Annotated in this window: 50 protein-coding genes, 4 tRNA genes and 1 pseudogene (1 of these 55 running past the window's edge); 26 read left to right on the top strand and 29 right to left on the bottom strand. The window is 39.9% G+C overall.

The features are described from left to right. Positions 1 to 430: the 3' portion of an MAE_28990/MAE_18760 family HEPN-like nuclease gene (locus tag H6G68_RS06470; protein ID WP_190905897.1), read on the top strand. 236 nt of this gene lie to the left of the window's left edge; only the last 430 of its 666 coding nucleotides appear in the window; the start codon falls outside the window, past its left edge; it ends in the stop codon at positions 428 to 430. A 40-nt stretch (positions 431 to 470) separates the two neighbouring features. Here the strand turns inward: H6G68_RS06470 and H6G68_RS06465 are convergent, their stop codons facing one another. Both H6G68_RS06465 and H6G68_RS06460 read right to left on the bottom strand, forming a co-directional pair. Continuing rightward, positions 471 to 1,913: a RecQ family ATP-dependent DNA helicase gene (locus H6G68_RS06465; RefSeq protein WP_190905896.1), complete on the bottom strand. Its 1,443-nt coding sequence runs from the start codon at positions 1,911 to 1,913 to the stop codon at positions 471 to 473. 120 nt (positions 1,914 to 2,033) lie between these two features. Beyond that, the gene (locus H6G68_RS06460; RefSeq protein ID WP_190905895.1) at positions 2,034 to 2,696 is read right to left on the bottom strand and encodes an ester cyclase; all 663 of its coding nucleotides are present in this window, start codon (positions 2,694 to 2,696) and stop codon (positions 2,034 to 2,036) included. A 241-nt stretch (positions 2,697 to 2,937) separates the two neighbouring features. Here H6G68_RS06460 and H6G68_RS06455 point away from each other — a divergent pair, with 241 nt between their 5' ends. Next, entirely contained in the window at positions 2,938 to 3,375 is a 438-nt protein-coding gene (locus tag H6G68_RS06455; protein ID WP_190905894.1) for a DUF29 family protein, read from the top strand. A 46-nt stretch (positions 3,376 to 3,421) separates the two neighbouring features. On the opposite strand, the gene H6G68_RS06450 is transcribed toward H6G68_RS06455, so the two are convergent. After that, positions 3,422 to 5,014, bottom strand: a complete 1,593-nt coding sequence (locus H6G68_RS06450) for a 2-isopropylmalate synthase (protein WP_190905893.1) — start codon at positions 5,012 to 5,014, stop codon at positions 3,422 to 3,424. A 91-nt stretch (positions 5,015 to 5,105) separates the two neighbouring features. Next, positions 5,106 to 5,627: a LabA-like NYN domain-containing protein gene (locus H6G68_RS06445; RefSeq protein ID WP_016951503.1), complete on the bottom strand. Its 522-nt coding sequence runs from the start codon at positions 5,625 to 5,627 to the stop codon at positions 5,106 to 5,108. A 761-nt stretch (positions 5,628 to 6,388) separates the two neighbouring features. On the opposite strand from H6G68_RS06445, the gene H6G68_RS06440 reads away from it, so the two are divergent. The 4 genes and pseudogenes from H6G68_RS06440 to H6G68_RS06425 all read left to right on the top strand — a co-directional run bounded on the left by H6G68_RS06440 (position 6,389) and on the right by H6G68_RS06425 (position 9,599). Continuing rightward, the gene (locus H6G68_RS06440) at positions 6,389 to 6,532 is read left to right on the top strand and encodes a hypothetical protein (protein ID WP_190905892.1); all 144 of its coding nucleotides are present in this window, start codon (positions 6,389 to 6,391) and stop codon (positions 6,530 to 6,532) included. A gap of 9 nt (positions 6,533 to 6,541) precedes the next feature. Continuing rightward, complete coding sequence (locus H6G68_RS06435; protein ID WP_190905891.1) at positions 6,542 to 6,679, top strand: hypothetical protein; 138 nt, start codon at positions 6,542 to 6,544, stop codon at positions 6,677 to 6,679. 277 nt (positions 6,680 to 6,956) lie between these two features. Beyond that, positions 6,957 to 7,993: pseudogene (locus H6G68_RS06430) on the top strand (protein kinase domain-containing protein); the annotation flags it as partial. 52 nt (positions 7,994 to 8,045) lie between these two features. Beyond that, entirely contained in the window at positions 8,046 to 9,599 is a 1,554-nt protein-coding gene (locus H6G68_RS06425; protein WP_190905890.1) for a cation:proton antiporter domain-containing protein, read from the top strand. A gap of 111 nt (positions 9,600 to 9,710) precedes the next feature. Here the strand turns inward: H6G68_RS06425 and H6G68_RS06420 are convergent, their stop codons facing one another. From H6G68_RS06420 to H6G68_RS06390, 7 genes are all read right to left on the bottom strand, one after another. Next, entirely contained in the window at positions 9,711 to 10,076 is a 366-nt protein-coding gene (locus H6G68_RS06420; protein WP_190905889.1) for a four helix bundle protein, read from the bottom strand. Then, the gene (locus H6G68_RS06415; RefSeq protein ID WP_190905888.1) at positions 10,077 to 10,643 is read right to left on the bottom strand and encodes a DUF3124 domain-containing protein; all 567 of its coding nucleotides are present in this window, start codon (positions 10,641 to 10,643) and stop codon (positions 10,077 to 10,079) included. Between the two features lie 5 nt (positions 10,644 to 10,648). Next, on the bottom strand, positions 10,649 to 11,326 hold the full coding sequence (locus H6G68_RS06410; protein ID WP_190905887.1) for a potassium channel family protein: 678 nt from the start codon (positions 11,324 to 11,326) through the stop codon (positions 10,649 to 10,651). 376 nt (positions 11,327 to 11,702) lie between these two features. Then, positions 11,703 to 13,304, bottom strand: coding sequence for a TROVE domain-containing protein (locus H6G68_RS06405; RefSeq protein ID WP_190905886.1), 1,602 nt, complete (start codon positions 13,302 to 13,304; stop codon positions 11,703 to 11,705). A gap of 39 nt (positions 13,305 to 13,343) precedes the next feature. Beyond that, positions 13,344 to 13,491: transfer RNA gene (locus tag H6G68_RS06400), tRNA-OTHER, on the bottom strand. 224 nt (positions 13,492 to 13,715) lie between these two features. Continuing rightward, positions 13,716 to 13,837, bottom strand: a tRNA-OTHER gene (locus H6G68_RS06395). Positions 13,838 to 13,863: 26 nt separating this feature from the next. Next, positions 13,864 to 14,003 (bottom strand) — tRNA-OTHER (locus H6G68_RS06390). A 400-nt stretch (positions 14,004 to 14,403) separates the two neighbouring features. Between H6G68_RS06390 and H6G68_RS06385 the strand changes: the two genes are divergently transcribed. Beyond that, positions 14,404 to 15,132 carry a hypothetical protein gene (locus tag H6G68_RS06385; RefSeq protein WP_190905885.1) on the top strand — a complete coding sequence of 243 codons (729 nt, stop codon included), beginning with the start codon at positions 14,404 to 14,406 and terminating at the stop codon, positions 15,130 to 15,132. 89 nt (positions 15,133 to 15,221) lie between these two features. Here H6G68_RS06385 and H6G68_RS06380 read toward each other — a convergent pair whose 3' ends face one another. Then, entirely contained in the window at positions 15,222 to 16,355 is a 1,134-nt protein-coding gene (locus H6G68_RS06380) for a quinone-dependent dihydroorotate dehydrogenase (protein WP_190905884.1), read from the bottom strand. Positions 16,356 to 16,440: 85 nt separating this feature from the next. On the opposite strand from H6G68_RS06380, the gene H6G68_RS06375 reads away from it, so the two are divergent. The 5 genes from H6G68_RS06375 (at position 16,441) to H6G68_RS06355 (ending at position 21,711) form a co-directional block, all read left to right on the top strand. Then, on the top strand, positions 16,441 to 19,350 hold the full coding sequence (locus H6G68_RS06375) for a sensor histidine kinase (RefSeq protein ID WP_242045160.1): 2,910 nt from the start codon (positions 16,441 to 16,443) through the stop codon (positions 19,348 to 19,350). A 263-nt stretch (positions 19,351 to 19,613) separates the two neighbouring features. Continuing rightward, on the top strand, positions 19,614 to 19,784 hold the full coding sequence (locus H6G68_RS06370) for a DUF2256 domain-containing protein (protein WP_127054053.1): 171 nt from the start codon (positions 19,614 to 19,616) through the stop codon (positions 19,782 to 19,784). A gap of 20 nt (positions 19,785 to 19,804) precedes the next feature. Then, a complete protein-coding gene (locus tag H6G68_RS06365; RefSeq protein ID WP_190905883.1) occupies positions 19,805 to 20,758 on the top strand; it encodes an isoaspartyl peptidase/L-asparaginase in 954 nt (317 codons plus the stop codon). A 310-nt stretch (positions 20,759 to 21,068) separates the two neighbouring features. Beyond that, the gene (locus tag H6G68_RS06360) at positions 21,069 to 21,383 is read left to right on the top strand and encodes a DUF433 domain-containing protein (RefSeq protein ID WP_190905882.1); all 315 of its coding nucleotides are present in this window, start codon (positions 21,069 to 21,071) and stop codon (positions 21,381 to 21,383) included. Further along, positions 21,376 to 21,711, top strand: coding sequence for a DUF5615 family PIN-like protein (locus tag H6G68_RS06355; RefSeq protein ID WP_190905881.1), 336 nt, complete (start codon positions 21,376 to 21,378; stop codon positions 21,709 to 21,711). The genes H6G68_RS06360 and H6G68_RS06355 overlap by 8 nt, the downstream gene beginning before the upstream one ends. Positions 21,712 to 21,848: 137 nt before the next feature. Here H6G68_RS06355 and glmU read toward each other — a convergent pair whose 3' ends face one another. Both glmU and H6G68_RS06345 read right to left on the bottom strand, forming a co-directional pair. Then, positions 21,849 to 23,204, bottom strand: coding sequence for a bifunctional UDP-N-acetylglucosamine diphosphorylase/glucosamine-1-phosphate N-acetyltransferase GlmU (gene glmU, locus H6G68_RS06350; RefSeq protein ID WP_190905880.1), 1,356 nt, complete (start codon positions 23,202 to 23,204; stop codon positions 21,849 to 21,851). 70 nt (positions 23,205 to 23,274) lie between these two features. Then, positions 23,275 to 24,180, bottom strand: coding sequence for a tRNA (5-methylaminomethyl-2-thiouridine)(34)-methyltransferase MnmD (locus tag H6G68_RS06345; protein WP_190905879.1), 906 nt, complete (start codon positions 24,178 to 24,180; stop codon positions 23,275 to 23,277). Between the two features lie 33 nt (positions 24,181 to 24,213). Here H6G68_RS06345 and H6G68_RS06340 point away from each other — a divergent pair, with 33 nt between their 5' ends. From H6G68_RS06340 to H6G68_RS06330, 3 genes are all read left to right on the top strand, one after another. After that, on the top strand, positions 24,214 to 25,032 hold the full coding sequence (locus H6G68_RS06340; RefSeq protein WP_190905878.1) for a sulfurtransferase: 819 nt from the start codon (positions 24,214 to 24,216) through the stop codon (positions 25,030 to 25,032). A gap of 251 nt (positions 25,033 to 25,283) precedes the next feature. Then, positions 25,284 to 25,934: a YqiA/YcfP family alpha/beta fold hydrolase gene (locus H6G68_RS06335; protein WP_190905877.1), complete on the top strand. Its 651-nt coding sequence runs from the start codon at positions 25,284 to 25,286 to the stop codon at positions 25,932 to 25,934. Between the two features lie 110 nt (positions 25,935 to 26,044). Further along, complete coding sequence (locus H6G68_RS06330; RefSeq protein ID WP_190905977.1) at positions 26,045 to 27,190, top strand: histidinol-phosphate transaminase; 1,146 nt, start codon at positions 26,045 to 26,047, stop codon at positions 27,188 to 27,190. A gap of 6 nt (positions 27,191 to 27,196) precedes the next feature. On the opposite strand, the gene H6G68_RS06325 is transcribed toward H6G68_RS06330, so the two are convergent. Together H6G68_RS06325 and H6G68_RS06320 are read right to left on the bottom strand one after the other, a co-directional pair. Continuing rightward, on the bottom strand, positions 27,197 to 27,769 hold the full coding sequence (locus H6G68_RS06325; protein WP_127054047.1) for a hypothetical protein: 573 nt from the start codon (positions 27,767 to 27,769) through the stop codon (positions 27,197 to 27,199). 675 nt (positions 27,770 to 28,444) lie between these two features. Next, entirely contained in the window at positions 28,445 to 29,143 is a 699-nt protein-coding gene (locus H6G68_RS06320) for a GNAT family N-acetyltransferase (RefSeq protein WP_190905876.1), read from the bottom strand. 1,135 nt (positions 29,144 to 30,278) lie between these two features. Between H6G68_RS06320 and H6G68_RS06315 the strand changes: the two genes are divergently transcribed. The 3 genes from H6G68_RS06315 (at position 30,279) to H6G68_RS06305 (ending at position 35,281) form a co-directional block, all read left to right on the top strand. After that, positions 30,279 to 33,794 (top strand): response regulator, encoded by a 3,516-nt coding sequence (locus tag H6G68_RS06315; protein ID WP_190905875.1) that lies wholly within the window; start codon positions 30,279 to 30,281, stop codon positions 33,792 to 33,794. Between the two features lie 82 nt (positions 33,795 to 33,876). Next, entirely contained in the window at positions 33,877 to 35,160 is a 1,284-nt protein-coding gene (locus H6G68_RS06310; protein WP_242045158.1) for a hypothetical protein, read from the top strand. Positions 35,161 to 35,210: 50 nt separating this feature from the next. After that, a tRNA-Gly gene (locus H6G68_RS06305) sits at positions 35,211 to 35,281 on the top strand. Between the two features lie 43 nt (positions 35,282 to 35,324). Here H6G68_RS06305 and H6G68_RS06300 read toward each other — a convergent pair. From H6G68_RS06300 to pstS, 10 genes are all read right to left on the bottom strand, one after another. Next, entirely contained in the window at positions 35,325 to 35,978 is a 654-nt protein-coding gene (locus H6G68_RS06300) for a transposase (RefSeq protein WP_190905874.1), read from the bottom strand. A gap of 122 nt (positions 35,979 to 36,100) precedes the next feature. Further along, positions 36,101 to 38,344, bottom strand: a complete 2,244-nt coding sequence (locus tag H6G68_RS06295; RefSeq protein WP_190905873.1) for a VWD domain-containing protein — start codon at positions 38,342 to 38,344, stop codon at positions 36,101 to 36,103. Positions 38,345 to 38,377: 33 nt separating this feature from the next. After that, a complete protein-coding gene (locus H6G68_RS06290; protein ID WP_190905872.1) occupies positions 38,378 to 39,328 on the bottom strand; it encodes a CAP domain-containing protein in 951 nt (316 codons plus the stop codon). A gap of 80 nt (positions 39,329 to 39,408) precedes the next feature. Further along, positions 39,409 to 40,326, bottom strand: a complete 918-nt coding sequence (locus tag H6G68_RS06285) for a S1 family peptidase (protein WP_190905871.1) — start codon at positions 40,324 to 40,326, stop codon at positions 39,409 to 39,411. A 26-nt stretch (positions 40,327 to 40,352) separates the two neighbouring features. Continuing rightward, the gene (locus H6G68_RS06280; protein WP_339327844.1) at positions 40,353 to 41,015 is read right to left on the bottom strand and encodes a S1 family peptidase; all 663 of its coding nucleotides are present in this window, start codon (positions 41,013 to 41,015) and stop codon (positions 40,353 to 40,355) included. A 12-nt stretch (positions 41,016 to 41,027) separates the two neighbouring features. Then, a complete protein-coding gene (locus H6G68_RS06275; RefSeq protein WP_190905869.1) occupies positions 41,028 to 41,660 on the bottom strand; it encodes a COP23 domain-containing protein in 633 nt (210 codons plus the stop codon). A gap of 464 nt (positions 41,661 to 42,124) precedes the next feature. Next, positions 42,125 to 42,931, bottom strand: a complete 807-nt coding sequence (gene pstB / locus H6G68_RS06270) for a phosphate ABC transporter ATP-binding protein PstB (protein WP_127054039.1) — start codon at positions 42,929 to 42,931, stop codon at positions 42,125 to 42,127. A gap of 56 nt (positions 42,932 to 42,987) precedes the next feature. Next, positions 42,988 to 43,869, bottom strand: coding sequence for a phosphate ABC transporter permease PstA (gene pstA / locus H6G68_RS06265; RefSeq protein ID WP_127054038.1), 882 nt, complete (start codon positions 43,867 to 43,869; stop codon positions 42,988 to 42,990). Between the two features lie 14 nt (positions 43,870 to 43,883). Then, on the bottom strand, positions 43,884 to 44,834 hold the full coding sequence (gene pstC / locus H6G68_RS06260) for a phosphate ABC transporter permease subunit PstC (RefSeq protein ID WP_190905868.1): 951 nt from the start codon (positions 44,832 to 44,834) through the stop codon (positions 43,884 to 43,886). A 251-nt stretch (positions 44,835 to 45,085) separates the two neighbouring features. After that, positions 45,086 to 46,264, bottom strand: a complete 1,179-nt coding sequence (gene pstS / locus H6G68_RS06255; protein WP_190905867.1) for a phosphate ABC transporter substrate-binding protein PstS — start codon at positions 46,262 to 46,264, stop codon at positions 45,086 to 45,088. A 336-nt stretch (positions 46,265 to 46,600) separates the two neighbouring features. Between pstS and H6G68_RS06250 the strand changes: the two genes are divergently transcribed. Both H6G68_RS06250 and lspA read left to right on the top strand, forming a co-directional pair. Then, positions 46,601 to 47,188: a biotin transporter BioY gene (locus H6G68_RS06250; RefSeq protein ID WP_190905866.1), complete on the top strand. Its 588-nt coding sequence runs from the start codon at positions 46,601 to 46,603 to the stop codon at positions 47,186 to 47,188. Positions 47,189 to 47,249: 61 nt separating this feature from the next. Continuing rightward, the gene (gene lspA, locus H6G68_RS06245) at positions 47,250 to 47,726 is read left to right on the top strand and encodes a signal peptidase II (protein WP_190905865.1); all 477 of its coding nucleotides are present in this window, start codon (positions 47,250 to 47,252) and stop codon (positions 47,724 to 47,726) included. A 304-nt stretch (positions 47,727 to 48,030) separates the two neighbouring features. On the opposite strand, the gene H6G68_RS06240 is transcribed toward lspA, so the two are convergent. Then, positions 48,031 to 48,543: a hypothetical protein gene (locus H6G68_RS06240; RefSeq protein ID WP_190905864.1), complete on the bottom strand. Its 513-nt coding sequence runs from the start codon at positions 48,541 to 48,543 to the stop codon at positions 48,031 to 48,033. A gap of 440 nt (positions 48,544 to 48,983) precedes the next feature. On the opposite strand from H6G68_RS06240, the gene H6G68_RS06235 reads away from it, so the two are divergent. Next, positions 48,984 to 51,254: a transglycosylase domain-containing protein gene (locus H6G68_RS06235; RefSeq protein ID WP_190905863.1), complete on the top strand. Its 2,271-nt coding sequence runs from the start codon at positions 48,984 to 48,986 to the stop codon at positions 51,252 to 51,254. A 74-nt stretch (positions 51,255 to 51,328) separates the two neighbouring features. Here H6G68_RS06235 and H6G68_RS06230 read toward each other — a convergent pair whose 3' ends face one another. Both H6G68_RS06230 and H6G68_RS06225 read right to left on the bottom strand, forming a co-directional pair. Next, positions 51,329 to 52,759, bottom strand: a complete 1,431-nt coding sequence (locus H6G68_RS06230) for a DUF4335 domain-containing protein (protein WP_190905862.1) — start codon at positions 52,757 to 52,759, stop codon at positions 51,329 to 51,331. Beyond that, complete coding sequence (locus tag H6G68_RS06225) at positions 52,756 to 53,382, bottom strand: DUF3038 domain-containing protein (RefSeq protein WP_190905861.1); 627 nt, start codon at positions 53,380 to 53,382, stop codon at positions 52,756 to 52,758. The genes H6G68_RS06230 and H6G68_RS06225 overlap by 4 nt, the downstream gene beginning before the upstream one ends. Positions 53,383 to 53,798: 416 nt before the next feature. Here H6G68_RS06225 and H6G68_RS06220 point away from each other — a divergent pair, with 416 nt between their 5' ends. The 5 genes from H6G68_RS06220 to H6G68_RS06200 all read left to right on the top strand — a co-directional run bounded on the left by H6G68_RS06220 (position 53,799) and on the right by H6G68_RS06200 (position 57,020). Then, on the top strand, positions 53,799 to 54,317 hold the full coding sequence (locus tag H6G68_RS06220; protein ID WP_190905860.1) for an adenine phosphoribosyltransferase: 519 nt from the start codon (positions 53,799 to 53,801) through the stop codon (positions 54,315 to 54,317). Positions 54,318 to 54,361: 44 nt separating this feature from the next. Then, complete coding sequence (locus H6G68_RS06215; protein WP_190905859.1) at positions 54,362 to 55,408, top strand: ABC transporter permease; 1,047 nt, start codon at positions 54,362 to 54,364, stop codon at positions 55,406 to 55,408. A 38-nt stretch (positions 55,409 to 55,446) separates the two neighbouring features. Further along, on the top strand, positions 55,447 to 55,728 hold the full coding sequence (locus tag H6G68_RS06210) for a hypothetical protein (RefSeq protein ID WP_190905858.1): 282 nt from the start codon (positions 55,447 to 55,449) through the stop codon (positions 55,726 to 55,728). Between the two features lie 459 nt (positions 55,729 to 56,187). Then, positions 56,188 to 56,892 (top strand): phosphoadenosine phosphosulfate reductase, encoded by a 705-nt coding sequence (gene cysH / locus H6G68_RS06205; protein WP_190905857.1) that lies wholly within the window; start codon positions 56,188 to 56,190, stop codon positions 56,890 to 56,892. Then, positions 56,874 to 57,020: a hypothetical protein gene (locus H6G68_RS06200; protein WP_190905856.1), complete on the top strand. Its 147-nt coding sequence runs from the start codon at positions 56,874 to 56,876 to the stop codon at positions 57,018 to 57,020. Before cysH ends, H6G68_RS06200 begins: the two co-directional genes overlap by 19 nt. The last annotated feature ends 651 nt before the right edge of the window (positions 57,021 to 57,671 follow it).

Genomic DNA, 57,671 nt, shown 5'->3' with positions numbered 1-57,671 from the left:
TCAACTAGCAAATCATTTTATAGCTTTGGCAATGAAAGATCAATTAGATCAGGCTAAGGACACAGAAAAAGCAACTATATATAATGAAGTTGCAAAATTTTTTATGACTAGATTAAATGAGCGAAGTGTCATAAAATATGAATTTAGAATTACTACATCTAATTTATCATCATCAGTATTTAAAGAAATAATATGTATGATTGGTTTAGACTATTCCTTCTATAAATCTAAAGAAGTATTAATAGATGAAAAGTTGCTAGAGAAAAGGAATATTATAGCTCATGGTAATTATCTTGATATAGATGAAAAATATTATGATGAATTGCATACACAAGTAATAGGAATGATAGATACGCTCAGAAATCAAATAGATAACGCTGCTTCAACAAAACAATATTGTTGTCAAAGTCCATCTAATACTTCATCATAAAACTTTGCAATATTTATTAATTACCTATTAAATTGACTATCTATTTACGACAATTATCACAATGTCCACAACGCCAGTTTGCAGCTTCTTTAGCAAAACCAAAAGCATTTAACAAAAATTGCCAACGACACTTTTTAGTATGCAAATATTCACTCATTTGTTTCGCAGCTTGTAATTGCATTTGTGGCTGATTTCCTGACTTTGCAGAAATCGCATAATGAAAAGGATCAAGCCATTGTAATTGTCCACTGCTATGAAGTAAAGAAAGCGCTGTTGCACCATCAGGAAATTGTCGCGTTACAGATGTTACTTCTCCCTGTTGCGGTAGCTTTTTCACTAACTGTTGAGCTTTTTGTTGTTGCTTAAACATTTGTTCTTGAAAAAACTGCTGTCTTTGTTTATCTTCAGCATCTAAAAAACCCGTCGGTTCACTGATTAAAGTTAACGCTTCTGCTGGTTTTCCATCTCTTCCAGCACGTCCCATTTCTTGCACATATTCAGATAATAAATGTGGTGCATGAAAATGAATCACCCAGCGCACATCACTTTTATTAATTCCCATTCCAAAAGCACAAGTACACACCACAAAGGGTATTTTTCCACCTAACCAACTTGCTTCTACTGCACGTCTTTCTGTTGCACCTAATCCTGCATGATAACTAGCAGTGTTATATCCTATTTCTGTTAACCACTCGGCTAAATTCTCACTATCTTTCCGAGTGCGGACATAAATTAAACCTGTTTGATTTGGTCGATTTTGAATAAATTTTAATAATTGTTGTTTTCTTCCTTTTGGTGTCCAAGCAATACGAATGCTAAGATGTAAATTTGGACGGTAAGGATTAAGTCTAAAACTATCAGGTTGCTGTAATTGTAAAACTGTAGAAATAATCTTTTGTGCTGAAGGATCAGCCGTTGCTGTAAAAGCTGCTAAACTAATTTTAGTTCCTGGTGGTTTTGATTTTAATAACGCTGGACGAACTGCACCTAAACGCCGATAAGCTGGACGAAAAGTATCACCCCATTGTACTAAACAATGAGCTTCATCAAGGATAATTCCATTAATTTGTAATTGGGGATGAGATAATCTTTCCCAAACTGGGGGACTGAGTAAAGTTTCTGGTGATAAATATAATAATCTTAATTGTTGTTTTTCTAAAGCTTGCAAAGCTGCACGACGTTGATTTGCAGGTAATTCATTGTGTAAAAGTGCTGCTTTTTGGTTGCGTTGACGTAGTTCTTCAACTTGGTTTTCCATTAGTGCTACTAAGGGAGAAACTACTAAAGTTAATCCGGTTTTTAATAGTGCGGGAAGTTGAAAACAAATTGATTTTCCCCCACCTGTGGGCATAATAATTAATGCGTCTTTTTGGGATAATAAAGTATTGACAATTTCTCCCTGTGGGGGACGGAAATCATCATAACCCCAGATTTGTTTTAATGCAGTGCGGACTTGTGTTAATGATGTAGTGGGGTGATTCATAATTTTTAAACCCTGGATATCAAATTGCTCACATCATTTGTATTTCATCTGCGTTTATCTGCGGTTAATTAATTATGTTGATTTTGTCAGGGTTTAGCAATGCTAAACCCCTACCATATATTAAGAATGAAAGGGACAACCACCAGCAGTTAATTTTTGCAAAAAGGCGTTATTATCAAAATAATGTTCTAAAGATTCAATCTTTAAATCTTCAGTTACACGGGCTATACTCATACCCGTTATTTCTATTGTTTCCCCTGTGGGTGCATAATCTTTATATGTACCTGTAAATGTTCCCCAATGTCGCCATTTAAAGGTAACGTTGGGTGGTCCAGATAGCACTTCTGTTAATTCCCATAAAAAGCCGTTGGGAAAGGCTTTGTGAAACAGTTCAAATGAAGATTCAAAGGTTTCAGCCGCTGGACAATAATGCTCGTTGTCAACTATAAATAAGTTGTATGTTCCTTGTTCAACTACTTCTTTAGCGGTGTATTCTTCTCCTCCGTTGCTACTCATTCTAAATTTGTCCGCAACGATAGAAAGCCATTGTTGGGGGTTCAATTTATGAGAAGCTTCCATTTCAAAGGTGCGAACTAGGTTTTGGGCTATGGCTTCTAAAGAACCTTCGGGATGGTTAAATTTACTTTCTTTGTGTAGAAATTCATTAGTATAAGAATAGTCTGGCTTTTGTCCTTCTCGCCATTCTACCCCTTGATCATGAGTCAGGAATACTTCTCTATCTTGTACCCAAAGCGGTAATTCCGTGGTTGAATTGGTACTCATGGATGTTTATTTACCAAAAACAGCTTTTAGCAGTATAAACTTTTTTGGTATTAGAATTAATACTAGAATGAAAATACAGCAGATTTTAGGTAAATCAGATCCAATTTTTAGAAATAAAGCCATATACCAAGAGATTTTCAACCCTGTTCCCTGTTGTAATCGCTAATTCATATAAGAAGTAACAGCGTATTGATAATTTTTGTAATACTTGAAATACTATAATTTATATTCAACAAATAACATGGAAGAACTACTAGAACTCAGACAACTTCTAGAACAAGGTAAAATTCCTGAAGCTTTATTATTGGTGGATGAATTAGAAGAAATGAGCCTAAGTGATAAAATCAATAAAATTGATAGTTATGGCGTAATTCTCCTCATTCATTTAATTAAACAAAAAGCTGAAAAACGTTCTACCCGTTCTTGGGAAATATCTATAGAAAATGCAGTGCGAGAAATCAATAAAATTAACAAGCGCCGCAAATCTGGTGGTGTTTACTTGAATCAAACAGAATTATTGGAAATTTTTCAAGAAGGATATCAAGTATCACTAAAAAGAGCGTCGTTAGAAGCATTTGAAGGACGATATGAAGCCGAAGAATTAGCAGCTATGGTTGTAAAACAAGAAATTTTAACTCAGGCGCTGGAATTGATCAAGGTGGGTTACGGTGCGAATTAAGGCAATCTGTTAACATCAAATATCTCACCGCACCTAACCCACCCTACTAGGCTGTTACTTCTTCTTTCGCTTCCTGACGTAGGCTGGAGTACAACCTATTGAGTGCATTCACGTAAGCCTGAGCCGATGCCACAATGATATCGGTGTTGGCTGCATGACCTGAAAAAACACGCGATTCATATTTTAAGCGGATTGTTACTTCCCCAAGAGCATCAATTCCCCCTGTAACCGATTGTACAGAGAATTCAATCAAATCGTTAGGTACATTCACTACCCGGTTGATGGCTTTATAAACTGCGTCTACTGGGCCTGTACCAATAGCTGCGTCGGTTAATTCTTCACCGTCGGGGGTGCGGAGAGTAACCGTAGCGGTGGGTTTGGCGTTGCTACCGCAAGAAACCTGCACTAACTCTACCTGAAACAAAGCAGGTGATTGTTGGATTTCATCGTTAACAATGGCTTCCAAATCCCAATCTGAGATTTCTTTCTTTTTATCCGCTAATTCTTTGAATCTGACGAAGGCTTTATTTAATTCGGTTTCTGACAGTTCAAAGCCCAATTCTTTCAAGCGGGTACCAAAAGCATTTCTCCCAGAATGTTTGCCCAAGACGATTTGATTGTCTGTTAAACCAATCAATTGGGCATCCATAATCTCATAGGTGAGTTTGTTTTTCAACACTCCATCTTGATGAATACCAGACTCGTGTGCAAAGGCATTTGCACCGACAATAGCTTTATTTGGTTGCACCAACATTCCTGTCAAGTTGGAAACAAGACGTGAAGTTTTGTAAATTTGTTTGGTGTCAATATTCGTCAGGGGTGCTTCAGAATCTTCTGAACGTCCTAAGAAGGGGTTAAAATATTGCCGTCTGACGTGCAGTGCCATTACCAATTCTTCTAAAGCCGCATTTCCTGCCCGTTCACCAATACCGTTGATGGTGCATTCTAACTGCCTTGCACCATTTTTGACGGCTTCTAAGAAGTTAGCAACTGCTAAACCTAAGTCGTTATGGCCGTGAACGGAAATAATAGCTTGGTCGATGTTGGGGACATTTTCGATAATGCCTTTAATCATGTCCCCAAATTCGCTGGGTGTGGTATAACCTACGGTGTCAGGAATGTTAACTGTTGTTGCACCAGCTGCGATCGCTCTCTCTAATACTTGATAAAGGAATTGTGGATCAGAACGAGCCGCATCCATTGGTGAAAATTCGACATCATCCATGAAGGACTTGGCATAGGCTACCATTTCTTCTGCGATCGCTAACACTTCTGCCCGTGACTTTCTCAGCTGATACTCTAAGTGAATATCAGAAGTAGAAATAAAGGTGTGAATTCTGCCGTGAACTGCTGGTTTTAATGCTTCTGCTGCCGCTTCGATATCTGCTTTAATTGCCCTAGCCAAACTACAAATTACAGGGCCATCTTCTGTCCCCACAATTTGGGCAATTTTCTTAACTGCTTCAAAATCTCCAGGACTAGCAAAGGCAAAACCAGCTTCAATAATATCCACACCAAGACGTGCTAATTGCTTGGCAATAATCAGCTTTTCGTCTATGTTTAAAGTCGCTCCTGGACACTGTTCTCCATCTCGCAGTGTCGTATCAAAGATGATAATTCTGTCTGCTTGATTTCTCATCGCTTTTGGGTTGTTTAGTTGTGATTGTGGGCTTAAAATACCTTGAACTTTATTTTTTAACTCTTGGTTTTGTAAATAATTGTTAACTTTACTAACCTTCCGTTTTTTCTATTTGGTCTCTAATATCGTTCAAGTCTATATATCTATCCGTAGCATTTCGTAACTCTCTCGCTATCATTCCTTCTGTTGATACTACCGTTATATGCGTATTTTTTGAGCGTAATAGTTCTATCGCTCTTTCAAAATCACCATCGCCGCTGAATAAGACAACTCTGTCGTACTGATCTACTGTATTAAACATATCTACAACAATTTCAATATCTAAATTCGCTTTTTGCGAGTAACGACCAGAGACATCATCGTAGTATTCTTTGAGAATTTTAGTGCGTACTGTATATCCCAAACTAATTAGCGCATCTCGAAAACCACGTTGATCTTGTGGATCTTTTAAGCCAGTGTACCAGAAAGCATTAATCAATGTCGTTTCTGACTGCTCGTTTTTGAAGTATTCTAACACTCGTCGCGGGTCAAAAAACCAGCCATTTTTTTGTTGAGCATAGAACATATTGTTTCCATCTACAAAAATAGATAGACGATTCATTGGAGAACCCATAGAAATTTACACCTAAATAATAGATAAGAATGTAAGATGGAAGAATAGATTATAGCAATTCTTAATTGACAAAGTCGCTAATATCTATAAAAGGTAGTTTTCATGTATAGCTTTTATCTTACCTCTGTCAAAGCAGAAAATTGGCTAAAACATTAAATTTGAGAGACTTATAACTAAACCTGTTTAACCTCCAACTCTTTCAAAGATACCCTGTGATCAAAATCTACCAATAAAATTGACTCTTTAACACCATTAGGATCTGTATATCAATCAAGTTTACTCCTAAAGAGGTATAGCATAGGGACTGGGGTAGGATCTAGGCTGATCCCCATCAATATATTTTCTCATTAACCGTAGGGATTATTTCCTGGTAAGTATCAATATTTAAGCGGTGAGAGAAGGTTCCCTGGGAGGGTAGCTGAGTTCAACCTTGTTTACCTGCCATCTTTTGCCTACACACTGCCAAACCAAATTATACGGGTTAGTGATAGGAGGATCAAAGTTTCTTTTCCTCCTGCTGCCCAATTGGTTCAGTTGAGTACTGGAGTAGGGTAGAATCTGGCAGTCATCAATTGCAAAGAAAAGTGAAGTTAGTCTGGTTCATATCTGTGCAACAATCACACAGAGGAATCCAGTCAGACAAATAGTTGAGCCGTATTTGTATAGGGAATATTTTAGTGTAACTGTACTCATGTAAATTTAGTAATAATTAAAGCATACTTCACAAATGTATAATATTTTTCTTGAAGTTTTATTTCAAAATGTTGCTATTAGAATCTTTCCCTTATAGATGTCCAGCTTATACCCAGATTATCACCAAGTTGATGAAAGCGAGTGTGCGTTCGGTAGCTTTAGATATAGTTATTGATACATCAAGTAGCTATGGTGAGGTTAATAATCACTAATTTCAGCAGGTGTCACAAAAATATGGGAGTATAGCCGTTGAAGAAGCCCTATTAGTCACAGCGTCAGTGAAGTATCTGCAACCAAAATGCGATCGCATTTACTTTTGGGGAAATGAGCAGATATTTGAGATAATTCCTTTATGGTAAGTATAATGGCTGAATTAAACATATATATTGACCTCACCCCCAACCCCTGCCCTACCTCTCCTACGAGGAGAGGGAAGCAGAAAAAATGAGTGTTAGCTGGAAGGGTAGATTAAAAGCATATCCCCTGCCTCTGCCTACAGTAGGCTTCACCCACTTAGCAGAGAATTTTACCAGAAAAGTCTGATTTTTAATTAATCCCACATACTTATGTATTTGACTCAGAAAACTGGAACAATTATTTACAGCCAGAAAAGTTTTTCCAAACTAAGAGAAAAATCAACAAAAAAAATTATTATTAATTTTTCATAACTGCAAACTTTATCCAGTTATTCAGGAGACTATCAGTCAACACTTCTGCACCTACAAAACTTAATTCAGCAAAGGGATTTAACATTGAATGCTAAAATACTTGCCGGACGCTACAAACTTATTAAAGTTCTTGGTGCAGGTGGATTTAGTCAAACCTATATTGCAGAAGATATACAGCGTTCTGACAACCCCCAATGTGTAGTCAAACATTTAAAACCAGCTACAACTAAAGCCGAGACTTTAGCACTTGCTCGGCGTTTATTTAGTTCAGAAGCAAAAACCCTGGCCAGACTAGGAACACACAATCAAATTCCTCAGCTTTTAGCATATTTTGAAGAAGATCAAGAATTTTATTTAGTGCAAGATTATATACTTGGACATCCATTAAATCAGGAATTAGTATCAAGTAAATGTATCGCAGAAAGTGTAGTGATTGGAATTTTAAAAGACTTGTTGCAGATATTAAAATTTGTCCATGCCAATGGCGTAATTCACAGAGATATCAAACCTAAAAATATTATCCGCCGACATTCAGATTGGAAACTAGTATTAATAGACTTTGGGGCTGTGAAAGAAGTCAGCACGCATATCACAGAAAATCTTGATTCAACAGCCTTGACTATTGGTATTGGTACTAAAGGTTATGCACCTAGTGAACAATGTTTTGGTCATCCTCAATATAATAGCGATATTTACGCCATTGGCATGATTGGAATTAAAGCCTTGACTGGTATTTTTCCCCATGAGTTAGTAAGAGATATTGATGGCAAAGTAAAATGGATTGATCAAGCTAAAGTTAGTCAGCCTTTAGCAGCAATTATTAATAAAATGGTATTAGATGATCATAAAGAACGATATCAATCGGCATTAGAAGTTTTAGAGGAACTGGATAAATTGCCAATTTCTGAAAATAGTAAAATTGGTTTTAATACAGATTATTCCACAGATCATTTATCTTTATTTGATGCCGACTCTCCCACCACACCTTGGACGGGAGTTTTGTGAAGGAATGTGTAACGTTTTTCAATGACATTCACATAAATTTTCAGTATCCATAGTGAATATTACCGAATTAGTCAAGATTTCCATTATTCTCTTGCTCGTTGCCACTGGTGTAGCTTTGGTATCTCGCCGGCTGGGAGTCCCTTATATCACAGGTTTAGTCTTGGCAGGTTTGCCAATCACTGAGCTATTATCTCGTCCCATAGGTTTAGATCCTTCCTTGGTTTTGAATCTTTTCCTGCCAATTCTCATCTTTGACGCTGGGATTAATACCGACATCAGCCGTCTACGCAGTACGTTTAAACCAATTGCCCTTCTGGCAGGCCCAGGGGCTGTACTTTCCAGTGTTATTATTGCCGTCCTGTTGAAATTTGGGCTGGGACTAACTTGGATACCTGCTCTATTTGTAGGGGTAATTCTAGCAAACACTGATACAGTTTCCATGATTGCTGTCTTTAAGGACATACCAGTACCCTCCCGGCTTTCTAGCATTGTTGAAGGAGAAACCCTATTCAACGATGCCGCTGCCTTAGTTTCATTCAACCTGATTTTGCAAGTATATTCAACAGGTTCACTGACCTTATTAGAAGGAATCCAACAACTACTATTTATCTCCGTAGGGGGCTGCCTCGTAGGTTTAGTCTTAGGCTACTTGAGCATACCTATATTTTCTCGTTTAGATGATCCCTTAGGCAGTCTCTTACTGACGGTTGCAGTTGCATTAGGAACTTTTCAGGTTGGTCAATTTCTGGGTGTATCAGGTGCTGTAGCTGTTGTTATAGCTGGATTAATTTTTGGAAATTTTGGACTGTCTGGCAATACTACTGCTTCCAGTCGCATTACCTTGTTTAGTTTCTGGGAATATGCCAGTTTTACTGTCAACACCTTTATTTTTCTGCTGATTGGTGTAGAAATAAACCTAATCACACTCTGGACGACTTTACCTGCAATTCTACTTGCTGTTTTGGCTTATCAAGTCGGAAGAATTCTTACTGTCTATCCACTACTGACAGCAGTTCGTTGGTTTGACCGCCCAATTCCTCTGCGCTGGCAACATTTACTCTTTTTAGGCAACATCAAGGGTTCACTTTCTATGGCTCTGGCATTGAGCTTACCTAGTACGCTGCCGGGACGAGAAGTTCTCATTGCTTTAGTCTTTGGCAGTGTACTGGTGTCATTAGTAGGACAGGGTTTAAGCTTGCCTTGGCTAGTAAAACGCTTAAAATTATCTAAATTTTCCGAGACTCAGCAGCAGGTTGAAGAATTGCAAGCTCAACTAATGACAGGTAAAGCAGCACAGGATGAATTAGATAGCTTGTTGAAGTCAGGGGTATTACCAAAATCCGTCTATGAAGAAATGCGTTCGGCTTATCAGATACGAGTGGCTAAAGCAGAAAAGGCTCTGCGAGACTACTATAATCGCCGTTTTGACAAGTCTGATGACAAGAGTAGTGATCTAAGCAAATTGGATGCTATTCGTCGCCGTTTGCTGTTAGCAGAAAAAGGAGTCCTTAACGAAGCACTGCGTAAGCGAATTCTTTCAGAAGTAACTGTAAGCGGACGGATACAATCTATTGATGAACAACTCCTCCAACTTGATGATGATTGATCACTTTTCAAGATACCTATTTCGACAATGAACCTTTATAGTTATTTTGACTTTTAATGTAAGAATTCAGGAGTCAGGAGTCAGGAGGTAGAAAGAATTAGAATTAAGGAATTATGAGTTAGAATTATTGAGCATAGCTTTTACATAACTATCTAATAATCTACTAACTTCTTGCAGTTTCAACATTAATTCTGATGTATTAGCGTATCCTAAATCTTGTGTGAGAATAAGATAGTATCTACATTCTTCTAGAGAAGCTTGTGCAATATTCATAAATATTAATTTATCTAAATCTCCTTTTTTCTTAAATCCTTCTGCAATATTTGCCGGAATGGAAACTGATGCGCGTCTAAACTGAGAAGTTAGTCCATATATTTCTGATTTAGGAAAATCCGCAGTTAATTGATATACTCCTAACACAAATTGATGTGCTTTTTGCCAAACTATTAAATCTTCAAATGTTCTTGCAGGTTGCATTTATTCTGACTCCTGACTCCTGACTCCTGACTCCTGACTTTTAATGACTTTACCAGGACTGACAAAAGAAATTCCTTGCTGAAAATCAGTACCAATCATGACTGCTTCTACTACAGGCTCAGAAATCTCTGTTTGGGCTACCCACTCTACAATAAAGTTTGCCCCTAAACCTCCACTGATGTCGTTTTTATTTACGAAAAAATCACTTGATGCTAGTGCATCAAGTTGAATAGGACGCTCTAAATACTTCTTAATTAATTTTCCATCTGAGTCATAGTAGCGAACAGAGGTAATGATGATTGGATTTGTCAAATCTGTATTACGAATACTCAGCGTCACCGCTAAATTAAAAATTGCTTGGCGATTGTAATGATAGATATGGGAATAGACTGGAACATAAATGATTTGACTCATTGCTGCCTTGAAATTTTTATCCAGTGTCACTATTTTTTGAGATGTGGTAGACCCACTAGTACTGGATTGTGACTTTGGTGAAATCTCCCTTGATTTACAAGAAGTCAGAACAATAACAGCAATTGCTAAATAAAAATATGGATGCAGTTTCATTAAAACTATTTACAGCCTTCGATAAAATCAATAACTTGATGTAAAGATCCTGGCTTAGTCACAATCAACACAGTCGAACCAGGTTCTAGTACTGTACTACCATTGGGAATCATCAAATCTTCGTGGGGGTGAGGTTGATAGGCAATAATTAGAGAGCCAGTGGGAAACTTAGAATCTTGAGCAATTTCAGCAACGCTACGATTGGCTACATAGCAACTGTTGGGAATAGAAATTTTTAAAACCTCAATCTGCCCCTGCTCAAAATGCATCATTGATTCTACCTGGGGATATTCAATGGCATTTACCATCGTTGCAACTGATAGTTCAACAGTACTAATTACATGGTTAGCTCCTGCCAAACGCAGTGGTTCAGCAAAATCAGAATGGCGCAGCCGAGACAGGATATGGGCAGCACCGTAGTGTTTAGCAAGAGTTACCATTGCTAGATTTAAGGCATCACTTCTGAGGACAGCTGCCAAGGCATCGGCTTTACGAATCCCAGCTTCTAACAAAACTTCTGTACTCACAGCACTGCCTTCAAAAGCCATCGCTCCTACTTGTTCACGGGCATAACGGCACGCAGTAGGATCAATATCAATGATGGCCACAGTATGCCCTAGTTCTACCAATTTTTGAGCCAAAGAAAGCCCTACTAAGCCTGCTCCACCAACTAGCACGTACATGGCTGCTCCTAAAACTCAAAAGCTTTATACCTTATTTTGTAGCACATAAATAAATACAAAAATCTTGTTGATTAGCTTAAGTATAAAAATTTAAAAAATTTAAAAAGATCTGTGGATTTAAGTTGACCAAAGACAGTAATTAACTAATCAATTCTCACTTTAATCTCAGCGACTCTGCGCCTCTGCGTGAGACAAAATCCTTAAAAATGGCGGGTGCGGGATTTGAACCCGCTAATCCCCGAATATGGTGGAGACGTTATCCGATAACCCTAAATTCATCGGCCTAAAAGGCAAGTTGCGAACAAGGGAAAACCCGCCAAGAAAGACAAAGGATAAAATTATATTTACCCCTTATCAGACAATCTACAGCACAACTTTATAAATCATCATTAGCTAACATCTGGATGATGCGCGGAATACTCGGATCAAACCCTGCTAAATCCCAAGACAAAGGATCTTGAGGATCTACCAAAGAAATCTGGTAAGGTGTCAAAGTCACATAAACAGCCTTGACATTAGGATTTACCTTTTTGCGGTATTCCTTCAAAGCCTGACTAGGATGCTTATTACCAGCCCAGCTTTCCGAGTCAGTCCAAAAGCAGACAACATCAGCCTTAAACTTATTTGCAATCATCCAGTCATAAGCGACAGAAGCATCAGTTCCGCCAAAGTTTTGGTTACTAGCTTTGCGAACCGCAGAACTAAAACTATCCTTCGCAGTAATTTCTAAATCTTTAAACTGAGTTGAAAAACCGCGAATCTCATAGTTTTTTTCAGCTTTTGCTGTCACTAACGCCATTGTCGTGGCGATTTCACAACAACTCAAACCCATATCTGCAACCAAGCTAGCCATAGAACCAGAAATGTCTACGGCGTGCATAAACACTTTCCCCGTCGGTTCTACCACTTCAAAAGAAAGTTCCACCGCCTTTTCTAAAATATCCACAATGCGGGAAACAGGTTTCCAAGTTTTTTGGCTACGTCCTAAACTACCTCCAGACTGATAGGTTTTGAGGGCTTTCAAAACATCAATGGGATGAATTCGACCTTTTCGCAGATATTCTTGGTTATTGAGAACTGCTTCCACACGCTGCAAATTAGCGGTTTCATCAGCCCGCAATACATCCAATTGAGTCAAAGAACCTAAATTTCGCAACATTGCGCCAATGGGCATTTCTTGAAATAGTAAATTCCAAGCTTGCTTATCCATTTGTCCCACAGGTGCAGCCATTTCATGGGTTAAGCGTCCTTGAGAAATAGCTGTGTGAGTTTCGCTAGGGTTGCGCTTTAGCCATTCATACCACCAAATCTGCGCTAAAGCATCTGAGGGAATATCTGCTGGTAACTCTTCCCAACCTTTGACAACCCACTCAAATAATTGACGGTGATTTTCTGTAGGTGGGTTGACGTGGAACAACCGCAAAGCATCACGGTGAGTAAAACCTTGACGTTGTTGATATTTCAAAAGTTGGTAAGCCAAACCTTTGACATCTTCCCGTGAAAGCCAAGTTTTACCGGCTTCTCGGATAACTTTACCAAAACCCCGTAGAGATTTGGTGTAGTTCAACCATTCATAAAAGTGACTACCAGTACGAACAACTTGGGGGAAAATTTCACCGAATGCTTTTTTAGCTTCTGGAGTTTCACCCATTGATAGCAATACCAAAGCGAGAATAGGCGCACTGTTGTTAATGGCACGTCCATCACTAGCATAGATAATTTCTTCGGCTACCCGGCCAGGATTTTCCGCAACGGCTTGGGTGACAACATTAGCAAAATCTTCTGTTAATTCCTGTTTACCAGCGTAGTACGTGCTTTTTGCTGTGCCTATCAATAGACATCGACGCAGCATTTTCCAAATACCAGCATCGAACATATAGCCGCCACTACGTCCTTTGATCATCTCAGTTTCCCGTCCGGGAATAGGCTGATTTTGAGGTGTAGCTGTTTTCTTGTTAGTAAAGAAGTTGTAATTCATGGCTTCTTCTCCCGGCCTTTTCAGGCAATTTAAGATAAGGTGGCAGGGCAGGATTTGTTCGCGTAGCGTGCCGGAGGCATACCTGCGATCTCCCGCGTGGAAGGCGATAACCCTCATTCGTCGGCCTTTTCAGGCAAGGTATGAAAAAGGATGTTTTAGGTGTTCTAGGCCGCTGAACTACCTGCCACATGATGAATTTTGGATTTTAGATTGAATAGAGGTTTGGTGTAGTGAGACAGGAGTTGTTCGCGTAGCGTGCCGAAGGCATACCTGCAAGATTTTCATCGCCAGAACCCGATAACCCTCAACTTTTCGGCCTGTTTAGGCAAGGAAAGTAAATTAAGGATTTACTCTGGTGCGTTTACCAATTTCGCCACCCACTACAGAAAAATTCAAAATCTAAAATTGTTTTGGGTGGTGGAGCAGGATTTGAACCTGCGAATGTCTCGATAACCCTCAAGTCATCGGCCTTTGCAGGCAAGGTTGTGAATAAGGATATAAAATGAAATGCCTTACCACTTGGCTACCCACCACATAAAAAAATCAAAAGTAAGAGTTTTGGCGCGAGAAGCAGGATTTGAACCTGCGACCAATGAATTAACGATAACCCTCAGTTAGTCGGCCTTTTCAGGCAAGTTTGTCAACCAAGGAATATGGGTTTTACCCCGTTCACTGCTCTACCAACTGAGCTATTCCCGCACGTAAAAAGTCAAAATCTCAAATCGCTTTGGGTGTAGCGGAGCAGAAATTTGGTCTGCATCTCCGGGATTTTAACCAAGGGTATTTAATGTGATTACGATAACCCTCGATAAGTCGGCCTAAAAAGGCAAGGTGGGCGCTCTGACGTTTGAGCTATCCGCTACGGTGAAAGCTAACTCCTTTGGGAATGTTGCTTGTAGTATTAATGTAGTACGCGAGTTTCTGGTTGTCAAGGGGATAGAAAAAAATCTTTTCTTGGTGTCACGCGTCACTTTTTCCCTATGTCAGTGGCTTTTGCCGAATAATGGCTGATATTTTTGCCAAAAAATACAAACAAATGTCCAAATTTTTGCCAAGATATAAATATTATTTTGTAAAAATTCACTTGGCATAAATCAGCATGAGTGAAAAAGCCATAGAAAATTACGGGAAAAGTTTTCTCGTTCTAATTTTGCCGATATCGTTTTTGATTGTTTTCTTGGTCCATACCTGGAGAATTTTACTGCTAATCTTAGGGCTACTGATAGCCTTAAACCTTTGGCAGCAATATAAATGGGAAAAGTGGTGTGATCAAGTTAACCCGCTTTTTTATCAGTTAATTCGGGAAAACCAGGGAAAAATTACACCGATGGATTTGGCAATCAAGGGTGATTTTTCTGGGACGGTGGCAAAACGCTATTTAGATAGTAAATCTAAAGAATTTGGCGCTAGTATATTGGATTCTGAAAAGGAGAGTCCGTCTTACTACTTCATAACTGCCAGTATTCTGGGCGATATACTTGATAGTAGTGAGCCAGTAGAAAAACTTCCATCTCGACCGGTGACTAATGTTGCTCGTTCTTTTTTAGCACCACCGGAAATAATTTCCCAGGAAGAGGAAATACAAACCGAAACCGAATTATTACCCGAAACTAGCCATGAGGAAGTTAAAAAACCTCTGGCAGAACAGTTAGTTTTTGGTTCACTTATTCAATCTGAACTAGCTAAAAGGCTAAGTGTTTATTCCAGTACGGTTTATAAACGGCGTAATGACCCTGATTTTCCAGAATGGAGTCGCAGCCGTGATCCTGATGGAATTGCTTGGTCTTATTCTCGTAAGTCTAAGGAGTTTTTCCCTGTTGAAGAATAAGAGGCAGGGTGCAGGGTGCAGGGTGCAGGGTGCAGGGGGCAGGGTGCAGGGTGCAGGTAATTTGATTCTTCCCAATTACCTATTACTCATTACCTATTACCAATGCCTATGGCTTGACTGATGGAGGTTAAGCCGTTTTCTTCTAATTTGGTTAACAAGCCTGTGAGGATGCGGCGTACCATCATTGGGCCTTCATAAATCCAGCCTGTATAAACTTGGATGAGGCAAGCTCCGGCTGTGATTTTTTCCCAAGCATCGTCAGCGGTAAATATGCCCCCTACGCCAATAATGGGGATTTCTCCTTGGGTTTGCTGGTAAATAAAGCGAATTACTTCTGTAGAACGTTGCCGCAATGGCGCTCCGCTAATTCCCCCTGCTTCTTCTTGGGGGGATTTACCAGTTTGATCAATTACTGGAGTTTTTAGTCCTTCACGGCTAATTGTAGTGTTAGTGGCAATAATCCCGGCTAATTTGTAGGTTTTAGCGAGGGAAATAATATCAGCGATCGCTTCCCATTCTAAATCTGGTGCTATCTTCACAAAAACTGGCTTTTGTGAATTATTTTCTGTTTGTAATACATCCAATATTTGACTGAGCATGGCAGCATCTTGGAGCGATCGCAATCCCGGTGTGTTGGGAGAAGACACATTAACCACAAAATAATCACCCAAATCTTTAAGTAAGCGAAAGCTCTCCAGATAATCCTGTGCTGCTAGTTCCAAGGGTGTTATCTTAGATTTACCTAAATTTATGCCTATAGGTACTGAGCGAGTTAATTCTTGCTGACTCGATGCCAATCTAGCTGCCATTGCTGCCGCACCAGAGTTATTAAAGCCCATGCGGTTGAGAGCAGCTTTATCTAATGGTAAGCGAAACAAACGGGGAGGAGGATTTCCAGGTTGTGCATGATATGTGACAGTACCCAGTTCAGCAAAGCCAAAACCAAAACTAGACCAGATTCCCGCCGCTAGTCCATCTTTATCAAAACCAGCGGACAAACCTACAGGATTAGGGAAATTTAGCCCAAACAGATTTTGTTCTAAACTTGTATTATTTAGGCACAAAGACCTTCGTATACTGCTATTTAACCAGCTAACAGGAGGATGATAGCTTGCTTGTGACAGCCAGCTAAAAGTACGAATAGTTTGCTGGTGTAACCACTCTGGATCTGTTTTGACCAAAGTGAATAAAAAAGGATTAATTACTGCTTGATAAATATCCAAACTAGGTTAACATCTACCAATTATTAACAAATGCCAGATTAATCGAAATTTTTCTCTGGACATCATAAATATAATACTACAACTCATGTCAACAGATGATCAGATGGGGCAGCCAAATCAACCTCTATCAGCCGAACAACAAATCCTGTTGTTGTTCCAAGTTCTCCAGAAACTCAGAGAAGAGGACAATGTTGACGTTCTCATCAAAACTACCATTACTTATCTTCAAGAACAGTTTGACTACCAATTGATTTGGATTGCTGTTTATAATCAGGCAAATAAAACGTTGTATGGTAAAGGTGGTATTACGCCTGATGGTGACACAAGTTATTTACAAAGATCAGTTTTATTAAATCCAGGGAATTTATTAGAGTCAGCAGTAACAGAACTGCGTCCTGTAGGCATAGCTAATTTACAACAAGAAGTCCGCACCCCAGAATGGCAAGAAGTAGCCATAAAATACAATATCCAGGGAACAATTATTTTACCAATTCGCTATAAAGACAGATGTTTGGGGTTAGTGTTAATTGGTTCATCTAGATGGGGGTATTTACTGAGGGGAGAAGCCAGAGCAAGACTGTTGATAGTTTTAGGTGAACTGGGAGTAATACTTAATTACAAGGAAAAAACTTGGCAACTAGAGCAAACCCCAAGTCCTAGCGAGCAATTATTAAAACTGCTGGAAAATTTACGCTCCCTTAGCCATTTTAATAAAAAGCTAGAAACAGTAGTCGATGCGACCTATAAATTTGTTTCTCCCTCCCGGACAAATATTTACTGGTTTGAACGAGAAAGACATTACTTCTGGTGTCGCATGAGCAGTCAGCTGGTGAGCATGGGTCGTAATTTAAGCACTCAGCCAGCCACCGCAGGGATAACAGTACAGGAGTTGGGTGATGTTTATTTCAATTTGGCAGTTAATGAAGTAGTCTGCATGAGTGAATCAAGCAGTTCTCTCAACAGCAATGTGCAGAGTAAACTGCTGCAACGCTTAGGGGTGCGATCGCTCTTAGCCGCGCCGATTATCTTGCAAAAAGACCTACTAGGCTTTCTGGCGGTAGAAAGTACTGAACCGCGAGTTTGGACTCCAGCAGACAAAAATTTTGTCCAAGGTGCGGCTGGGTTACTCTCCTTAGTTGCTCCCACCGACAGCATGGAAAGCACCATCAGACAGATTCAACAAGACAACCAACTGACTAAACAAATTACCCAAGCTATTTATAAAGAACAAGATCTACCAGAAATTTTATACCCTTGCGCCAAAAGCATTATAGAGCGACTAGGGGCAACACAGTTTTTACTTTTACAGTACCAACCCAACCAAAATATTTATCAAGTTCTTTACCAAAGTGCAGTCAAGAATCGCCGAGCTTGGAGATTTTCACTTAGCGCTCTCCCAGACATAGATTTTCAGATGTTGCAAAATGCAACGCAAGCATTAGAGATTGAAAACTTAGACGCAGATTTGCCCATGTTCGGCTGGCGTTCCCAGTTACTAGAGAATGGTGTGCGATCGCTTTTGATTTCCAGCTGTATTCAAGGTCATACGCCGCAAATACTGTTGCTGATTACTCACGAAACTCATCGCTCGTGGACAACTCAAGAAAAAGAATTGCTGTGGTTATTCAGCCAGCAAATAGGTGTCATAGTTCGTAATTGGCAGTTAAATATAATTACTCAACAACAGGAAAAAATTTCCCAGATATTCAAACAATACCCTAGCATCCTGATAGCAGCTGAAAGTGGGACTTTGGAGACAACAGCCCTAAAACACATAGCAACTGTTTTGGAATGTCCACTGGCTGTCATTCTATCCTGGTCTCCTCGTCAAGAATGGGCAACAATTATCCCAGGGGTAATGACCAATAATCAGTTTGGGATTGTTGAAAATGTTCCTATTTCCATCGAGAGAGATGTTCTCATCGAGTTGGCAGTGGCACATAATAGTTACGTGATTTTCAAAGCCTATGATTTACCACCAGCAACCAGGCAATGGTTGACTGTCCCTGATCGGGGTCAAGTTTGGGTGATGGCATTACGTAGTACTGTTGATTCTCAACCTACAGGTATAGTATTGCTGGCAAATTATGGAGAACAAACTTGGTCAGATATTAATCTCAGTGTTACCGCAACGCTTGTTTCTCAATTAGCTTGGTGGCAAAGTCAACAGCAAATCATCCAAGATTTAGAGTCCAATAGTGAAGGATTACGAGAACTCAACTGGTACAAACATCGACGTTTAGAAGAAATCCATAGAATGACGGCTCAGGTGCTGACTCAGATTCATGATTTAGGTATTCCGGCTAATGAACTGACTCAAATGCGTTACAAGCTCCTACTACGGCAGTTAGACTATATCACCAACTCTATGAGCGGAGTGATTAAACAGGAGCAATGGCAGTTGCAAATGAGTTGGGAAACGATGTCAATTTCCAGTTTATTGAAGCGCGCAATTGAACGAGTAGATCATTTAGTTAAACAACAACAGATGTGGATAGGTGTACATGGTTTGGCACAACCAACTGAGCGAGTTACATCACCCAAAAGCTCTTCATTATCCGGAGAGCTGATCACTGCATCTCATCCATCTCCTTTAGCTACATCTGGCGATATTGTCAAAATAGAATTTGTTGTCTACGAGTTGTTATTGGCTGCCTGTAAACGTTCTCCCATTGGTGAAAGAGTTGATATCTGGTGTAACCAGTTAGATGAGCGATCGCTGGAACTGTCAATTACAGATCATGGCATCATTGATCCACATCTATTAGCAGAGTTAAGTCAAAATGGACACAAGAATATACTTGCTTCTGCCTACCTCAACCAACCACCTGGTTTGCATCTGCTAATTTGCAAAAACCTAATCCAGCAGTTGGGAGGAGAATTGCAAATATATCAATTACCAGATCATCGAGTAGTTAGTCGCTTAGTTTTGCCTTTAGCACCTAGCAATTCTGAAGGAAATACCGTAGGAAATACTTCGCCACTTAGTCAGTAGGAGTGCTAATTAATAAGTAAGTAGCTTGGCGTTAAAAATTGTCGTTGGGATAAGGCAGGGGGCAGGGTGCAGGGTGCAGGGGGAGAAAGGGTTTTAGCCTTGTTTACTTTTCTTTACACAGTTTGGTTTTATTCTGCCTACCGACTTAGTTGGACAAAATTAAATTCATTTCACTTAATTCAAGCTACAAATGAATCTCCGCGTCCCCGTGTCTCCCCATCCCCGTGTCTCCTCTTCTCTTCCTTTCACAACAAACTCTAAATATGGCACGTAATATTGCTAAATCTAATCTGCCTGAAAAAATCTGTGTAGTCTGTCAACGTCCCTTTAGTTGGCGCAAAAAATGGGAAGATTGTTGGGACGAAGTGAAATATTGCTCTGAACGTTGCCGTCGTCGTCGTTCTCAGGCTAAAAATGAAACGAATCAAAGTTAAAACTAGACAAACGCAATTAAATGACTTTACAAGTAAAACCTAAATTAATTATTCATGGTGGGGCTGGTAGTTCTCTCCAAGGGAAGGGAGGAATAGAGGCTGTAAGGCGATCGCTCTATACTGTAATTGAAGAGGTCTATTCTCTGCTCTTAGCAGGTGCTACAGCCTCAGAAGCCGTGGTGCGCGGTTGCCAAATGTTGGAAGATAATCCCCGTTTTAATGCTGGTACTGGTTCGGTACTCCAATCTGATGGGCAAATTCGCATGAGTGCTTCGCTGATGGATGGTACATCAGGGCGTTTTAGTGGTGTAATTAATGTTTCACGGGTAAAAAACCCGATTGAGTTGGCGCAATTTTTACAAACCTCCCCAGATCGGGTTTTATCTGATCACGGTTCATTGGAGTTATCGCGGGAGTTGCAAGTTCCTACCTACAATGGTTTAACTGATTTACGCTTGCAAGAGTGGATACAAGAACGCCAGGATAACTTTAAAAGCACGATGGCTGGGGTAGTCGCTGAACCAGAACTAGCAGAAAGCTGTAATGCGGGACGGGGTACAATTGGTGTCGTGGCTTTAGATGGCTATGGCAAATTAGCAGCTGGTACTTCCACTGGTGGTAAAGGCTTTGAGCGCATTGGGCGAGTCAGTGATTCCGCTATGCCTGCTGGTAATTATGCTACAAGTTATGCTGGTGTCAGCTGTACTGGCATTGGCGAAGATATCATTGATGAGTGTTTAGCAGCTAAGATTGTCATCCGTGTTAGTGATGGAATGTCTTTACAAGAGGCTATGTTGCGTTCATTTACCGAAGCTAGTAAGAATGCACGGGATTTGGGTGCGATCGCTCTTGATGCCACTGGAGCTATATCATGGGGTAAAACCAGCGAAATCTTACTTGCTGCCTATCACAATGGTGACACTATTGGCGATACTTTGGAATGGAATGATGGCGAGTTGATCGGTTATTGTTGAGGAGGATTTTTTTAACGCGGAGGGACGCTGAGGTTAGCGCAGAGGTTCGCGGAGGTTTTTTGAGGTGGGAATTGGTTATTTTTGAATCAATTTATAGTGTCTGCAAGATTTCTAGTTCGTCAACCTTTGCTACGTAACGCTTTGCGAACAAAAGTTTGTGGGGTGGGCATACTTCGACAAGCTCAGTACAAGTCCTGCCCGCCCGTGGCTTATCCCACTCTACGAAACTTCCGACGGTGAAAAATTAACCAATACAGCAACAAGTATAGGAGTTGGTTAAACTAAGGCTAGTTGCTAAATAAAAACATTTATGGAAAACAACTTGGACAACTATATTGAAGTCACTCCTGGAATTCGTAGTGGTAAGCCACGTATTACTGGAACAAGAATTACAGTCGCAGATGTTGCCATTATGTATCTCCGCATGGGGCATTCTTTAGAAGAAATTGCCGGTAAATATCAGCTTTCACTAGCATCAGTTCATGTAGCTATAGCATTTTACTATGAGCATCGGCAAGAAATTGACCAGCAAATTACTGACGCAGAAACTTATGCTGAAGCCGAACGTCTCAACAGTCCTTCGCTGTTACAGGAAAAACTTGATGCCATGAGAAAATATGCCTAAACGCATTCAATTCCACCTTGATGAAAATGTTGATCCTGATATTGCTTTAGCTTTGAGACAGGCTGGTATTGACGTGACGACTACACAGGGGGCTAATCTTTTAGCAAAGAGTGATAGAGTGCAGTTGGATTTTGCTAAGGAACAGTCTCGCGTGCTAGTTACACACGATGATGATTTTCTGATTCTCAATCATCAAGGAATTGATCATAGTGGCATTGTTTATTGTCGTAAAGATACAAAATCAATTGGTTACATCATTCGGATGCTCATCTTGCTTTATGAAGTCGCTACCCTTGAGGAGATGAAGGGTAGAGTGGAATATCTGTAAAAAAGCAACTTATTTCTGTTACGTCCGTCTTGCTATAGTGATTTTGAAAACTTGCTTGTCAATACTTTTCCAATTAGCAGGAGTTGAGGATTCAATAGTGACATTTGCGGTGCGTTGGGAACGCACCTCAAAAAATATTAATTTTCTGTTTTTTTCCGCCAACCTGGTTTAACTACCTGACGACTTCGCGCAATTACTAAAGCATCGTTTTCTACGTCTTCTGTTACTGTGGAACCTGCGGCAATATAAACATCATTTCCCACAGTAATAGGTGCAACTAACACACTATTAGAACCGGTTTTGGTGCGATCGCCTATTTTAGTTCTATGTTTCTTTACTCCGTCGTAGTTTGCGGTAATTGTCCCCGCACCAATATTTACCTGAGTTCCGGTTGTAGTATCGCCTAAATAGGATAAATGCGCTACATTAGTGCGATCGCCTAATTGGGTATTCTTCAACTCGACAAAATTACCAATTCGACAACCAGCACCCACCTCAGCATGACCACGCAAATGAGCATAGGGACCAATGCGAGTTTCTGCTTGTACAACGCTATCTGTGACTACAGAATACTGCACAGTCACATTTTGACCCAATTCGCTATTTTCAATTAAACTACCAGGGCCAATGCGACTACCTGACTGAATCACAGTTTTACCGCGCAGGTGCGTTTGCGGTTCAATAATCACATCTGGTTGTAATTCCACTGTTTCATCAATGGTAATACTTGCAGGATCAATTAGCGTTACACCAGCTAAAAGCCATTTTTCCTTAATGCGTCTTTGCAAAATATCGTTAGCTGTGGCTAATTGTAATCTGTCATTAATTCCTAAAATTTCTTGGTAATCTTCCACATCTACAGCCATTACTTTTCCCACTTCAGTAACGGCATCTGTGAGATAATATTCTTTCTGGGCATTATTTGCTGCTAAATGAGGCAAAAACTTTGCTAAATCTGGCCAACGAAAACAGTAAATACCAGCATTAACGCGGTTATTTTCTCTTTGGTTAGAAGTGCAATCTTTATCTTCAACTATTTTCTGCACAATACCGTTACTATCACGAAAAACTCTTCCGTAACCTTGGGGATTTGATAACTGTGCAGAGAGAATAGTACAGGAATTTTGATTTTCTTGGTGGGTTTGTAACAGGTTTTTCAGAGTTTCTGTACGCAACAAAGGTACATCACCATTCAAAATCAGCAAATCCCCAGTATAACCTTCCAAATGCGGAAGTAATTGTTGGATAGCATGACCTGTACCTAATTGTAAAGTCTGTTCCACAAACTCCAAACCAGGAATTTCCGCCATCGCAGTTTTCACTTCCTGGGACTGATATCCAACAATTACTAGCTTCCGTTCAGGTGAAAGGGGTTCGACGCTTTCAATAACTCTCTCAACTAAAGATTTTCCACCTAAAGAATGTAAAACTTTAGGCAGGTTTGATTTCATTCTTGTGCCTTTTCCTGCCGCGAGAATTGCTACAACAACCATAATTAAGTATCAGTAAATTTCAATGATGAATATTTTTAGTATTTTGATATTCAAGCTCAAATCATATCAGTTAACTCCACCTTTTTTTCCATTGAGAGCTAGTTTCTAAAATAGAGGCTTGTTGTTCTTGTTGTCGTCGCATGATTATAACTTCCGCAGCATCCCTCAATTGGGGATCACGGTAAGGAATAGCCGCACGAGTTTGTAAATGTTCTTTTTCCTCTTCTGAAATAGGGGGAATAGGACGAATTTCTTCCTCCTCATCTTCCCAATTATCCACCGACTCATCTCTTGGATATCCGGCTATAGTACCAGGTGTCTGTCTTCCTATGGGTGTGGTAGAACCTATGACTAAGCCTGCTGCTAAAAGTGCAGTGCGTACAGCCGCAGCACAGGAATAAGTCGCTAGTAAGCCATTTTGATGTAAACACAAGGCGACTTTTTGTATAAATTCCACAGTCCATAATTGTGGACAATGCGGTGGTGAAAAGGGATCGAGAAAAATAGCATCAGCTTGAAAACCTGACTGATGTAATAGCTGAATTGATTCTCTAGCATCACCTATGAGTAACTTTGCTTTCAAGCGTTCTGTATAAGATTGATGACCAAAAGCTAGTTCGGTCAAGATTTGTCTAAACTCGTAGTCCCAATCATAGAATATACGCTGGTTAATGGCTGCTTTTGGGACTTCTGGATTTAGTTCTAAACCAATGACTTCAACATAACAAATGGGATTTGCTTCCCAAATCACTTGTAACGCTGCGGCTGTGTTGTATCCTAGACCATAACAAACATCTAAAATCCTGACTATTCCATTTCCGGCTGCTTTCTGCACTTGAGTAGGAAGTGCAAACTTCAAATAACTCTCTTGTCTAGCTCCATAATGGCTATGAAAAGCCTCGTCAAATTCTTCGGAAAAGAAGGTAAAAGAACCATCTTGTGTTTGTTGGGGTGTAAAATTATCTGAATATGACATTTTGTTCATAATACTAAACTAAATTAATAACTAATGACTCCTACCACAGTTGTTGTTTCTCCCAAATGGTTATTTGAACATCTTAACGATTCCCAAGTTGTAATTGTCGATTGTCGCTTTTCTCTGGCTGATTCGCAACTGGGAAAAAAGCAATATCAAGAAAGTCACATAGCAGGATCTTATTATTTAGATTTAAATCAAGATTTATCTAGTCCTGTGGCAGAACATGGGGGAAGACATCCTTTACCTAATATCAATGATTTAGCTGATAAATTAGCGCAAATCGGAGTTAATTACCAAAAAACTCTGGTAGTCGCCTATGATGATTCTCGGTTTGCGTTTGCGTCTCGTTTATGGTGGTTATTACGGTATTTAGGACATGAGCAAGTAGCTGTTCTAGATGGTGGTTTTGCTGGCTGGCAAAAAGCTGGTTATCCAGTTTCTGAAGTGATTCCAGAATCTGGAATGGGGACATTTGTCCCGCAATTACAAGCGCAAAAAGTTGTAGATTATACTTATGTAAAAAATCGCAAAGATCGTCCAGATGTAGTTTTGGTAGATTCAAGAGAGAGCGATCGCTATCGAGGCGAACGAGAACCAATTGATAAAATTGCCGGTCATATTCCCGGTGCTGTCAACTATCCTTGGCAAGAAGTCACCGACGCGAATGGCTGTTTACTTCCCCAGTTAGAACAGCGTCAAAGGTGGGAACAGCTAGAAACAGCTAAGGAAATTTTAGTTTATTGTGGTTCTGGTGTTACTGCTTGTGTGAATTTACTGTCTTTAGAAATTGCGGGAATTTCTACAGGTAAACTTTATGCTGGGAGTTGGAGTGATTGGATTAGTCATTAGCAGATCAAGTCCTTCGGGGAGGGAATAGGGAACAGGGAACAGTTGTGAAATCCTGCCCGAATACTGGGTTTCAAGCCCCTAAATATATTTATGGGGATGTTAATTTTTAATTTTTAATTCTTAATTTTTATAGCAGATTGCAGATCAATGAGGTACAGAATCAAAATTGAAACCTAGACAGCAAGCCAGTTTTACTCCTGACTCCTGACTCCTGAATTCTGCTGTAATTCCCCCAAGGGTTTGATTATCATATGTTAAATTCTTTTATTTATATTCACGGCTTTGCTTCCAGCCCTAAATCTACTAAAGCTCAGGATATCCGCGATCACTTTACCCAAATTCACATCAAGCTGAAAATTCCCGATTTAAATGCCGGCGATTTTTCCCATTTAACAATTACCCGTCAGGTAAATCAAGTTGCTGCTGAATTCAGTGATGATTCTGCACCTGTAACCCTGATTGGTTCTAGTTTAGGTGGTTTGACATCTGCTCATTTAGGGGAAAAATACCCACAAGTGCAACGCTTAGTTTTATTAGCACCAGCTTTTGGGTTTTTATCTCATTGGTTGCCTAAGTTAGGAGAAGAAGCTTTAAAACGTTGGCAACAAGAACAATATTTCTTAGTACATCACTATGGGGAAGGACGAGAATTACCTCTAAGTTACAATTTTGTCACAGATGCTGCCCAATATTTAGAAAAAAATCTCCAACGTTCAATTCCCACATTGATTCTGCATGGTACAGAAGATGAAGTTATTCCCATTACCGCTAGTCGTGAATTTGCGAGTTCCCGTCCTTGGGTAAAATTAGTAGAACTAGATAGCGATCACGCTTTGGGAAACGTCAGCACCGAAATTTGGCAGGCGATTCACTCATTTTGTCACCTAGGGATTGGAGATTAGGAAATAGAGACTGGGTAATACTTTTTACCAATTACCAATCACCAATTACCAATTACCAATTACCAATTACCAATCACCAATTACCAATTACCAATCACCAATTACCAATTATGCTTCCCTTCATTCGTTCAGATTTAGCCCAATTTACTGCCTATAAACCCCACCCCAGCAGCGATACAGCCGAACCAGTCGCCATCCAATTTGATCGGCTGGATACCAATGAAAGTCCTTACGATTTACCAGTGGAGATTAAAGAAAAGCTGGCATGGACTTTTCAACAAGTGATTGAAAGCAATCGTTACCCTGATGGTGGACATGAGACACTCAAAGATGCGATCGCCGAATATGTCAATGAGTCAGCTAATCTTTCATCCTCTGTTATCACTGCTGCGAATATTTCCGTCGGTAATGGTTCAGATGAACTCATCCGTTCTTTATTGATTGCCACCTGTTTAGGCTCAGAAGGCTCTATTTTAGTTGCCAACCCCACTTTTTCCATGTATGCGATTTTGGCGCAAACCCTGGGCATTCCTGTGGTAACGGTGGATAGAGATGCCAGCAATTTTGAAATAGACTTAAAAGCAGCACAATCAGCCCTTGAAGCCACTCAAAATCCCCCCATTCGGGCAGTTTTCGTCGTTCATCCCAATTCTCCTACCGCCAATTGCTTAACTGCGGCTGAATTAGCATGGTTAAGAAGTCTACCAGAAGAAATTTTGGTAGTCATCGATGAAGCTTACTTTGAATTTAGCCAAACTACCTTAGTTGGGGAATTAGTACAACGTCCGAATTGGATAGTGCTGCGGACTTTTTCCAAAGCTTTTCGGTTAGCAGCTATGCGTGTTGGCTATTGTGTAGGGAATCCAGATGCGATCGCTATATTAGAAAAAGTCCGTCTTCCCTACAATCTCCCCAGTTTTTCCCTTGCTGCTGCCTTAGTTGCTTTACAAAATCGCCAAATTTTGCTGGAGTCAATTCCCCAAACCCTAAGTGAACGAAGTAAACTCATCACTGCTTTATCGCAACATCCAGCATTAGAAATTACAGCCAGCGAGACTAACTTTATTTACCTGCGTCTCAAACCAAATGCTTCTCACCCAGCAGATACTGCTTTAACTCGTCTCCACCAAACACTCAGAAATCAAGGAACTCTTGTGAGATTACTTCCTGGGGGATTGCGAATTACTGTAGGAACACCCACAGAAAACACTCATACCCTAAACCGATTACAAACTGCTTTAGCAACTCTGGGTTAACTATTCTTAATTAAAATAGCCGTCTCCATCACTGCCCAAACGACGCACTATCGCTACCGTTTGCGGCAGCACACCTACTAACATAGCAAAGGCTACATCTGGTAGATCAGCAACTATTTCTGGCGGAAAATACTGTTCAAATTGATCAATAATTTTTTGGACTCGCTCTCCAGAAACTGAGTTTTCCGTAATTTGTTTAATCAAGCGAATCCATTGTCGCCTAATCAAGTAAGCTTTTTGACGATCTTCATGAGATTCAGGAGTTAACAACGACAGATTGCCGATAGGTAGTACACATTGGCAATCTTTATCATAATCCCCACCTACTACTGCTCCCGGCCCAGCGAACTCTGCATGGTAGCCTTTAAAGACTATTAACCCATTCCGTCTTCGACTATTAACTATGAAAACTTTTCCGCTATGGAGCGACGCAAGAATGTCAGATCTGTGCGATGCCTGCGGGGGGCATTGCCATAGCTCAATTCCATCTCCCATGGTAAGCTTATCCACGAAACCAGTTTCAGAGCAAGAAGTTGATACCATAGCGGTCTGATAGCGTCGGCGTTGTTCGCTATCCATTTTTTCTCAAATTTTCGACGACGGTTTTAAGGCTATGCACTTCTAGATATCCAATAATTATCTGTTTAGTTAAATCAATTTTTCTGACTGGCTTTATATTCTCAAGATTTTTTTTGGGAAGATTTAGCTTAATTGCCGACTAAATCAACGGTGCTTGGCAATTGTTAATCACATTTTATGGGATTAAGGTGCATTTGTCTTCAACTGTACGAGTCTTTTCTTAAAGTTTTTATAAAGATGAAATCTTCAATACTAAGTTAGTATGAGGATTCCAAAAACTGTTCAGCTATGGGTTCGTTGTGTTATATAATCTTTCTCTATTTAAAATAGCCAAGCTAAAAAACCGAAAATATCATCACGTGAATTGGTCAAAACTACACCAATTCTATGTAACCTCCTGTTTTCCCTATGGAAAACATAAGCAAACATGATGTTTTCAGGCAAGGCGGCATATTCCCGCGTGTTGAACCGTCAAAATACGTTCTTGGGTTTTGAATTGTAGCTGAGTCTTGATAAATAGTAACATTTCTAAAATATTTGAGCATCATGCTTCTTCACCGTTGAAAATTAAAGTATTGCCAAGTTTTTTAACAACTTTTTGAGGCTGATACAGAGAACAGCCGTAAACCGGCTCATAAATTTATTTGTTAACTGTTTGTCAAACTACAACTCCTCTCATCCTCCCACCCAAGTTTTTTTAATTAGGTGTTTATGCAAGAAAATCTGGCGTGAGGGGTTGAGGAAAAAGGTATTCCAAAGAGATTCTACTTTATGCACCCGACGATATCCCAGCTTGAAATAAAGTTGCCTAGCTTGATGGTTATTTTCCAAAACATGGAGATATAAATCTTGAAATCCCCATTCTTGGCAGACTTGTTCACAGCTAGTCAATAACCTGGAAGCTACACCATGCCTACGGTATTGTGGGTTGACAGCTAAATTGGATAAGTAAGGAAAAGACTTGTGAGCATTTGCCCAAGAATCACTAAAACGCAAACCCAATTCTACAGTTCCCAATATTTGATTAGTACTCCCCATACTTGTGTCAACAGCGACTAAACAAACGTGATGAGGCGATATTGAGGCTAAACGATTTCTTAAGTCTTCGTAAATACCCAAACGTAATAAGGGAAAAGCCCAGCCCCAGAAACCTTGTTGAGAGTGAAAGCTTTCAGCAATGATTTGGGCAATACTAGTCAAATCAGCAGATGTAGCTGCACGGATTTGAAGTTGTCGCAAAGCTGGGATAGGAACTTCTGTAACTGACGGTTGATGATGTGGGGTAAAAAACCAGGTTGGAAAAGCTAGTTGAGGATTGATTGACTTTGCATTTTCAGATACGTGATTGATTTGCTGGGAAAAGCAACTCGTCATGAGATGGTAAATTCCGTATTGATCGGCAATCATACAAAATGTAAAACTTTGTTTATGGTTCTGTAAGCTGCGCTCCTCAAAGAAGCTAGACGTTTCAATTACATAAATCTAATGGGTTGAGTAAAGGAGAGTTTATGTATATCCATGTATATCTTTGATTTGAGAATATAAAAATGAGTGGTATCTTTATTAAACAACTAGTTTACGGTGGTCTAGTTAGGGTGAGTACCAATAAGCGTAGCAAAACCTATCTAATTTGTTAGTCAAGTACTAACGTCAGTTCCTAGTTAAGAGTTCAGAAGTTAGAAGTCAGGAGTTTTTGAATTGATTTCTCCCCATCTGCCTAACTGAAGGTTATAACTAGCAACTTCGGTTATTATATGCTTAATATCAGGTTTGTATTTACCCCCATTTTTAGTCAATAAGGCTGGTTGTATAGGTACTATGTAATGGATACTGGAAAGAGAATCTGTAGAGCTACTCAATCGTTAATTCCCAATTAGCCTAACATCACCACCTGTCTTAGTATTCACCCAAGTTGCTAGTCATCTAGTTTAGGCTGGTCATGGGTGATGGGGAAAAAGGGAAAATTCTTGATTCAACTCTGTTGTCTTCCTGTCAAGAGTAACCGTTTGGCTAACTAGCAACTTACGTGATTAGTTCTGATTGCTAAATTGGAAATTATTACTTGTTTAATTGTATACTTGGCTTGGAAATACAATTATTGTAATATTCATGACTCTACCATGACTACCATAAATAAAATTGACCCGCCAGTGTTAGTACAACTGCTGCAATGGCCAAACTTAATATACATCATGGTTATGTTGGCTCCATCTAGGAGCGCTTTATGGAATCCAATAAGGTTATTACAAGACATGAGAGAAGATTTGGTGAGTCAAAATCTACTAGATCAAGGGAAAATAACTATGAAATTAACTGCACTGTGCCATTAGTTTACAACAACATTACTAGCTAGTAAGTACAATTACCGTGAGGGAATAGTCCTATATCTGGCAGTCATGTAGCCCAATAGTATCTTGGTCGAAATGCTCAAACCTTACCTGATTCAGAAATATCTCTACCTGATCAGATTATTCTTTATCCGACTGCCGATGCAGCAGGAAAGCGGTGCATGACATCACAAGCAAACAGTAAGCCGAAAATTTTGGTTGTCGATGATGAGCCAGACAACCTTGACTTGCTTTACCGCAGCTTCTATCGCGAGTATCAGGTGCTGAGGGCTAACTCAGGTCCTGCGGCACTGGAACTGCTGGCAAGAGAGGGAGACATATCAGTAATCATCTCAGATCAGCGGATGCCGATGATGAGCGGTACAGAATTTTTGAGTCTGACTGCAACTCAATATCCAGATATTATCCGAATTATTTTAACTGGCTACACTGATGTGGAAGACTTGGTGGAAGCTATTAACTCTGGCAAAGTATTTAAATATGTTACTAAACCTTGGGAAGCAGAGGAACTCAAAGCTGTGGTACGCCAAGCTTTGGACACACATAATGTTCTCAAGACTAGAACCCGCGAACTGACTCGCACACTCCGGCGAGAATCGCTGCTGAATACAGTTACTAATACGATTCGCAGCGCCCTGGACTATAGGCAAATTTTGCAAACTATAGTCGATACAGTGGGGCATATGTTAGAGGTGGATGTTTGTCTTTTACGCCCCTTCCAAGATGAGCAGTTAGCGGCTGAAGGATTTATTTATCAAAAAACTGCCAGTGATGACGAAGAAGAGGACGGATTGGAAGATGGGGAAATAGAAGAATTTTTGCCCTCCACTCCTGAGTTACTTTTGGCTCAAACAGTCTGGGAAACCCGTGAAGTACAGGTGATTTATGATGTAGCTGGAGATGATCGCATCCAAAATGATCGCGATCGCGCAGCGGCGTTTACAGATGCTAAAATCTGCTCTAGCTTAGTTGTACCGCTGATTTGTCAACAAGAACTCAGAGCAGTTTTGACTCTACACAAGTGTTATCAATCCCGTATGTGGGGAGATGAAGAGGTGCAACTGGTTTCAGTTGTAGCAGATCAGGCAGCCTTGGCCTTGTCTCAAGCTTATGCTTATGAGCAAGTTGGCGCTTTAGCAAAACGAGAAGCTTTAATTAATACAATTACTAGGGCGATTCGTTCTAGCTTAGATCCACAAGATATATTTGCAGCTATTACTCAACAATTGGGACAAGCTTTAAATGTAGATGGTTGTGTGCTGTCTCTGTGGACAGAAGAAGATGAATTTGTGCAATGTGTAGGCTTGTATGATAGTTCTGAAGAATTCAACAATTTAAGAAAAAATAACTTCAACAGCAATCATCGCTCGGTTACTCAGCACTTACCTAGTTCCCAAGCCCCAATTCGGAAGAATCCGATTTTGCAAGAAATATTGCGGACACAAGAACCAGTGGTAATCACTGACATCACTCATTCTTCCTCAGATGTCCAGGCGTTTGATTTACCATTGAAAATGAGACCGCGATCGCTGATGGTTGTTCCCCTAATAATTGATGGTCAATGTATCGGTAGTATCACTTTGCGCGAAGGTCACAAAGTTCGCAAGTGGCTGCTATCAGAAATTGAATTATCTAAATCAGTAGCAGCCCAAGCTGCGATCGCAGTACAACAGTCACGCTTGTACCAAAAAACTCGTGAACAAGCTGAACGCCTCATACAACTAGATAGACAAAAAACGGAATTTTTTCAAAATATTTCCCATGAATTTCGGACTCCCATCACCTTAATTCAAGGGCCATTAGAATCAGCAGTAGCATCTGGGGAAGGGTTATCCCACGCCCAAAGTGCGATCGCTCTCCGCAATTCTCGTCGTCTGCTGCGATTGGTAAATCAACTACTAGACTTACAACGCTTAGATGCTGGGAGAATGCAGCCTAGTTTCCGCCCTTGCGATATGATCGAATTTGTCAACCAAATTGTCGAATCATTTCGTCTCTATTGCGAGAAAAAAGGACTGCAAGTCATTACCGATTTACTAGAATGTCCCACAGTCTACTTGGATCTGGAAAAATTTGACAAAGTACTCTACAACCTCTTGTCAAATGCCATGAAATTTACTCCTGATGGAGGCACAATCAGGGTCAGACTATACAATGAGGGAAATGCCTGCATACTGCAAATCCAAGATACAGGAATTGGCATTCTGCCCGAACAAATTCCCCATCTATTTGAGCGCTTCCGTCAAGCTGAAGGCTCAGAAAACCGCACCTATGAAGGTAGTGGATTAGGTTTGTCTCTAGTCAAAGAATTGGTAGAACTACACGGCGGCGAAGTTAAAGTACAATCAGTCTATGGACAAGGTACTCAATTTACCCTACGGCTGTTGACAGGCGCAGATCACTTACCCCCAGAACAGGTACTACACATCCCCGGTGAACTGAATACCAGCCGCGCCACTGTAGAATTAATTGATGTAGAACAAGTAGAATCAACGGAAGATAACCTAGAATTTATTACCAGAGATTTATCACCTAATCCAGGAATTTTAAACTCCAACAGACAACTTCCCGCTCAGTCAAAAACTGATCAATTAATCTTGGTTGTAGACGACAACCCAGATATGCGATCTTATGTATCCACCATACTCCGCCAAAATAGCTATCAAGTAGCTACTGCTCGTAACGGTTATGAAGGGTATAACATAGCACAAGAACTTCATCCCAGCTTAATCATCACAGACTTAATGATGCCCTTGGTGACTGGACTAGAAATGATTCAGATGATCAGGGGCGATGATAATATGCGCGGTATACCCATCATTCTACTCACAGCCAAGGTTGATGAAGAAACTCGTATTGAAGGCACAGAAAATGGTGCTGATGCCTATTTAGCTAAACCATTCAATGACCGGGAACTTTTGGCAGGCGCGAGGAATCTTTTAGCCCTGAAGGAAAATGAAAAACGCGTCTTGGAGTTAAACACCTACCTGACAGAATCAGTACTCAAGCGCTTTTTGCCATCTGCACTAGTGCAGAAAGCCGCATCTGGCAATTTGTCCCTAGATTTGCGACCAGAACCACGTTTAGTGACAGTTTTATTTAGTGACATTGTTGGTTTCACCCAATTATCAAATACTCTCAGATCCCGCAAAGTTGCAGAAGTACTGAATGAATATCTAGAAATTATGACCAAAGTTGTTTTTAACAATGGCGGTACTGTAGATAAATTTATGGGAGATGCCATATTAGCCTTATATGGAGCGCCCGAAGAACTCACACCAAATGAACAAGTACGTCGTGCTATCGGTACAGCCAGAGGAATGCAAAACGCCCTCATTAATTTAAACAAGCGCTGGCGAGAACAAGGTATATTCGAGACTGACGGGCGTAATGGCGTGCAGTTTCGTTGTGGTATCCACCAAGGTACAGCCGTTGTCGGGATGTTTGGTAGTGAAGAACGTGCTGATTACACAGCAATTGGTCCCAGTGTGAATATTGCTGCTAGGTTGCAGGCTGCTGCTGTCCCAGGTACTATTTTGGTATCGGCAGCTGTTGCTGATTATTTACAAGAAGAAGAAATTACTAAAGGTAGTCCCTTGGAACTTAAAGGAATAGATGAAACAGTTCTCACATTCGTAGTTACACCACAACCAGATAGTTTCCCAGCTAATGACTAAATTTCAGACTGGATGATGAATTAAGGATGAGCAATTAGTTAAAGCACTCAATCATAAAATCATATCCAGTTTTTAGTTGAATATGATGCCACCAGTTACAGATAAATCTCTGATTCCTTTGCAAACCGGGAGAAAACATACTGATCCGCCTTTTTTGTGGGTTAGTGTATTTATAAGTTCAATTTCGCTCCACTTGCTGGTTTTTTGGTTATTAGGCTCATCTGATGAGTTTAGACCTTGGATTCCCCACTCTAGTCAAGCTAATATTCCTGTTGATTTCATAGATATTTCGCCTCAAGAAGAATCAACAGCCAAACCCAAATTCATCGCTAAAACAGTTACACCAAAACTTCCCTCTTCTACTCAAAATTCTTTTACACCATCTTTACCAGAAACCACGCCAACTACCCCTGAAAATCAAGATGATGGCGCTATAAGTTCTGATTTCAATCTTCCACAGGAGTCTCAAACTGAGAACTCTCAAGTTAATAATCAGCCAGTTCCAGAACCAGTAGACTCCATACCTGAACCGACAGAAACTCCTACAGCGACAGAAACTCCTACAGCGACAGAAACTCCTACATCTACAGAAACTCCTACAGCGACAGAAACTCCTACATCTACAGAAACTCCTACATCTACAGAAACTCCTACATCTACAGAAACAATTCCATTAGATAACCTTCCCTGGAATCGCCGTCAAGAATTAAAACTGGGACAAGGAACCCTACTACCAAAAGATATTCCCTCTGATTCCCCAACTCCCACAGAGGAAACTTCCCCAACTTCAACAGAGGAAACTTCCCCAACTTCAACAGAGGAAACTTCACAAACTCCCACAGAGGAAACCTCCCCAACCCCAACAGAGGAAACTTCACAAACTCCCACAGAGGAAACTTCCCCAACTTCAACAGAGGAAACTTCCCCAACCCCAACAGAGGAAACTTCCCCAACCCCAACAGGAGGGGGTATACTAGCTAATGTTTCTCCTCTACTGAAAGATGAAGTTAATCAATTAATACAAGAAAGACGATTAATCAAAGATGCTTTACCTGATGTTCTGGCGGCATATCAAGGTAGTAGCAGTAAGCAATTAGAAGCTAGTTTTTTCCCTAGTGATTCTGAAATAAAGCCAGCAAATATACTAGTTAGTTTAGTAATTGATAACAATGGCAAATTTCAACAAGCTGTAGTCTTAGAAATCGAACCGACGACACTCAGCAGTGAAAAAAGCATCTATGAGCAAGCGCTTAATGATATCTTCAACCAAGAAAGCTTTATCGCTGCATATAACGAAAATGGCTCAAAACCAGAGTTGAGTAATTTGTATATGCGGATTAGGATTCAGCCAATTAATTCTCCATAAATACTTGTGTTTTTACCAAAGCTATGTTATCTTTATATAGATACAGATTTGCGGGTGTAGTTTAGTGGTAAAACTTTAGCCTTCCAAGCTAATAATGCGGGTTCGATTCCCGCCACCCGCTTTGAAAAGAATTAAGGACAAAAGGGCGGTTATTCCAAGGGCGGTTATTCCAAGGGCGGGGAGACCCCGCCCCTACGGGGGTTGTTTGGATCTTTATCCCAACGCAAAGGGTTTTTAACGATGTATTGACGAGTGATGTCTAAAATTTTTTGATAACGGATAATGCGATCGTAATAATTTCTTTGCCATATACGCAGTCCAGGTGTGTCATCAATTTTATTAATTATTTTGGTTGTTTGATATTTGTAATACGCAATTATTTGTCCCAATGTTATTTTCTTCTGTAGGGGCGGGGTCTCCCCGCCCTTTATGTCATCCCCGCCCTTTATGTCATCCCCGCCCTTTATGTCATCCCCGCCCTTTATGTCATCCCCGCCCTTTATGTCATCCCCGCCCTCTTTTATATAATCGTGTACACCCAACAATTCATCATTAATCACAATAATTCCATGAACGTGATTAGGCATAATAACAAATTCATCCAATTCAACATTAGGAAAATGAGCGGGTATTTTTAACCAAAATTCATGGACAATAAAACCCCTGACTGTGAATTTCATTTCATCGTTAATGATTTCGCCTAAATTACATTCACGGTGTTGGGTACAGATGGTGATGAAATATGCTCCTGGTTGTGAATAATCATAACCCCGTAGGCGTGTTGATTGGCGATGGTGGATTTTGGGGTTATATTTCATGCTGGATGTGGAGTGTTGATTTTAAGGTTTTGGGATATTATGGCGCTGGTAAAAGGGCGGAAAATTCATAACCAAGTTATTCCAAGGGCGGGGAGACCCCGCCCCTACAAGGGTTGTGGATTTTATGGGAAACGCACACCGGGTATATTTACAGGAATGCGATTTCTGATTTCTTGTTGCACTCTATCTTTAACTATACCTGTCACCGCATCTGCTGCTGCTTGTGCAAATCCAGCTTCTCCAGTGTTAGCAACATCAAAAATACATCCATCTAATAAATCTCCTGAAACACCAGCACGCTGACAAATTTCTTCAGCTTTACGCAGTTGCGGTGGAAGAAATGAACTAAGACTGATGTAATTATTGGGAAAGCCACGTTTGGTAAATGTATCTGTGCTTTGGCCAGAAGCATAGTCAAATAAAGATTCACTCTCATTAATTCGCCAGCTATCACCAAATTCTTTGTAAAGCTGGTCAAAGAATAATGTTTCAACTTTGCTCAAAGCTACAGGAACAGGTAATAAATTATTTAATGCTGTGCTGAGTTGTCCATAAGTTGAATTATTCTTAGTGGGAACTATATTACCATTGCGAGTTCGTAAATCATCGTTTGGATCACTATTAAGATTACCGAGTAAACCAATATATCTATCTGACTGGTCTGGAACAGCAGGAATAACATTCATAAATGTTGAACCTGCAACGGTAATATTATGAATTGTCACCTGTTCACCTGTAGGCCATATCACGACATAATCACCACCCGAACGAGTAATTACTCCACCTCCAGGTAAAGATAAAGAACCTTCAACTACAGTTGGTTTACCATCAACTCGTAGTTGTGTATTTTTATTTGCATCAGGAAAGTCTTTACTATAGAATGCGACGCGAGTATTACCAACTTTCATTGCTGCACCTGTATTTAAGGAAAGTTGGCGACCAGGAACTGCACCTTGACGAACTTGGATTTCAAAGCTGTTATCTTTGGCTTTAACTAATGTGAATTCTCCTACCATTTGGAAACTGTAGCGGTATCCATCAAAGGTGATGATGTGAGGATCACCATAGCTTTTGCCTGTTTTTAAAGCTTGCTCTGAACAATCTTTCTTTTTCTCATAATTGCCAGAATCAAAGTTTAGTAAATTACCGAGTGTATTTGATGCAAATAAAAAAGATTCATTGGCTGCTTTAGTATATTCTGGTTTAGTAGGTGAACCAAGATAATCTTTTAGGGAGTGATTTTCTATGATATTGCTTTCTTTCAATTCACCTTGACTATCCTTATATTTTGGCAAAGGAGGTAAATTTGATATTGTAATTTGTCCATCTAACTTTTTTAAAATCCTAAATGGTATTACAGAAATATCTTCTGATCTTGATATAGCTTTTACTTTAATTCCTTTACTTTGAGATTTTCCATAAGAATGCCAAGTAGAAAATCCAAGAATTACAGTTCTTTTAGCAATATCATTAGGCAAATTAGCTGCTACTTCATCAGCAAAAAAATTACCCTGTGAATGAGCAACAATTACAAATTTCATTTTAGGTGTATCTTTGCAAGTCTTTTTAGCTTTTTCTGATTCTTTTTTATCTACTTCTTTGATGAAATTAGTAGTTTTTGACACAAGAGCCTTGCCGTCTCCACTTTGAACTTTGCTTAAAAAAAATTGTAAAGTAGATTCAATTAAATCACCAAATAAACTTATTGCTTGTGATCCCCAACTGGATAAAATTAAATCTATAGTAATAATTTGAACAATTGGGTTTTTTAATCTGCTACTCCTTTCTTGATTTATTTTTTCCAACTTATCTGATAATTCAGATAATTTTCTACCATTTTCTACTGATGAAAAGTTATATGTATCTGTAGATATTACTGGAGGATAAACTCCAGCAGCTTTGAGTAAATTTTCTACTAATAGCTTTGTTTCCCCATAATTACTTTCACTATTTTGTATTCCATTAATAAAAAAACTATAAACTTTTCTTCCTTCAACATCTTGTGCTGTATTTTTAGCCGTATCATCTATGACATTATCAGGAAAAGATTGATTTTTTCCATTATTTCTATTTGGTTGAGATGAGTCACTATTAGGGTTAGGTTTTTTAAAAATATCAACATTCCCATTACTAGGCTTACTATTCCCATCATTCCTATTATCAAAAATATCAACTTGTGCAATCTCAACCCCACTCTTAGGCACAGCTGCATTTACCCAACCATCCAAAAACCAACCATGACAAGTAACAGAATTAAAACCTAAAATCCCACACAAAGAAAGTGAAATAGCTTGTTTCCAAATAGTTGAAGTTGCTACAAATATAAAAGTAACCGCACCCAAAAACCAATAAATTAACTTACGCATTTTTCTTGCCTCACATTAGTTTAAATTCAACAACTACCACAATGTATTCGGAGTATGAGATGGCTGGTTTTGAATAGGTTTTTCCTTTGGTTGATTAATAGGATTTGGTGTGTTTTGTGTATCTGTTTGTGGAGAAGTGTTTGGAGTATTAGCAGGTGATTTTTCTCCAGAGTCAGGTTCTACACCAAACCACAAAGCTGCTGCTCCTTTATAAATGCCTATACCTAAAGCATTCCATTGGTTGTTCTGCCATATCCCTTGATTCAAAATTACTTCATTATGTCCTCTACTACTCTGCCACCCACGTAAAGCTGCTTCTGCTGTTACTCTATAATTCCTAGAGCCAGTAAAAAGGTTTTCATAACCTCTACCTGGATAACCTGTATTTAGCTTTTGGGGAGCATCCCACATACAGGGAAGAGTATTTGAATTATCAGCATCATAGGCGCAGTTACTCCAACCATGAGCGCAATATTTTCCCTGACAATTACGATAATAATCAGGGTTTTTTGCTATGTCACGAACATGACGATTAGCCACTAATGTTAATGATTTTGATAAAGGTATTGGCGCTAGTCTATTTTGAGCGCGATACTGATTTATCAAGTTATATAATTTGGCTTCTTCTGGTTTTATATCATCTCCTGCACAGGCTGAAGAAGTTAAAATTTGTTGCTGATTACATTCTTCTACTGCTTGTACAATGGTTTGATATTTGAAATTATTAAACATAATAATTTCAATATTATTAGACAAAGAATTTATTTTATATTGACGAAATGTATAAATTTGTGCAACGTTATCTACTTCCATAACTTCAGTTGAATTAACCGCATTAACCCGATTATCTGAAACTAAATAACAAGCTGAAACAGTACCTAAAACTCCACATAAAGAAACTGCTAGAAATTTCTGCCAAAGTGTTTCACTAATAATGGTGAGAAAGCTAATTACACCAATCAACAAAAACCTAAACTTATTCATGATTAATTTCACAAAAAATAATAAAAAATAGAGCGATACCTTTGGCTATCAAAGACATCGCCTCCATACATCAACATCTATCAACGGAAGAAATTACGCACACCATTAATTGTGTCTAGCGCCCGTCCTGCTGTACCTAAAACATCATTGATATTATCAATTGTGTCTCGTTTATCAGGTTGGGTGCTGTCCGCATAAGGCGCACCTAATTCACCAGCAGCAGAGTTTTCAACTTGTAAACCTAAATAAATTCCTGATTGGGGTGCGAGACTTAAAAAGGTATTGATAGGAATTGCATAGTTAAATCCAGGTTTAATTAGTCCAGCAATACTTGTAGCAGTTTGTTTGTCTAATCCTGCTGATTGTTGGAGACGGTTAGGATCTTCTGTATCTCCTAAACCATGAATACCAACGACTCTTCCACCTGCGTCTAAAACTGGGCCACCACTCATACCCCCAAGGGTTTTATTGTCGTAACTCATTTTGTAACCTTCCAAGGATTGGGGTAAAAATCCTGAAACCCTTCCACCAGTAAATTGACGTACCAATTGTCCACCCGCAGCTTGTCCAACGGTTGTTAAACGTGGCCAACCAGAAACAAACACAGGTTTACCTTCTTTGACTGTTTCTGAATTTGCAAGTTTAGCGATTTTATAATCTTGATCACTGCTAAATTCTACGATTGCTAAATCAACTCCTGATAAACGTTTGACTTTACCGTAATCGAGTTGATATGCTTTTTTGTCGTGAGTAACAATTTTGTAATTATCTTTATTGCTGACGACGTGAAAAGCAGTGAGAACATAATAAGTTTTGCTATCTTTAGCAACAATTACCCCTGAACCATGCCCTTTATCGCTTTTAATTAAAACTGTGACTTCACGGGCTATATCATTAACTTCTTCTCCAGTTAAAGCATAAGCTGTGGAAGGTTGAATGATAGTAATACTTACCACACTTCCCATTAATGCCATCATTAATCTATCATTAAAACTCATTTATTTAATCTCCAAGTAGAATATTTTCACCACAAAAAACCGGGATGATGCTGTACTTTTACAGGTTGAGTATCATTAATTTGTACCTGATTTTCCTGTCCTGTATTCATCCTTAAAAATTGATGAATAGATAAACCCCAGCTTAGTTTTTGCATTTGCTGTTGTAATTCTAAGCTGGGAAAACTACCACTTTCATATTGATAAGGATTACCCCATAAAGGATAAGCGTGCATGGCATTAATTCCTACTAATTCACCACGCTGATTTAAGACTGGTCCTCCACTCATTCCTTTATAAATATCGTTGCTATAACCAATTTGATAACCTCTTACTAAAGGTTGAGCCAGTAAAAACTTAATGTTACCTTGGTTAAAAACAAATCCATTCATATCAACAGGAAAACCAGCCGCCAATACCTCTTCTCCTACTGTCAAATTACTAGTAGATATAGTTGCTAATTGATAGTTTCTACTACTTTCAAATTTCAACAATGCCAAATCATTACCACCAAAACTCTGCTTAACTATTTGGGCTGAATAAATCCGTTGATCAGAGGTTTGAATTTGATAGGATTTGCCATAACCAGGGGTGAGGACATGATCATTAGTCAAGACAGTATAAACTCGTCCTTTCCTATTAATCAAAATCCCTGAACCCCAAGTATCTCCTGATAAAACTTTGACAGTTATAGATTTAGCAATTCACCACAAACCACCACCACTATTAGGTTTATTTCCTGTATTTGGTGTATTTGGTGTTTCTTCAACTGGTGTAGGATTGCTGTTATTTTGACCTACAGAAGTATTAGGATCTACCCGGCCATTATTCAGCAATTCATTCACATTTACTGATTCGGAATTATTAATATTTGTGCCGGTTGTATCTTCACGGAGTACTCCTGCTGCACCACCGCGAATTTCATTTAATCTTTGAATTGTTTTGGCAGCATCTTGACCACGTTTGAGGGTATATAAAAGATTGCTACTGTTACAAAGACCACCTGTGCTACCTGTTGCACAAATCACCGGTTGATTGTTAAGATATCCCGCAGTGATAAATGTTAAAGCCCCTTGATCATATAATTTTTGGAATCTGGGTGAAACTTCTGCACATCTTCTTTGGGGGTTAAAACCTGCACCTGTAAATTTATTAGATACCCAGAGAATGATGGGGATATTTCCCCGTGGAGTAACTGCAATAGTCGCTGGTTTACCTTCACTGACACCACATACAAAGGTTGTACTTTGTGCATAGGTTGGTTGATTCTGCACAAGTCCTAAACCCATAGTTAGGGTTATAAATGTCAAGATAGTTGACAAAGTATTGTTTTTCATGATTTTATAAGCGTCCTGGTAGATACTTGATTTGTATTTGTGCCATTGAAGAAAAAATAGATGCTATTCAATCTTAACTCCAGTCGTAGGTAGTTTATAGAATTTTGATATTTTTTTTACTTAAATTTTATGTAGCAGTTCCAACCTCAAGGTTATAGCTACGTAGATAAAAATCCTTATTTTGCAAGTATTTTCAGCTTTATTCGCTTCTAGTCATCACCCTAAACTGCTAGAAATGTGTACTTTATTTTTAATGAAGTTATATTATACGGTTAGGAAAAAACTACTTGCTTAAGTAAAATTATGTAATTTGCTTGAACAACGATCTATAGAAAACCTAAATCATAGGTGAGAAATTTAGTTAAAAAAATATCACTGTAGAAATCTCTAAGTGATAGGTTGGTTTGAGTAATTCTCCACAGTTAAATGTCACCAAGCTATAAAAACTTGACATAATTCCACAACTAACCAAATCTACCGCTGATATAAGCTTTGGTGTCTTCTTGCTGTGGATTGTTGAAAATTAATTCTGTATCTTCGTATTCGACTAAATAACCTGTTCTACCACCTTTATCGGAAGTTTTGACGTTAAAGAAGGCTGTTTTATCAGCAACCCGCGCTGCTTGTTGCATATTGTGGGTAACGATAACGATGGTGTATTGTTCTTTGAGTTCGTGAATTAGTTCTTCAACCCGCAAAGTAGAAATGGGATCAAGTGCAGAACATGGTTCATCCATGAGGATAACTTCTGGTTGAACTGCGATCGCTCTAGCAATACATAAACGCTGTTGTTGTCCACCTGATAAAGATAAACCACTTTGCTTAAGTTTATCTTTGACTTCATCCCACAAAGCTGCTTGTCGCAAACTGCGTTCTACCAATTCATTCATATCACCTTTGTAGCCGTTGATTTTGGCTCCAAAAGTAATATTGTCAAAAATTGATTTAGGAAAAGGGTTTGGTCTTTGAAACACCATACCAATCCGACGACGTACTTCTACCGGATCGATATCTGGTGCATACAAATTTTTATCGCCAAAATAAACCTTACCTTCGGCTCGAAACGATTCAATAAGATCGTTAAGACGGTTATAGCATCGGAGTAATGTACTTTTACCACAGCCTGAAGGGCCAATGAAAGCTGTAGCCTTATTTTTAGGGATATCTAGCCAAACATTCTGTACAGCCAGGAAGTTACCGTAGTAAATATTCAGATTTTCTGTACGTAAAGCCGCGTCAGTCCCATTGATTGTACTAGCGTTAGTAGCCATAAATAGTTTAGGGATAATTTTTAAGGATGATCTTGCATCCTGTTGATGGAATTTTGTTAAGCTTTTTGCCTAGTTGCCCAGCGAGCGATGATACTTGTGATCAGAACCATCAAAACCAAAATTAGAGAAGCAGCCCAAGCTAAAGACTGCCAATTTTGAAAAGGTGAAACGGCGAAGTTGTAAACTAAAACTGCCAGAGAAGCTGTTGGTTGAAATAAGCCACTAGGCCAAAAAGAGGAAAACAGCGCAGTAAACAGTAAAGGTGCAGTTTCTCCAGATGCTCTGGCGATCGCTAAAGTAGAACCAGTAACAATTGCTGGTAAAGCTGCTGGTAATACCACCTGTGCGACAGTTTGAAATTTAGTTGCTCCTAACCCCACAGAAGCTTGACGCAAATCTTGAGAAACTAACTGTAGAGCTTCATCCGTAGTTCTCAAAATAGTGGGTAACATCAAAATTGCCAACGCAAACCCACCTCCAAAAGCTGAGTAGGAGCCTAAATTCAGCTTTACTAATGTCAAAACTACAATCCCATAAGCAAATACCCCAGCAATAATAGAGGGGACTCCACTGAGAATGTTAGTAGCAAACCGTATCCACCTAGCTACTTTACTAGAACTAAACTCTGTTAAATAAATTGCCGCTAACACACCAAAAGGAATGCTAATAGTTGCACCAATACCCACCATTAACAGTGTTCCCAAAATGGCATTACCAAAGCCTCCTCCCTTTCTCAGAGGTGCTGGTGGCAATTCTGTAAACACACTTAAACTTAGACTGCTAAAGCCTTTAAATATTACATAAGAAAGCACAGCCAGCAGAGGTAGCAGCGCCAATGCTCCACAAATATATGCTACTACGGTCATTGCCGTATTAAACAATGTTCGGGGAGACGAAGGGGAGCGAGTCAGGCTGCTTTCGGGAAAATGATTCGTCATAATTCAACCTACAACTACAGTCGCTTAACCCGGAGAACAATAAACTCTGCCAGAATATTCACTACCAGCGTCAGGAAAAACAACACTAAAGCCGCGTACATTAAAGCTGAAATTTGCAACCCACTTGCTTCAGAAAATTGACTGGCCAGTAGAGAGGAAATTGTATTAGATGGAGCGAGTAAGGAAATATTAATGTTGTTAGAATTACCAATCAACATTGTTACAGCCATTGTTTCTCCCATTGCTCTACCAAGTGCCAACATTACCGCACTGACAATGCCAGAAAAAGCAGCGGGGATGATCACTTGAAAAAGTGTTTCCCAACGGGTTGCACCCAGTCCAAGAGACGCTTGACGCAAACTAGGAGGTACAGAAATTAAGGCATCACGGGAGATAGCAGTGATGATTGGTAAAGTCATAATTGCTAAAATGACTCCTGCTGGTAGCATTCCTGGTCCCGTTGGTGGGGTACTAAAAAATGGTATCCAGCCGAAGGAACTATGCAGCCATTTGCCCAAGTTGGTTAAAATAGGAACTAAAACGAAAATGCCCCATACTCCGTAGACAACACTAGGAATAGCGGCCAGTAGTTCTACCAAAAACACCAGTACCAACCGCACCTGAGATGGCAGAAAATTCTCGCTCAGTAAAATAGCAGTACCAACGCCAATGGGTATAGCTAATAACAAACCTAGAAAAGAACTCACGAGAGTTCCATAGATTTGTGGCAGCACTCCATATTCGCTATTGACGGGGTTCCAAGTGGTTTTAGCTAAGAAGCCAAGACCAAACTCTTGAATGGCAGGCCAAGCCCCCATAGCTACCTGTAAAGTGATCCATAATAAAGTTCCAGCGATCGCTAGAGCAAAAATCCGAGTCAACCAAATAAATCCCTGATCTAGAGATCTATCTAATTCTGATCGCTGTTTAATTGCCGATTGCAGGTTCTGAAAATTAGTAGTCATGAATACTGACTGTAAAAATCAAATCAGAGATAATGTAACCAGGAAACCGACTTAAGAAGAAAGTACCGAGTACGAACCCAGTAAGCAATCAACACTGTCCTGATATTAGTGACTACAGCCATACTTTAATTATCGCTGCGTCGTTTTTTGCACTTGACACACTAACTAATCAGGGTTCCCAACTGATTGGTCAATAAAATTCTTGTGGCTAACCTATTGTTTGAGTATTACGGTTAGACGGAAGGGTGAGCCTAATTACTCCCACTAGTACCACCACTAACAGCGATTTTATAGTCAGGACTGATTTGGTCAGCAGCAGCAGCCACCTTAGCCGCCACGTTTGGTGGTAAAGGAACATAGCCTAGTTCGGGAGCAATTTTTTGTCCTTCAGTTAGAGCATACTCAATTGCTGCTTCCACTGCTTTAGCTTTAGCTGCATCAGGATACTTTTTATAAGCCAGAATCCAAGTGTAGCTAACAATAGGATAGGAATCTGCACCTTCAGGATCAGCAATGAAGGCACGAAGATTTGCTGGTAGCACTACTGCTGCCAGAGTTTTAGAGGCTGCTTCCTCGTTGTCAACAATAAACTTGCCAGCTTTATTTTCCAAAGCCGCAAACTTAATATTATTTTGTTTGGCATAGCCATACTCAATGTAACCAATAGAACCTTGAGTCTGTTGGATTTGGGCTGTCACACCTTCATTACCTTTAGCGCCAACTCCCACAGGCCAGTTTACGCTTTTACCATCGCCAACTTTAGTTTTCCACTCTGGGCTGATAGCACTCATGTGTTTTGTGAACACACCTGTAGTACCACTACCATCAGCACGATATACAACAGTGATTGGTTGTTTGGGCAGCTTTGCTTCAGGGTTAGCTTTAGCAATTGCTGGATCATCCCATGACTTGATCTTACCTAATAAAATATCAGTATAAACTGTTCGTGGTAGTTTGAGTTCAGCAACATCTGGTAGATTGTAAGCCAATACAATACTACCAGCAGTCACAGGCAGTAAAATAACGCCTTTATCCTGGGGTACTTTGGCGATTTCTTCATCCTTCATCGCTACATCGCTGGCACCGAAGTCTACAGTACCTTGGATAAATTGCTCAACACCCGCACCACTACCTACTGACTGATAGCTAACTTTCAAATTCGGATATTTTTTGTTTAAATCAGCAAACCAACTGGCATATAATGGCGCGGGGAAAGTTGCACCAGCACCAGTTAATGTCACATCTCCACCAAGATCCAATTTAGCTGGACTAGAAGCCGTGGTGTTTTGAGTAGTACCAGGAGTTTCAGTTGTAGCAGTATTGTCAGGGCTTGAATTTCCCCCACAAGCCGCTAAACCAATTGCCAGTGTTAACACTGTTGCTGAAGTTATGAATGAATTATTCTTTACTCGATTTAGATGTAATACCATTGCTGTAAATATCTGTAAATTTCCAGATGAGCGCCTCTAAGATACCGCTAAATGATTCAAAATAAGGTTAACAGTAGGTTAATAATCTAAAAAATCTCTTGACTTCGATTCAAATTCAAGGTTTTTTGTATTAATTTTTATCTACTGTATACTGTTAAGATAAGTATTTATTCTCAGTAGCTAGTTAAGTAACAAAGAATAATTTTACCTTTTACCCAATCACCTAACCTCAGTAATACCAATTTTCAGTGTTAAGGCTGGGTCTCATCTTCTTACCATTGGCCTATACTGGTTGCTGTTAGCTTTCCCTTTGGCCTTTTCCCTGTTGCCTGATCAATGTTTGCTGCTTCCAATCAATTATTATGGTCTATGATTGGCTTACTCCTAACAATGGGTGGCACGTTCCTAGAAGCCTATGGCACTACTTTTCCTTGGAGTTGGGGTCAGCAAGGAATTAAAACCTTGTCTTTAGGTGTTAGCTATCAAATTGGAGCCGTGCTGCTAGTCGGTTGTTTAGGAGGCAAAAATGCTGGTGCGCTTTCTCAGATTGCTTATTTAGTCATGGGATTAACTTTGTTACCTGTATTTGCCGAAGGAGGCGGTATTGGTTATGTTAAGCTATCTCAGTTTGGCTATCTGCTAGGCTTTATTCCCGGAGCTTGGATTTGCGGCTATTTTGCCTTCAAAGCCAGACCTCGTTTAGAAATGTTGGCTTTTAGTTGTTTTTGTGGATTGTTAACAGTCCACATCTGCGGTATTGCTTATTTAATGATTAGCTATCTTTTTCCCGGAAAAGTTGCAGATAATCTACCTTTAGTGCAAGCAATCCTTAAATACTCTTGGTTTTCACTACCAGGTCAACTAGCTGTAGTCTGTGCTGTCACAATAGTAGCATATGTGCTACGACATATAATGTTTTATTAGTCATTGATTCAGTAGTCAGATGACTAATGACTAATGACTAATGACTAATGACTAATTCATCATGCGTTTAAAAAATCACTTCTTTTGGATTGCTGCCTTTTTAGCTTTTTTTCTGGATCAATTAACCAAATTCTGGGTAGTGCAAACCTTTGCTTTGGGACAAACACTACCATTACTCCCAGGCATATTTCATTTTACCTATGTTACTAATACAGGTGCAGCGTTTAGTTTATTAAGTGGAAAAGTAGAGTGGTTGCGATGGCTCTCTTTAGGTGTAAGTTTAGTATTGATAGCCATTGCCACATTTGGCCCTATGTTAAGTTTTTGGGATCAGTTGGGTTATGGCTTGATTTTAGGTGGGGCTATAGGTAATGGGATAGATAGGTTTTCTTTAGGCTACGTGGTCGATTTTCTGGATTTTCGCCTGATTAACTTTGCCGTATTTAATATGGCAGATTCTTTTATTAGTATTGGTATTGTTTGCCTTTTAATTGCTTCTTTGCAACAAACATCTACCTCAAGTCATAGACCCCGCTAATTTGATACCCATTTTATCATTGGTAATTGGGAAAAAGGTAATTTCAGAAATTGTCCCTGTGTCACCTACTGCGTCGGTTTTTATAGCAGGAGTCAGGAGTCAGGAGTCAGGAGTCAGGAGTCAGGAGTAAAACCCTCTTGTAGTGAGAGTTTCATTATCAATTGATGTCCTAACCACCCTGTCCACGGCTATAAAATCTGATTTTGATAAATATAAACAAAGAAGCCTGGAGGTTGAGCATCCCCAGGCTACCAAATAAATGAAAGCTTTATTTATTAAATTTCAATGCACCAAATAACTTTACCTATAAAGTACCCTGAGCCGGAACTTGACTAGGAACTTGCATGGGTGAACTTGCACCTGATTCCGTGCTACTGTTTGGTGTATCTGATTTTGGTAAAATCATACTTCCTGGCGCAGGAGTCAAGTTACTGGAATTGCCAGCATCTGGAGAAGTGGGAATTGCTGGTACTGTTGTGCTTTCAGGACTAGTACCGCTTTCAGGGGGAGTCGTTGCTGGTACTGTTGTGCTTTCGGGACTAGTACCGCTTTCAGCAGGAGTTGCCGCTGGTTCTGTTGTGCTAGTAGGAATGGGAGAATTAAGTGCTGTACCACCGGGACAACGGGAATTGAGAGGAAACCGTTCGCACAGAATTTTCATCCCTAGTGGTGACATTTTGATTTCCGTTGGTGAATTAGTAGATGAACTACTAGATTCTTCGGACATAGGGGATTGACTGGACTCGGCCATAGCAACATTCGTAGTCAGCGCCAACGTCAGGGCTGTACCAATCAGAGTCAGAAATTTTCCCTTCATTCGGAAATTCACCTCAAGGTCAACGGAACACTTCGCCAATTAAATCAAACAATTAATTGGAGAAAATCTTTCTAAAGGAAGATGTACAATTTTGCCATAGGTGGTAGAGATGTTTGGCGGCAGTCAAATTTAAACATTTGGTTGATTGCAGAGTAGTTTCTAGCAATACAAACCTAAATATAGAAATTGTCCTTGTGCTGCTAGTTTTTTGAGCTAGAATAGGCATCCAGTAATAGAGATAGAAATTTTTCTGTCCGTAAACTAGTACTAAAAGTCACAAAATAATGTTGTTTGCTAAACAGCAAATAGGTGTTATATTAAACCAACAAAATTCCGTACAGTCAATTTATTTATAGCTTGTGAGTAAAATGGTGACAGACTAGCATTAAAATTACGATTCGCCCGATTCTTCACTAACAGCGTGTGATGTGATATAGCCGATGAGTTCCCCGCAACCGCCTCAAAAGCCACAAACGTTCCTTGGTCAACTGACACAAGCCGTAAATACTATTCAAGCTAGGGTTGATTTTTCTAAACTAGCGCTCAAGCCCAATGCCAAAGTACCGGAACTCTGGGTGCAGGATGCGGGGGCAGATAAAGCGGAAATATATCCGCTGTTGGGCGATCGCTATATTCTCGGTCGTAGTTCCAAATCTGCTGATATCGTCGTCCGCAACCCCGTTGTCAGTCAAATTCATCTGTCACTGTCGCGAGATTCCAGCCAAAGGACTCCTATTTTCACCATCAAAGATGAAAATTCTACCAATGGCATTTATATTGGCAAGCGGCGAGTCACTTCTCTAGAACTTCGTCACGGTGATATCTTTACCTTAGGACCACCAGAACTTGCCGCTTCCGTGCGGTTGCAATACGTCGATCCTCCAGCTTGGTATGTAAAAGCTGCAACGTGGGGGATATATGGTGTAGGTGGTGTCAGTGCCTTATTTGCTTTAGTCATTGGCGTTGAATGGCTGAAATTTTCCGTTAGCCCCCTCCCAACCGCTACTCGCGCCCCCGTGGTTGTTTACGCCCGTGATGGTTCTACTCCACTCCGGGAGCCTAGAAATATTGCTCACGTAGACCTCAAGCAGCTATCAAATTTTGGTCCTTATTTGCCAGCTGCTGTGGTAGCTTCCGAGGATAGTCGTTATTATTGGCACTTTGGCGTAGATCCTTTAGGGGTATTGCGAGCCGTACTGATTAATAGTCGTAGCGGCGATGTCCAACAAGGCGCTAGTACAGTTACTCAGCAAGTTGCCCGTAGTTTGTTCCGCGATTATGTAGGTAGACAAGATTCATTAGAGCGGAAATTGCGGGAAGCAGTAGTCGCCCTGAAACTAGAAACTTTTTACAGCAAAGATGATATTTTGCTGACTTACTTAAATCGCGTGTTTTTGGGGGCAGATACTTCTGGCTTTGAGGATGCAGCTAAATATTACTTTGAAAAGTCAGCTAAAGAATTAACTCTCTCAGAAGCAGCAACTTTAGTAGGGATTTTGCCTGCTCCCAATGCCTTTGATTTTTGTGGAGATGGTCCTAATAAACTAGGGGCAGCTGATTACCGTAACCGTGTGATTAAGCGACTCCTGGAAATGGGCAAAATCTCAGCAGAAGAAGCCAACCGAGCTAGACGCTCCACTGTCCAAGTCAGCCCTAAAGTCTGTGAACGGCAAGCTAAGACAATTGCCCCGTACTTTTATAATTATGTCTTTCAAGAACTAGAAGCGATTTTAGGAGAAGGAGCCGCCAGAGAAGGTAACTATATCATCGAAACCCAGCTAGACCCAGCAATTCAAGCACAAGCGGAAACTGCCCTGCGGAATTCAGTCAGTAACGCTGGTTCAAGTTTTCGTTTTTCTCAAGGGGGAATGGTCACTCTCGACTCCAGAACTGGGGGTATATTGGCGATGGTAGGGGGAACTGATTACAGAAAAAGTCAGTTTAATCGTGCGATTCAAGCCAAAAGACAACCAGGTTCTACTTTTAAGATTTTTGCTTATGCTGCTGCCATTGAGCAGGGGATATCACCCTCAAGGGGTTATTCTTGCGCTCCTTTAACTTGGCAAGGATTTACCTACAGACCTTGCCGTTCTGGATCTGGTGGTAGTTTAGATATAGCCACCGGCTTTGCTCTTTCAGAAAACCCCATTGCTCTGCGGATTGCTAGAGAAATTGGGTTGAATAAAGTAGTAGATATGGCGCAGCGTTTGGGAGTTAAATCTTCACTTGACCCCGTTCCTGGCTTGGTATTGGGTCAAAGTGTCGTCAATGTTTTAGAAATGACTGGTGCTTTTGGGGCTATTGGCAATCGCGGGGTATGGAATCCTCCTCATGCTATTAGTCGAATTCTAGACAGCAGTGATTGTCAAGATCGTAAAGATTTAAAAACCTGTCGTGTCATCTACTCCTTCGACCAAGATCCCAATGGTAATAAGCGAGTGCTGAAGACGGAAGTTGCTAATGAGATGATTGATTTGATGCGTGGGGTAATCACCAGAGGTACTGGACGCAGCGCAGCTATTGGACTGGGTGAAGGGGGCAAAACTGGGACAACGGATAAAAACGTTGACTTGTGGTTTATTGGTTTTATTCCCAGTCGGCAGCTTGTAACTGGTATTTGGCTAGGAAATGACAATAATTCCCCCACATCTGGTAGTAGCGCTCAAGCCGCCCAGTTATGGGGAAATTATATGGGGAAAATCACCAAATAAATTCAGAATTCGTAATTAATTTTCAATTACGAATTACGTTGGCGGTAGCCTGCCGTAGGCACTATTACGAATTATTACCTGTATCCTTCCCAAGGGGTAACTTCTAGTGTGCCGTTAGGCTTAAATACCACTTGGAAGTGACCGAGAGCTTCTTTATTATTGGGAGCAGCTACGTTTGAGCCGTAAACGGATTGGAAAATCTGTGGTAGTGGTGTTTCCCGAAAATAGTCAAAGGCTACTTGGTTGAGTGGTTCATAGTCAGCAATAACACCATCCTTGTTTACCGCCACCCGATATTTCAAATCTGTGGTAAATGTGGGTGTTACACTCCAATTTTGGCGAATCATACCATAGAGCTTTTGGTTTAAATCTTTGACTTTTTTGGAGTCAGTGATTTTTTCGCCGATTACTTCTGGTTTTTTAGTGTATCCCAGCCAAGGACTGACTTCTAAAATACCTTTTCTATTAAAGACTACTCGGAATTGAGCGATGGGTTCGTTGGCGATGCGGCGGTTAGCAGGATTGTATAGTAGATTGGGCAGCGGTGTTTTATCTACTGTATTATTTGAAGCTTTGTTCACAGCTTTATAACCGATGATACTACCATCGGCAGCCACACCTAAACGATAGATCAAATCTTCGGTTAATTCAGAACGATTATTCCAAGCTGGATGAATTTGATTATAAACTTGGCGATTTAATGCACGTAGTTGGGAGGGGTCAGTAATTTCTGGAACTGAACTCAGAAGTGCTTCCAAATCTCTAATAATCGGTGTGGGTGAGGCTGTGGGTGAGGCTGTGGGTGAATCTGTGGGTGAGGCTTCAATTGTGGGTGTTGTCGTGGGTGAGGCTGTGGGTGTTGTCGTGCTGGACTGTTCCTCTGGCTGCGGTTCAGGTGGACGTACTTGGGGAGGAGGAATTAAGCTAAAAGCGATCGCAGCAACGGCCAAACTCGATACTCCCACAGTCGCGGGTACTGCTTGCTTGAGCAATACTTGACTAGCGCCACCATAGCGTCTAGTGACTGGTTGTAGTTCTAGTGATAACTCTGGTAATGTTTGAGTATCAGCAAAAAACTGATCTACTGCCTCCACTAAATCAAACAACTGCACCGTATTCAAATCTATTTGAATAGATGGCTGTGTACCATCGTTGGTATTAGGCTCAAAACCCTCTGCACCAATTTCTGAATGTACGATTAATCTGTGTCGGTTGCTGTCAATTTTTTGCAACTCCACTAGTTCCGACTCATGGTTGTGTGCTTGGGGGTTGGGTACATTACTTAAAACTTCTTGAGCATAGGCACTTACAGCCCTCACCAAGCTTTCAAAAAATTCCCGCCCTCCGGCTATAGGCTGAGTATAACTAGATAAATAGCATTCGGCATTTACCAATATAGATAGTTCTGGGCGGAGGTCTTGAAAGTGGGCAGATATTGTGATATCACTTAATCCCTCTAACAGCAGCGTGCAATTAGGTAAACTGTACTTACGTTGAATATTCATTCCACTTCACCGTCAAAAAGAGAAATCCAGAAACGCTGCATTCCAGCTGTACCAGTGCAGAATAGTAATTTTCCTAATAAATCTATAGCCAATTCATCTAATTTTTCATCAGAGTTTAATGTCAGTGAAACAGAACGTCTAGGATTCATCCGGCTCTTGAAATGCGCTCTAAACCGCTCTAGATAATTAGCTAAACGCAAATTTTGTTCCAGTGGAATCTGCTTTTCGGACAGTTGTTGATATATCATTAGTAGCTGACGGATAACAACTGTTAACCGCCTAGCTATGTAGCAAGTGATGACTACTAGTGCTTTTGCTTCCAGGATGCCTAATGGTCTGCGGATATGCGCTCGCCGCAGTGGGTTAGAGCTACGCATCCGCCATAAATTTACCCGATCTTTAATAATTCCTTTTAGATCTAACTCTTGGGCAAATGACAGGATGGCTTCAGAACCGCCAAGCTCTAAAGCTTCTATTGCCAGTAACATGAGGTCTATTTGCAACGCCGTTCTGCGAGGACATCCCTTGGGAGCGATCGCCGGATCTGGTAAAGTGTCCAGAATCATCGGCATGGCCTCAGGAGTTGGACTGTTGAACGGCGTTAAACTTGCGGAGACATTCATTCTCTAAAATACCTTGTGCTATTCCAATAAACTGAGTCAAACAAAATTTAAGATATAGAGCCAAACCATAACTTAGGCTTGTGGTGATGGCATGAGCAGCCCAATATATAGAATACTTACTCTTGTTACTCACAGGTTTCCGTATACTGTAATGAAAGTTTTAAAGCATTTGTTCATCTGCCTTTTGTTGGTAGTAGAGATATATCTCTAGCTTGGGTTAAGTTCTCCGTTATCGTCAATGGATCATGAAACAAAATTCCTCATCTCCAGGGTATGACATTATAGTGTACGATTTCTCAGGTATCTGAAATTGAGGACTAGAGGCTAGTACATAGAGACAAAAAAACTGATCAGCCCTATTTACCTCACGATTATTTGTTGCGTCCTACAGATCAAGCCTGACAACTGCACAAACTATGGATTTAAAGTCTCTGATTCGTGACATACCAGATTTTCCTAAGCCGGGAATATTATTTCGGGATATTACCACCTTACTGCGTGATCCAGATGGTTTGCGCTACACCATTGACTTCTTAACACAAAAATGCGTTGAATCTGAATTCAAGGTGGATTGCGTTGTGGGGATGGAATCTCGTGGGTTCATTTTTGGTGCGCCTCTAGCTTATCAATTAGGTGCTGGTTTTATTCCCGTGCGTAAAAAAGGCAAGTTACCAGCAGCGGTTCATCGCATTGATTATGAACTAGAGTATGGTACAGACAGCTTGGAAGTGCATCAGGATGCAATACATCCAGGTAGTAGGGTTTTGATTGTCGATGATTTGATTGCTACGGGTGGGACTGCAAGCGCGACAGCAAAGTTGTTACAAAAGATTGGCTGCAAACTTGTAGGGTTTGGGTTTATCATCGAGCTACGGGATTTACAAGGGCGAAAACATCTGCCGGATGTGCCAATAATATCTGTTGTTGAATATTAGTCATTGGTGATTGGTTTTCCAGAAATGACGACAATTAGCAAATTATGACTTCTACAAAAATTTCATTGGAGACCAGTCGAGATTGGCTAATTAAGCTAATCTCAAATGAAACTTTTATTTATGTGGTCAAACGGTTACTACAGGCGCTGTTGACGATTTTTTTAGCTTCGGCTTTGTCGTTTTTCATTATGAAGTTGTCTCCGGGAGATTATGTAGATACCCTGCGGCAAAATCCGAAAATTTCCCCGGAACGGATTGAGGAAATACGCCGACAATTTGGTTTAGATAAGTCTTGGCCTGAGCAGTTTTGGCTGTGGTTAACTCGAATTGTGACTAAGGGTGATTTTGGCACAAGTTTTGTTTATCAACGCTCTGTAGGGTCGCTGTTGTTGGAAAGAGTACCAGCGACTTTGTTGTTAGCGATCGCTTCTTTAATTACAACATGGGCGATCGCTATTCCTCTGGGTATCCTCGCTGCTGTCAAGCAAAATCGTGGCACTGATAAGGTTTTGCAGGTAATTAGCTATGCTGGACAGGGGTTTCCGAGTTTTATTACCGCCTTATTCTTATTATTCTTCGCCCAAGTAACTACTCCACTGTTTCCGGTGGGTAACATGACTAGTATCGATCACGCTGAACTGACATGGCTGGGTAAGATATTAGATATCCTATGGCACATGATTTTACCGTTAATTGCCCTGAGTATTACCAGTTTTGCCGGGTTGCAACGCATTATGCGCGGACAATTACTGGATGTATTGCGTCAAGATTATATCCAAACAGCCCGTGCTAAGGGACTTCCTGAAAATCGTGTCATATATGTTCATGCTTTGCGTAATGCTATCAACCCTTTAATTACTTTATTGGGTTTTGAATTAGCAAGTTTATTAAGCGGTGCATTTATTACCGAAAATTTCTTTAATTGGCCAGGTTTAGGAAAATTGACTTTACAAGCCGTTTTAGCTAAAGACCAATATTTAGTCATGGCCAGCTTGGTCATGAGTGCAGTGTTGTTAATTATTGGCAATTTAATTGCTGATTTAATGTTAAAAGCAGCAGATCCGCGAATTAAATTAGAAGACTTGAATTAATCTTTAGGAATAGGAAACTTACCAATTACCGACTACCAATGCTTTCTGAAAATTATTATATTGTGCGATCGCAAAGCACTGGACGTTATCTCACAGCACGTCCCAAATCTGACGATTCAGTTTATCTTTTGCTGTTTCGAGAAAACTTTGATGCTCTGAGCTATCTAAATACCCATGCCAGAGAAGTAGCAAACCGCTTTGCTGTAGAACCTCTTCCTGGGACACAGATTGGAAACTTCCTTAAACGTTGGGGTTTTGTTGGTGTGGGAATTGTGACAGATCCTTTATTACCCAATGTGGAGTTTTTGCAGAATATTTAAATATATATAAATAAAGAGTTCAGCATCTAAAACTCCGACATTTTGTGATGGTAATTTCCGTTATTAAAAAATGTTCATAATCGTGATTATCCCAGCACTAGTCAACACGATTAAAACACCCATAACTATAGATTGACCCAAGCTATTTGGTAGTTTTGTATTATTCATTTCTAGTAAAATCCTTGTATTTTAAAGCTTAGGTTAAGAATAGCATTATCAATATAAATAGCTTTGCAAATCCAGGTAAAACTTAAAATCGCTTAAACTTTCTTAGTATATGATTAATTTTCGCTCATTTTTGCTCACAGATAATTTATACCTGCATTAAGTAACAGACCTTGATTGAGGTTGTAGTAATACCCGTACATAATCATTACCCAGTTTCCGGTCAGAATATGTGCCTTGATAGGATAAAATAAATTTTTATAAAGGTAACAAAAATTTGTCTAAAAAATAATCATGACAGTTTCCACAGCATTTGACTTACAGCAATTAAATCAGCAATTTGAAACAGCCACTCCCAAAGAAATACTGGCGTGGTCCATAGAGAACATCCCCACAGGACTTGTACAAACAAGCGCCTTTAACGTGGATGACTTGGTAATTACGCATATTCTTTATACTGAACTCAAACATCCAGTTCCTGTAATTTTTCTCGATACCCTGTACCACTTCCCCCAAACCCTAGAACTAGTTGCGAAAGCTAAAGAAATCTATAATCTAGATTTACAAACTTATAAAACTCCAGATGTAGAAACCCGCGAAGCCTTTGCTGCTAGGTTTGGTGAAGCGCTTTGGGAAAAAGATATTAGTCAATTCCACAACATTACAAAAATTGAACCCCTGTTACGGGGCTTAGACGAACTCAAGACTTTCGCTTGGATTACAGGTCGTCGTCGTGACCAAGCTGTGACCCGTGCGAATATGCCTATATTTGAATTAGATAATCTAGGAAGATTAAAAGTAAATCCCATTGCGGCTTGGACACGCCAAGATAGTTGGGCTTATGTAGCTGAACATAAGGTAATTTACAATCCTCTTCATGACCAAGGTTATCCCAGCATTGGTGATGAACCTATTACCACTAAAGTAGCTGACGGTGAAGACGAACGCGCAGGACGTTGGAGAGGAAGTGAAAAAACTGAATGTGGAATTCACATTTAGTCATTAGTCATTGGTCATTGGTCATTGGTCATTGGTCATTGGTCATTGGTCATTGGTCATTGGTCATTGGTCATTGGTCATTGGAAAAACGATTACCAATTACCCACAGTCAAAGTAGGGTGTGTTAGCGACAGCGTAACGCACCTTAATTTATGTATTTTGTCTGAATCAGGATGTCCAGGATTCTAGGATTTACAGGATGTTATTGATAAGTTATTTGTGGGGATTTTTGAGATTTAAGTTTCGCGCAGAGACGCTCCAGCGAAGCGTTCGTGGAGCGTGCCGTAGGCTTTAGCACGAAGTGCGTTAGAAGCAAAGACGCTAAGAAAGAATTGTCTGAATCAGGATGTTCAGGATTTAAGGATTTACAGGATGTTTTCTCTATTTATCTGTGTTTATCTGCGTTCAGTTATTTTTGATGTTTTATTCTATTTGGTATTGCTGTTAGATGGCTATTTTTTTAACGAACCGCAGAGACACAGAGGACACAGAGAAAAATTTTCAGTTATCAAAATTTAGATCCCCGACTTCTTTTATTAATCTTCTTATTCATATAATTAATGATGTCAAAATTAGGGAAGATTTGACTACAAAATAACATCCTGTAAATCCTTAAATCCTGGTTATCCTGATTCAGACTTAATAATTTTCTGTAACCCTTAAATATTACAATAGACATCTCCGAAAAAGAATTAAATTATGGTATAAGAATATAAAAGTGTATTTTTTGGTAAGACGTTATGGGCAGTATATTTGAATATATTCAGAGCAATCCTCAC

The organism is Anabaena catenula FACHB-362 (assembly GCF_014698735.1).
GTDB classification, from domain to species: Bacteria; Cyanobacteriota; Cyanobacteriia; order Cyanobacteriales; family Nostocaceae; genus Anabaena; species Anabaena variabilis_A.
Note: the sequence above shows the minus strand (reverse complement) of the source record. Positions and strands in the feature narration are given on the sequence as shown.

Bases quoted from the DNA above. Each gene is read 5' to 3' on its own strand.
- H6G68_RS06465 (WP_190905896.1), bottom strand. From the start codon at position 1,913: ATGAATCACCCCACTACATCATTAACACAAGTCCGCACTGCATTAAAA.
- H6G68_RS06460 (WP_190905895.1), bottom strand. From the start codon at position 2,696: ATGAGTACCAATTCAACCACGGAATTACCGCTTTGGGTACAAGATAGA.
- H6G68_RS06455 (WP_190905894.1), top strand. From the start codon at position 2,938: ATGGAAGAACTACTAGAACTCAGACAACTTCTAGAACAAGGTAAAATT.
- H6G68_RS06450 (WP_190905893.1), bottom strand. From the start codon at position 5,014: ATGAGAAATCAAGCAGACAGAATTATCATCTTTGATACGACACTGCGA.
- H6G68_RS06445 (WP_016951503.1), bottom strand. From the start codon at position 5,627: ATGGGTTCTCCAATGAATCGTCTATCTATTTTTGTAGATGGAAACAAT.
- H6G68_RS06440 (WP_190905892.1), top strand. From the start codon at position 6,389: ATGTTGCTATTAGAATCTTTCCCTTATAGATGTCCAGCTTATACCCAG.
- H6G68_RS06420 (WP_190905889.1), bottom strand. From the start codon at position 10,076: ATGCAACCTGCAAGAACATTTGAAGATTTAATAGTTTGGCAAAAAGCA.
- H6G68_RS06415 (WP_190905888.1), bottom strand. From the start codon at position 10,643: ATGAAACTGCATCCATATTTTTATTTAGCAATTGCTGTTATTGTTCTG.
- H6G68_RS06410 (WP_190905887.1), bottom strand. From the start codon at position 11,326: ATGTACGTGCTAGTTGGTGGAGCAGGCTTAGTAGGGCTTTCTTTGGCT.
- H6G68_RS06405 (WP_190905886.1), bottom strand. From the start codon at position 13,304: ATGAATTACAACTTCTTTACTAACAAGAAAACAGCTACACCTCAAAAT.
- H6G68_RS06385 (WP_190905885.1), top strand. From the start codon at position 14,404: ATGAGTGAAAAAGCCATAGAAAATTACGGGAAAAGTTTTCTCGTTCTA.
- H6G68_RS06375 (WP_242045160.1), top strand. From the start codon at position 16,441: ATGTCAACAGATGATCAGATGGGGCAGCCAAATCAACCTCTATCAGCC.
- H6G68_RS06370 (WP_127054053.1), top strand. From the start codon at position 19,614: ATGGCACGTAATATTGCTAAATCTAATCTGCCTGAAAAAATCTGTGTA.
- H6G68_RS06365 (WP_190905883.1), top strand. From the start codon at position 19,805: ATGACTTTACAAGTAAAACCTAAATTAATTATTCATGGTGGGGCTGGT.
- H6G68_RS06360 (WP_190905882.1), top strand. From the start codon at position 21,069: ATGGAAAACAACTTGGACAACTATATTGAAGTCACTCCTGGAATTCGT.
- H6G68_RS06355 (WP_190905881.1), top strand. From the start codon at position 21,376: ATGCCTAAACGCATTCAATTCCACCTTGATGAAAATGTTGATCCTGAT.
- glmU (WP_190905880.1), bottom strand. From the start codon at position 23,204: ATGGTTGTTGTAGCAATTCTCGCGGCAGGAAAAGGCACAAGAATGAAA.
- H6G68_RS06345 (WP_190905879.1), bottom strand. From the start codon at position 24,180: ATGTCATATTCAGATAATTTTACACCCCAACAAACACAAGATGGTTCT.
- H6G68_RS06340 (WP_190905878.1), top strand. From the start codon at position 24,214: ATGACTCCTACCACAGTTGTTGTTTCTCCCAAATGGTTATTTGAACAT.
- H6G68_RS06335 (WP_190905877.1), top strand. From the start codon at position 25,284: ATGTTAAATTCTTTTATTTATATTCACGGCTTTGCTTCCAGCCCTAAA.
- H6G68_RS06330 (WP_190905977.1), top strand. From the start codon at position 26,045: ATGCTTCCCTTCATTCGTTCAGATTTAGCCCAATTTACTGCCTATAAA.
- H6G68_RS06325 (WP_127054047.1), bottom strand. From the start codon at position 27,769: ATGGATAGCGAACAACGCCGACGCTATCAGACCGCTATGGTATCAACT.
- H6G68_RS06320 (WP_190905876.1), bottom strand. From the start codon at position 29,143: ATGACGAGTTGCTTTTCCCAGCAAATCAATCACGTATCTGAAAATGCA.
- H6G68_RS06315 (WP_190905875.1), top strand. From the start codon at position 30,279: ATGACATCACAAGCAAACAGTAAGCCGAAAATTTTGGTTGTCGATGAT.
- H6G68_RS06310 (WP_242045158.1), top strand. From the start codon at position 33,877: ATGATGCCACCAGTTACAGATAAATCTCTGATTCCTTTGCAAACCGGG.
- H6G68_RS06300 (WP_190905874.1), bottom strand. From the start codon at position 35,978: ATGAAATATAACCCCAAAATCCACCATCGCCAATCAACACGCCTACGG.
- H6G68_RS06295 (WP_190905873.1), bottom strand. From the start codon at position 38,344: ATGCGTAAGTTAATTTATTGGTTTTTGGGTGCGGTTACTTTTATATTT.
- H6G68_RS06290 (WP_190905872.1), bottom strand. From the start codon at position 39,328: ATGAATAAGTTTAGGTTTTTGTTGATTGGTGTAATTAGCTTTCTCACC.
- H6G68_RS06285 (WP_190905871.1), bottom strand. From the start codon at position 40,326: ATGAGTTTTAATGATAGATTAATGATGGCATTAATGGGAAGTGTGGTA.
- H6G68_RS06275 (WP_190905869.1), bottom strand. From the start codon at position 41,660: ATGAAAAACAATACTTTGTCAACTATCTTGACATTTATAACCCTAACT.
- pstB (WP_127054039.1), bottom strand. From the start codon at position 42,931: ATGGCTACTAACGCTAGTACAATCAATGGGACTGACGCGGCTTTACGT.
- pstA (WP_127054038.1), bottom strand. From the start codon at position 43,869: ATGACGAATCATTTTCCCGAAAGCAGCCTGACTCGCTCCCCTTCGTCT.
- pstC (WP_190905868.1), bottom strand. From the start codon at position 44,834: ATGACTACTAATTTTCAGAACCTGCAATCGGCAATTAAACAGCGATCA.
- pstS (WP_190905867.1), bottom strand. From the start codon at position 46,264: ATGGTATTACATCTAAATCGAGTAAAGAATAATTCATTCATAACTTCA.
- H6G68_RS06250 (WP_190905866.1), top strand. From the start codon at position 46,601: ATGTTTGCTGCTTCCAATCAATTATTATGGTCTATGATTGGCTTACTC.
- lspA (WP_190905865.1), top strand. From the start codon at position 47,250: ATGCGTTTAAAAAATCACTTCTTTTGGATTGCTGCCTTTTTAGCTTTT.
- H6G68_RS06240 (WP_190905864.1), bottom strand. From the start codon at position 48,543: ATGAAGGGAAAATTTCTGACTCTGATTGGTACAGCCCTGACGTTGGCG.
- H6G68_RS06235 (WP_190905863.1), top strand. From the start codon at position 48,984: ATGAGTTCCCCGCAACCGCCTCAAAAGCCACAAACGTTCCTTGGTCAA.
- H6G68_RS06230 (WP_190905862.1), bottom strand. From the start codon at position 52,759: ATGAATATTCAACGTAAGTACAGTTTACCTAATTGCACGCTGCTGTTA.
- H6G68_RS06225 (WP_190905861.1), bottom strand. From the start codon at position 53,382: ATGAATGTCTCCGCAAGTTTAACGCCGTTCAACAGTCCAACTCCTGAG.
- H6G68_RS06220 (WP_190905860.1), top strand. From the start codon at position 53,799: ATGGATTTAAAGTCTCTGATTCGTGACATACCAGATTTTCCTAAGCCG.
- H6G68_RS06215 (WP_190905859.1), top strand. From the start codon at position 54,362: ATGACTTCTACAAAAATTTCATTGGAGACCAGTCGAGATTGGCTAATT.
- H6G68_RS06210 (WP_190905858.1), top strand. From the start codon at position 55,447: ATGCTTTCTGAAAATTATTATATTGTGCGATCGCAAAGCACTGGACGT.
- cysH (WP_190905857.1), top strand. From the start codon at position 56,188: ATGACAGTTTCCACAGCATTTGACTTACAGCAATTAAATCAGCAATTT.
- H6G68_RS06200 (WP_190905856.1), top strand. From the start codon at position 56,874: ATGTGGAATTCACATTTAGTCATTAGTCATTGGTCATTGGTCATTGGT.